We start from the raw sequence: 55,224 nt of genomic DNA on the forward strand, positions 1-55,224 counted from the left end.
GCCGATGGACTGGTTGCGCCACTGCTCCAGCACCCGGAGGCGGTTGAGCAGCGGTCGGCGTCGCCGGGGTCGCCGACCGCCACGAAGAACCCCGCGAGGCCCGCGAGGATCCAGGCGCAGCCACGGTACTGCCGGGCGCTCGGCCGGTGCGCCCCGAGCCGCCAGGCGACCAGGAGGGCGACGGGGAGCGCGAGCACCAGACAGGGCTGCACGAGGATGACCGGCCCGGTGGCGAGCGCGACGACCTGGAGCGCGACGCCGAGCACGTCGAGGGCGGCGCCGGTCAGCCACCGCCGGTCCCGGGCGAGGCGCAGCATGCCGCGCAGGCCGCCACCGTTGCCGGCGCTCACGGTGTGCTCGATGGCCGTCCCCGTGCCGAACGCGCAGGCCGCCCCGACCGCGAAGCACACCGACACCAGCAGCATGCGGCTCAGGGTGTCAGGTCGGGCGGCGTTCCCGCAGGTCGTCGCGTATCTGTTCGGAAACTTTACCAAAGGCATTGACAGTCGTAGCGGTTCCGTCAAGGCTTGATACAAGTCACGAACTTAGTGACCTCCTCCTCCCCGCCAGGAGCACCCCGCATGGTCCGTTCCCGACCCCTGAGCACGCTGCTCGCCGCCGCCTTGGTGATCCCCGCTCTGGTGGCGGCGCAGCCGGCGGCCGCCGCCGCCGCGACGACCGTCCAGGTCTACTGGAGCTCGGAGTCGCGCACCGCCGGCTACGAGCCGAAGAACGCCAACTGGTACAGCAACCCGGCCACCGGCCTGGCCGGCACGCCGTACCAGCTGTCCCGGCAGGCGGACCTGCCGATCGTCGCCGCCACTGGTAGCGCCACCATCACCGCCGACACGAACACGCGGTACCAGACCATCCTCGGCGTCGGCTCCTCCCTGGAGGAGTCCACCGTCTTCAACCTCTCGCGGATGAGCGCCGCGGCGCGCGACCGGGCGCTGCGCGCGCTCGTCGACCCGGTCAACGGCGCGGGCTTCAGCGTCGTGCGGATCACGTTCGGCACCAGCGACTTCACGTCGGGCGCCTTCTACACGTACGACGACGGCGCGGCCGACCCGTCGCTGTCGCGCTTCTCCATCCAGCGCGACATCGACCTCAACATCGTCGCCACCCTGCGCCAGGCCCTGGCCATCAACCCCGACCTGAAGGTCTTCGCCAGCGCGTGGTCGGCGCCGCCCTGGATGAAGACGAGCAACGCCATCATCGGCGGCAGCCTTGTCAGCTCCTCCATCCCGACGCTGGCGACCTACTATCGCCGGGCGATCCAGGCGTACAACGGCCAAGGCATTCCGATCCACGGCCTCACCCTGCAGAATGAGCCGCTGTTCTCGCCGCCCGACTATCCGGGCATGCTGGTGAGCGCCGACCAGGAGCGCCAGCTCGCCAAGGCGCTGCGCACCGAGCTCACGAACAACGGCCTGGGCGCCACGAAGATCTGGGCGTTCGACCACAACTTCAGCGAGGGCGCCAGCTACGCCGCCGGGGTGCTGACCGCCGACGCCCGCGCGTCGGTCGACGGCATCGCCTTCCACGACTACGCCGGCGAACCGACGGCCATGTCCCAGGTGCACGCCTCCTACCCGGACAAGGACGTGCTCATGACGGAGCGCTCCGTGTGGGGTACCGCCGGGGCCGACCGGATCGTGCAGTACTTCCGCAACTGGTCGACTCTCTACGAGGGCTGGGTGAGCATGCTCGACCAGAACCGCTCGCCCGAGCGGTGGACCGGCTCACCCGACCCGACCATGCTCGTGCAGAGCACGTCGAACCGCGACACGTTCTGGGCGCTGCCCGACTACAACATCGTCGCCCAGTTCTCGAAGTTCGTGCGGCCGGGCGCGCAGCGGGTGGCCACCGGCTACGGCTCGACGGGCACCGTCACCAACGTCGCGTTCCGCAACCCCGACGGCACCCTCGTCGCCGTCGTCGTCAACCAGACCGGGTCGAACCAGTCCTTCACCCTGCGGGTCGGTGCGCAGCAGGTGAGCAGCACGCTGCCGGCCCGGACCGTCGGCACGTACCTCTGGGCCGGCGCCGACAGCGGCACCACGACCGGCCGGACGGGCCAGATCACCGGCTACGGCGGCAAGTGCGTCGACGTCGCCGGCGCCTCGCCGGCCAACGGCACGAAGATCCAGCTGTACACCTGCAACGGCACCGACGCGCAGCGCTGGACGGTCTCCGCGGACGGCACGCTGCGGGCGCTGGGCAAGTGCCTCGACGTCGCCGGCGCCTCGTCGGCGAACGGGACGAAGGCCCAGCTCTACGACTGCAACGGCACGACGGCCCAGCAGTGGACCGCCGCCGCGGACGGTTCGCTGCGGGCCCTGGGCAAGTGCCTCGACGCGGCCGGCCCCAGCTCGGCCGACGGGACGCAGCTGCAGATCTGGACCTGCACGGGCGCGGCCAACCAGCGCTGGACGCTGCCGTAACGGCGTGGAGGGGCCCGCGCTCGCGGGCCCCTCGTGCGGTAGCGGGAGTGGACCCATGATCAAGGGAAGTATCTGGTCGTCATGGCAGCCAGATACTTCCCACGATCATGCGCGGGCGGGGGAGGAGGCCCTACTCGAAGCGCCGCGTCGGCGCGAACGCTCCCCGTGGTCAGGTGACTTCATCCCGGACCGCCGCCACCTCACCCCGGGTCACTTTGGCCGTCAGGCCATTCCCGCCCCGCCTTCCACTCAGGCCTCGTCCGCCGTTGCTGCCGGGTGGTCGTCTCCGCGCAGCCGGACCAACGGCGACTTCCCGCGCGTTGCAGGCTTACCCGCCAAGGACACTGACCTAGCTTCCTAGGACGCGGAACAGTGAGCGGCGCACACCACGCGTCACGCGACATGCGGAACGTGCGCAGCGGAGTGTGGAAACGGACAGCCACGTCGTCGACTCGGCAGTTCGTTGCCGCCGGCTCAGCGGCCCTCGCAATGCCGCCGGATCGGCGCAGTGTGAGGGCGCGGCGCGGCGTGCGACCGACCCTTTGCGGAGCGCGCCCGATGAGTCGGTCGACCGACCGAAACCCCGGCTCTGGTCGATAGTCGGTCGGTCGACCGGCCAAAGCTCGGGGGGCAGCGCTGTTCGGTCGGTCGACCGACCAGAAGGTTGCAGAGCCGTGCCCGCGGAGAGCGGCGAGGCGATGTGGGGTCGCGGTGCGGCGTGCGGCCGAGACCTGGGGCCGGCTCCGGTCGGTCGACCGACCGAAACCAACCCCGGTTGGTCGGTCGACTGACCGAAACCCCGGCTCTGGTCGGTAGTCGGTCGGTCGACCGAACCCCGCCGCGGTTGGTTGGTCGACCAACCGACCAACCAACCGAACGGAAGGTTTGCATCCGTGTCCGTTGCGCGCTGTGGGCGGGGTTGCGCTCGGTGGGGTCTCGTGGGCATCATGGACGGCATGATCACCTCTGATCGAAAGGGCGTGTTCGCCCTCGCGCGATGACCGCGCTCCTGCGGCGAAGCGCCGCGCCGGCTGTGCCGGGTTCTCGTTCCACCAATCGGGTTGTTGATCGCTGGCGGCAGGCCGTGCCCATCAGGCAGGGCTGGTTCGATGCCGGGGTCTGCGACCAGCCCGCCGACCGTGATGCCGCCGAGGCCGCCGTTGCGCGGATCTACCTGCGGCTCGGGCGGTCCCGTCCCGACTTCCACTGGGTCGACTCTCCCCGCCAGGCGTTGCCGCTGCTGGCCGGGCGGCCGGGGCACGCCGTGCTGCGGCGGTGGATCTCCCACCGGCCACCCGCGGGGGAGCCGCCGTTCGTCAGCGACGTCGCCGCCGGGCTGTCCCGGTTGCGGGGAGCGCTCGACACCGCGGCCGACCATCCCGACCTCAGCGCGCTGCCGCGCAGCAGCGGCAAGCGGGACAGGGAGAAGCGGCCCGAGCTGGCGACGCTGGAGCCGGAAGCGGCGCTCGACATCGGGTACCCGCTGAGGGAGGTCATCCGCCACGGGGTCCGGGAGGCGCTGACCACCGGCCTCGCGGCCGCGCTGGCCTGGCCGGTCCGCCGGGAGCTGGGCGTGCCGGACCAGGTGCCGGTGGGCTGGTACGGCCAGCAGGACGCCCCCTGGATCGCCTACTACGACACACTGAGAAGGCTGGGCCTGGCCGTGTACCGCCCGTCGGACGAGGCGGTGTTCGACGACTGGGTCCTGCTGGCCCGCTCCACCGGCTGGTGGTGGCCCGACGAGGCGAGATGCGTGCTCTCCGACCGTCCGGCGGAAGTGCAACACCACCAGCGCGAGGTGCGCGCGGTGACCTTCCGCGACGGCTGGTCGCCGCCGCTCAGGTAACCGACGACGGCTGGGCGCCGCGGAGGGCGAACCACGCGGCGCCCAGCGTCGACAACACCAGGGCGGCCGAGCTCAGGCCGAGGGACCAGTGCACGCCGACCGCGGCGCCGAGCAGGCCCACGGTGAAGCCGCTGCCGGCGCGCAGGCCGTTGGCGGAGACGCCGTACACGCCGATGACCCGGCCGCGGTCGGCCGGCGGGGCCAGCAGCTGCACCACGGTCTGGCCGATCGACATCGCGGCCAGGTTGGCCACGCCGCCCAGCAGGAGCAGGGCGACCGCGAACGGGTAGCTGGTGGTGACGGCGAACAGCAGGCTCGTCACGCCGTACACCAGGGTGCTCAGGACCGCCGTGAGCACGGTCGAGGGCAGGCGCGCCGTCGCCTCCAGCAGGATGCCGCCGAGCACGCCGCCCGCGCCGTTGGCGAACAGCAGGATGCCGTAGGCGGTGCCGGCGTCGCCGGCGCCGAGGTCGCCGGCGAAGATCGGCATCGTGGACTGCAGCGACGCGCCGACGAAGAACGCGCCGAGGCCGCCGAGCAGGATCATGCTGACCAGGGCCCGGTTGGCGCCGACCTCGCGCAGCACGCGCACCGAGTCGACGAGGCCGATGCGCGCGCGGGGGACGCCGTGGTCGCGGGTGTGGCCGGTGTACCTGGTGCGGAAGAGGAAGATCGTGAGCGGCAGGTAGAACAGGACGTTGGCGAAGATGCCGGCGGTCGGGCCCAGCCCGAGCAGCAGCGCCGAGCCGACGGCCGGGCCGAAGAGGACGCCGAGGCTGCGGAAGGTCGCGTTGAGGCGGACTGCCGAGGGCAGCTCGGCGTCGCCGACGAAGTCGTGCAGCATGAGCTGCTCGGCCGGGCCCCACAGGGAACCGGCCATGCCGTGGATGACCAGCAGGACACACGCGTGCCACACCTGCAGCGTGCCGGTGGCGAACAGGATGCCCCACCCCAGGGAGGCCGCCATGAACAGGGCCTGGGCGCACTGGATGACCCGGCGGCAGTCGTACCGGTCGGCGAGCGCGCCGAACGAGACGGAGAACAGCAGGAACGGTACCCAGTGGCTGATCACCTGGAATCCGGCGAGCGCGGGGGAGTGGAACCGTTCCCAGAGCACCCAGTACGTGATGACGTGCTCGATGTTGTCGGCCATCATCGCCAGCGCGGCGCCGAAGAGGTACGGCCGGCAGTCCGGGTTGCGCAGCGCGGCGAACCGGCGGGGCACGCTGGGGGCGGTCATGATCGCAGCCTGCTCCCCGTCGATGCGCCCGAAGCGCGCAGGCGGGGGCCGAGTGACCCAAGCCACCCGGGCGGGTGAGGCATGGCGGGGGCGGCGCGGGTAGCGGCCCGGGCGTGACCTCGCTGCGCCACCTGCTGCACGCCCCGGAGATCCTCGTCGCGCCCGGCGTCTACGACGGCACCGGCGCCAGGCTGGCGCAGGCGGCCGGCTTCCGCGCGCTGTACGTGAGCGGGTTCCAGACCGCGGCGAGCGCGCTCGGCCTGCCCGACGTCGGGTACGTCACGATGACCCAGATGCTGCGCCGGGTCGAGGCGATCTGCGACGTCGCCGGGGTGCCGGTGATCGCCGACGCCGACACCGGCTACGGCAACCCGCTGTCGGTGCGGCGCACGGTGCGGGCCTGGGAGCGAGCCGGGGCGGCCGCGCTGCACATCGAGGACCAGACCTCGCCGAAGCGGTGCGGGCACATGCTGGGCCGGGACGTGATCCCGGCCGCCGACATGGTGCAGAAGGTGCGCGCGGCCGTCGACGCCCGCCGGGACGACGATCTCGTGATCATCGCTCGTACCGATGCGCGCACCACCCGCGGCCTGAACGAGGCGATCGACCGGGCTGCGGCGTACCACGAGGCGGGCGCCGACCTGCTGTTCATCGAGTCGCCCGAGTCCCTCGACGAGATGCGCCGGATCGCCGAGGCGTTCCGCGGGGTGGTACCGGTGCTCAGCAACCAGATCGAGGGCGGCCGGACGCCGCTACCCGGCGTGGCGGCGCTGCAGGAGATGGGCTACTCCCTCGCGTTGTTCTCGCTGGGCACAGCCTTTGCGGCGGCGAAGGGCATGGAGGCCTACTTGCGGGCCCTCGCCGCGGGCAGCGCACCGCCCGCGATGACGGGGTTCGACGAGTTCAACGCGCTTGTCGGGCTCGAGGAGCACACGGCCCTCGATGCCCGCTACACCGGCTGAGATCGACGACTGCAACAAACCTGCAAACGCCACGCGTTGACGCGCCCGGTGCGGCGTGCCAACGTACTTCCCAGGAATGCGCTTTCCTCTAAGTTCCCGCTGTCCGTGAACGTCCGGAGGAATGCATGCACGTGCACCTCAAGCTCGGCCTCACCGTGTTGACGGTGGCCGGGCTGACTCTCGCCGCCGCCACGGCGATCGCCCAGGCGGCCGACACCCGCACCACCAGCGTCAGCGTCCCCGCGCAGGCCCGCCAGCCGCTCGCCGCCAACGACGGGTGGGGCGCCGCCGGCGCCGGCACCAGCGGCGGGTCCGCGGCCGACGACGCCCACGTCTTCGTCGTGCGCACCCGCGACGAGCTGGTCGCCGCCGTGGCCGGCAACACGCCGAAGATCGTCCTCATCGCCGGCAAGATCGATGCCAACGCGGGCAGGACCTGCGCCGACTACGCCGACCCGGCGTACAGCCTGGACGCCTACCTCGCCGCCTACGACCCGGCGGTGTGGGGCCGCGTCGCCCCGAGCGGGCCCCTCGAGGAGGCGCGGGTCCGCTCGACCCGCACCCAGGGCGACCAGATCAAGGTCAACGTCGGGTCGAACACGACGATCTACGGCCTCAAGGGCGCGCAGCTGCTCGCTGGCAACCTGCTGCTGACGAACGTCAGCAACGTCATCATCCGTAACGTGACGTTCCTCGATGCCGCCGACTGCTTCCCGGCGTGGACGCCGACCGATGGCGCCGAGGGCAACTGGAACTCGCTGTACGACAACGTGACCCTCAGCGGCGCGACCAACGTGTGGCTCGACCACAACACGTTCACCGACGGCGCCAACCAGGACGTCGACCAGCCGGTGTACTTCGGCCGCCCCTACCAGGTGCACGACGGCCTGGCGGACATCATCCGCGGCTCCGACTACGTCACCGTGTCGTACAACTACCTGTTCGAGCACGACAAGTCGATGCTCATCGGCTCGACGAACACGCCGGGCGTCGACGTCGGCAAGCTGCGGGTGACGATCCACCACAACCGCTTCGCCAACCTCGGCCAGCGGATCCCGCGGGTGCGCTTCGGCCAGGTCGACGTCTACAACAACTACTTCTACCTGACCGACGAGGACACGTTCTCCTACGCGTTCGGCGTCGGCGTGCAGTCGGCGATCTACGCCGAGAACAACTTCGTCCTGCGCAGCGCGGACATCCCGCTCGGCGCCCTGGTGTACAACTGGGGCGGCACGGTGATGACCGAGCGCGGCACGCTCGCCCGGGTCGGCACCGGTCCGGTCGTGGCGGTCAACCTGCTCGACGAGTTCAACGCGGCGAGCGACCCCGACATCGGCACGGACGCCGGCTGGACCCCGGCCCTGCGCACCGGGCTCGACCCGACCGCCGACGTGCCGAAGATCGTGACGGCGAACGCGGGCGCGCGCCTACCCGTCTGACCCTTCGAGGGCCAGGAGGCTCCGCGCGCAGTCCACGACCGTCTCCGCCGCCGGGCGGGGGTGCCAGCCCAGCAGCCGCTCCGCCTTCGCGGTGCTGTGCCGGTGCCGCCGCCCGAGCGAGACGGTGATCGCCCGCAGCTGCGGGTCGAACCGGGCGGCGAGCCGGACCGCGAGGTCCGGCAGCTGCCGCCGCGGCACCCTCGCCCCGGCCGGCCCGAGCCCGGCCCGCAGCGCGGCAGCCATTTCGCGCATCCAGGTGAACTCGCCGGTGCCGAGGAACCGCTCACCGGCCGCGGCCGGGGCGGTCATCGCCCGCACGTGCAGGTCGGCGAGGTCACGAACGTCGACGATCTCCAGCCCGATGCGCGGGGTGCCGGGCATCTTCCCGCCGAGCATCCGGGCGACGATCTGCACCGAGCCGAGGTTGCCGGGCGTCAGGACCGGCCCGAACACCGCCCCCGGCAGGATCGTGGTCAGCGTCGTCGGGCCCGGGTGGGCGGCCATGAAGTCCCACGCGGCCCGCTCGGCTACGGTCTTGGCGCGCCGGTACGGCGTGAGGGCCGGGTCGTCGGGGTCCGTCCACAGTGTCTCGTCGGTGACCCCGTCCTCCCGGTACGACGACGGGCTCGCCGCGTTGGCCGCCGAGGTCAGGACCACCCGGCGCACCCCGGCCGCGGTCGCGGCCCGCAGCACCCGCAGCGTGCCGTCGCGGGCCGGGCGCAGCAGCGCCTCCGCGTCCTCGGTGCCGTCCAGCCCGAGCGGCGAGGCCACGTGCAGGACGTAGTCGCAGCCGGCCACCGCCGCGTCCCAGCCCCCGTCGGCGGTGAGGTCGGCGACGTGGCCGGTCAGCCGCTCGCCCGGGTCCACCTCGGCGGCCACGGCGGCGCGCACCCGGTCGAGCTTCGCCGCGTCGCGGACCGTGGTGCGCACGGTGTACCCCTGGCGCAGCAGCTCGACCACGCACCACCCGGCCACGTAGCCGGTGCCGCCGGTCACCAGGACGGTCTCGCTCATGCGACCTCCGCTTCGCTCCGGCCGCACGAGCTCCGAGCTGAGCCCATGATGATCGGCCTCCTCCGCTTCGCTCCGGAACCGCTCATGCGTCCTCCGCTTCGCTCCGGCCGCACGAGCTCCAAACTGAGCCCATGATGAGCGGCCTCCTCCGCTTCGCTCCGGAACCGCTCATGCCCCCTGCTCCGTTCGCTATGCTGGCGGCTAAGTGGAGGATTCCTCCGCTCCACTCCACGATATGGAGGATTCCTCCAGTTGGCAAGCGAGGGGGCCGGCATGCGGGCTGACGCGCGCCGCAAGCGCGACGCGATCCTGGCCGCCGCGGTCGGGGTGTTCGCCGAGCGCGGCGTCGACATCGCGTTGGACGAGGTCGCACGGCGGGCGAACGTCGGCATCGCCACCCTGTACCGGCACTTCCCGACCCGCGAGGCACTCATCACCGGCGCGTACGTGCGGGAGATCGAGCTGCTCTGCGACGGCGTCGACGAGCTGCTCGCCGAGCTGCCGCCGGACGAGGCCCTGGCCGCCTGGATGCGCCGCTTCATCGGCTACGTCGCCGGCCGGCCGGGCATGGCCCTCGCGCTCAAGTCGATCGTGCTGAGCACCGACGCGGCGGCGATGCAGGCCAGTCACGACCGCATCTACGCCGCGCTCGGGGTGCTGCTCGACGCCGGGCGGCGGGCCGGCGTGCTCCGCGCCGACGCCGCGGCGGAGGACGTCGCCAACGCGCTGAGCGGGATCAGCCTCGCCAACAGTGCGCCCGGCACGCAGGAGCGGGCCGGCCGGGTGATCGGGCTGCTGGTGGACGGGCTGCGGTACCACCCGGAAGCTTGACGGTCCGCACCCGCTCGCCATCAGGGGCGTCGGCGTCGAGGCGCGCGGCCTGTCAACCGTCGCTGATCTGGCGCCGCACGACGTCGTCGAGCCAGCGGGCCAGCTTCGCGGGGCCCCAGCCGCGCTCCTCGACGAGCAGCGCGACCGTGTGCCACGTCACCAGCGACCAGACGGCGTCGGCGGCCCGGCCGAACGGCAGGCCCGGCCGCAGCTGGCCGGCGTCGGCGACCGCGCGCACGATGCGCTTGGCGTCGGCGCGGTGGCGGCGCTGGTGGGCGCGCCAAGCGTCGCGCAGCGCCGGCTCGGCGGCGGCGCCGTGCTCCAGGGTGCGGCACAGCGGGTAGTGCCGCAGCAGTTCGGTGCCGGGGTCGCCGCCCGGCCGCTCCGCCTCGTGCCGGTCCAGCGCCAGCACGAGCAGGCCGGCCTTGTCGGCGACCGCGTACACCGACTTGGCGGTCACGCCGGCCTCGGCCGCGATGGCCGCCATCGTGGTCGGCGCCCACCCGTGGTCGGCGAAGAGCCGCCCGGCAGCGGTGACGATCGCCTCCCGCGTGGCAGTGGCCTGCGCCTCACGACGCGGCGCACGGTATACACGTTCATGGATAGCTACAGTCATACTCACCTCATTTCACTCTGACTGTACCGAACGGGTCCGTGCTGGCCGACACGGGTGCCGTGTCCACAGTGGACGGCGTTGTCGATATTCTGCATTGGTGTACATCGATTGATAGGCCGCATTGAATCTGCCGGAAACCCTTTGTTTACCGGCTGTTTGCCGCTACGGTTGGCGCTGTCAACGTTGAAGGAGGTGATGGACATGGCGAAGAAGAAGAAGAAGGACAAGAAGAAGGGCAAGAAGAAGTAAGCGGCTACGGGTGCCAGACCCGTGTCGTTCCAGTGGTGTCGACGCAGGCCAGCCGCGTGCCATCGGTCACGCAGCGGGCCTGCTCGGCGTCGATCCGGCCGATCGTCCGCACGACGTCGGTCGCGGGGTCGAGGACCCCGATCCGGCCCTTGCGCCAGGCCACCCGCCGGTCGGGCGGCAGCAGCCGCCAGCCGTCGGGGTCGGTGCGGGTCCGCTGGGCCGCCGCCACCGCCTGCGGCGGGTCCAGCCTCCGGGTCCAGACCGGTCGGCCGGTGCCGACGAGGACCGCCTGCAGTGTGGTCACCAGGCGCAATGTGCCGCAGCCGGTGCTCGCGGTGGCCAGCAGTACCGCATCCGCATCCGCCGCACCGACGAGCACGCCCTCCGACGTCCAGGCCGGCTCGCCGGACGCCGGGTCGAGACGGTCCACCCGCGGCGGGTGCTGCGCGTCGCACGGCTGGTGCGTGGCGAACACCGCGTCGGCCGCCACGGACAGGCCCGGGTCGGGCCCGGCGAGCGGGCGCCGCCAGCGCTCGGCGCCCGCCCACGTGTAGGCGGTGACGTTCCAGGCGAGCGTGCCGGTGCCCCGGATCACGAAGAAGCCCTGGGTCGTGCCCACCAGCGCCATGGTGCCGCCGGGCAGCGTGACCACCGGCCGCAGCTGCGGTATCGGCTCGACCTGCTGGGTCGCCACGAGGACGAGGACGGCGGCCAGGGCCAGGCCGGCGCTACGCGTCGGTCGTTGCGGCCTCGCGTTCAGTGGTCCCGTGTTCAGTGGTCCCGTGTCCAGGTCGATGACCACGCGGCCACACTACCGCGCGCAGCGAGACCAGCGCCCAGACGCCTTCCAGCAGCAGGAACCCCCACTGCCGGCCGTGCAGCGCCTCGGCGGCGAGGATGACCGACCCGGCGAGGTTCAGCAGGTTGTACCACTGGCTGCGGGTCTGCAGGCGCCCGAGCTGCACGAGCACGAACGGCAGCAGGATGAGCAGCGACCCGGCGAGCTGTACCACGACGGCCTCCAACACGCCGTCTTTGCTCTGCCGGGTACGGTGCGCCTCGTCCGGGCCGGCAATTGTTGCCGGCTGGTTTCGATCCTCTCACAAGCGCCCTACTCGCTCCCTACTCGCGGATGGTCATCCTGCTCACCCTCCGGCCGTCCGCGGTCAGGCGGAACGTGAAGTGGCTGGGGCCGTTGAAGCCGGCGCCGCTGACGGTCGCCGTCACGACGTGCGCGCCGTCGTGCTCCGTGACGCCGGTCGGCTCGAGGCGGGCGTGCACGCCGATGTTCTCGCCGTCGTTCCAGCGGCCGATCGCCTCGTGGCCGTGGAACTCGCGGCCCCAGTCGTCGATGACGCCGTCGGCGCTGAACGCGGCGACGAATGCCGCGTCGTCCTCGGCGTTGGTGGCGTCGAACACGGCCCGGACGGCCTCGGGCATGGTGGTCATGCGACACCGCCGTTGACGAAGACCGTCTGGCCGTTGATCCAGCGGGCCGGGCCGGCGAGCGCGGACACCACCTCGGCGATGTCCCCGGGCATGCCCAGCCGCTCCATCGGGTTGGCCTTGCGGAACCGCTCGACCGTCTCCTCGTCCTTGCCGTCGAAGAACAGCTCGGTGGCCGTCGGCCCGGGCGCGACCGCGTTCGCGGTGACGTCGCGGCCGCGCAGCTCCTTGGCGAGGACCGCGGCGAGCGTCTCGGTGGCCGCCTTCCCGGCCGCGTACGGCGCGTACCCCGGGTACAGCAGCCGCGTCTGCGTCGTGGAGAAGCCGATGATCGCGCCGCCGGCCCGCACGCGCCGGGCCGCCTCGCGCGCCACGACGAACGCGCCGCGCACGTTCGTGCGGTGGATGCGGTCGAACGTGTCGAGGTCGAGGTCGGCGACGGGTGACAGGGCCATCCGTCCTGCCGCGTTCACGACCACGTCGACCCCGCCGTACAGCCGCTCGGCCTCGTCGAACAGGCCCGCGACGGCCCGCTCGTCGGCGATGTCGGCCTTGACCGCCGTCGCGCGCCTCCCGGTCGCGGTGATGGCCTCGACGGTGGCCTTGGCCTCGGCGTCGTTGCTGGCGTACGCGATGACGACGTCCTGCCCGTCGGCGGCCAGCCGCTCGGCGACGGCCCGCCCGATCCCGCGTGACCCGCCGGTGACGATGGCGACTCGACTCATGGCTCGCTCCCTAGCTATCGGTGCTAACGAGTTCATGTTAGCGCCGATATGTTATCGCCGCTAACGCGATCGTGTTATCGTTGTCACCATGGACGGTGCCCGCGAGCGGATCCTCGCCGCCGCCACGGCGCTACTCACCGAGGGCGGCCGCGAGGCGGTCTCGACGCGCGCCGTGAGCGCCGCCGCGGGCGTGCAGGCCCCGACGATCTACCGCCTGTTCGGTGACAAGCAGGGCCTACTGGACGCGGTGGCCAGCCACGGCTTCGCGACGTACCTGACCGGCAAGGCGGCCCTCAAACCCACCGACGACCCGGTCGCCGACCTGCGTGCGGGCTGGGATCTGCACGTGGGCTTCGGCCTGGCCAACCCGGCCCTCTACGCGCTGGTCTACGGCGAGCCCCGCCCGGGGGAGTCCCCGCCGGCGGCGCTGGCGGCCGCGGAGGTCCTGGCCGCCCAGATCCACCGCATCGCGTCGGCCGGCCGCCTGCGGCTCCCGGAGCCCCGGGCCGCGTTCCTGGTCCACTCGGCGGGCTGCGGCACGACCCTGACGTTGATCGCCGTGCCGGAGCCGGCGCGGGACATGACCGTGTCCCACCTGGCCCGCGAGGCCGTCATCGCCGCGGTCACGACGGACGCTCCGGCGACGCCGAACCCGGGCCCGGCGGGCGCCGCGGTCTCACTGCGGGCGGCACTGCCGCAGACGGCGGCGCTCACCCCGCACGAGCGGGGCCTGCTGGGCGAGTGGCTGGACCGCATCGCGTCGTCTCCGCGATGACGCTCCCGACCGACGTTCAGGCGTACCTGGAAGCGGTCGTGGCCCGCCTGCGCGACCTGCTCGGCCCCGGCCTGGTCGGCGTGTACCCGGCCGGCTCCCTGTCCCTGGACGCCTACCGCCCCGGCCGCAGCGACATCGACCTGGTGGCCGTGGCCGACGACCCGGCCCCGATCGCCGCCGCCCTGCCCTGCTGCCGGCCTGGAGTTCGTCCTCTACGACCGGGCCACCCTGACGACGCAGGCCGGTTTCGCCCTGAACCTCAACACGGGGCCGCGCCCTCCCACCGAAGGTCGAGACCGACCCGGGCGACGCCCCCGCGTTCTGGTACCCGATCGACCGCGACATCGTCCACCAGCAGTCCCGCTCGCTGATCGGCCCGCCGTTCGCAACCCTGGCGGCTCGCGTCCCTTACGACCAGTTCCTCCCCGTCGTGGCCTTCTCCGTCACCACGCTGCTCTCCTGACGGCTATTGGGGCACGCCCCGCGGCGGGAACGTCACGCGGACCTCCAAGCCGCCCTCGGGGAGCGCGCGGGCGACCGGGTCGCAGCTGTGGGCCCAGGCGATGGCCCGCACGATGGCCAGGCCGAGGCCGTGCCCGTCGCCGTGACCGACCCGTTGCGCCTTCATCCGCTGGAACGGCTCGAACAGCCGGTGGAGCTCCTCGTGCGGCACGACCGGGCCCGAGTTGCGCACGATGACCCGCGCAAACCCCGCCTCGGTCTCGGTCACCACCTCCACCCAGCCGTCCGGCACGTTGTGGCGCAGCCCGTTGTCGACGAGGTTGGCCACCAGGCTCTCCACCAGCTCCAGGTCGCCGGCCATCGGCGTCGGCTGCAGCCGGGTCGTGATCCGCACGTCCGTCGCGCGCCGGGTCATCGCCACCCGCCGCGCCACCGCCGCCAGGTCGAACGCCACCGGCCGCTCCACCCCGACCTGCCCGTCGGAGAGCGACAGCAGCGCGCCGATGAGCCGCTCCTGCGCCGCACCCAGTGCCAGCACCTCCTCCGACGCCGAACGCATCGAGTCGACGTTGACGTCCGGGTCGGCCATCGCCACCTGCAGCAGCGTCCGCTGCGCGGTCAACGGTGTGCGCAGCTCGTGCGAGGCGTTGGCGACGAACTGCCGCTGCGCCGCGAACGCCGCCTCCAGCCGCGCGAACAGGTCGTCGAGCGTCTCCGCCAGCTCCGCGAACTCGTCGTTGCGGCCCATCGACCCGAGCCGCCGGTGCAGGTTGTTGGCCGAGATCTCCCGCGCGGTCGAGTTGATCGTGCGTAACGGCGCCACGAACCGCCCGGCCACCACCCAGCCGACCAGCAGGGACAGCACCATCAGCCCGAACAGCGAGAGCGACCACGTCGTCACCGGGAACTCGGCGCTCCGCTCGACCGGGTGCGGCTCGCCGCCCGGCGCGACCGGCGAGGTCTGGCTGGCACCGAGCAGCGGGATCGTGAGCAGCACCGCCGAGATGATGAAGAACGGGCCGGCGTAGATCAGCATCAGCTGCCGGCGCAGCGTCGAGCGGCGCTTCACGGCGCACCGACCCGGTAGCCGCCCTCGCGGACCGTGTGGATCACCGGCGGGTCGCCGAGCTTCGTCCGCAATCGCCGGACCGTGGTCTTCACGGCCGTCGTGAACGGGTCGGCCGCCTCGTCCCACACCCGCTCCAGCAGGTCCTCCGCGGACACCGGCCGGCCCTGCGCCGCCAACAGGCACTCCAGCACACCGAACTCCTTCGGGCTCAGGTCGAGCCGCCGCCCGCCCCGCGACGCCACCCGCCGGGCCGGGTCGAGCGTCAGGTCGTCGCACTCCAGCACGGGCGGCACCAGTGCCGTCGGCCGCCGGCCCAGCGCCCGGACCCGCGCCACCAGCTCGGCGAAGTCGAACGGCTTCGGCAGGTAGTCGTCAGCGCCCAGCCCGAGCCCCTCCACCCGGTCCTTCACCGTGCTCGACGCGGTCAGCATCAGCACCCGGCTGCCCGCGCGGTCGGCGACGATCCGCCGGCACACGTCGTCGCCGTGGGTCCCGGGCACGTCCCGGTCCAGGACGACCACGTCATACCGCGTCACGGCCAGCCGCTCCAGGGCGTCGTCGCCGTCGAGGACGACGTCCACCGCCATGCCCTCCCGGCGCAGGCCGGTGCCGAGGGTCCGGGCCAGGACCTCGAAATCCTCCACGACGAGTACGCGCATGCCACCACCTTGCCAGGCCGCCGGTGTCAATGAGGTGTCAGCCGACGGCACCGTGCTGACACCACCCACACCGTAGAACCGAGACCCATGATTACCGTGAACGGACTCAGGAAACGGTTCGGCGCGACGACCGCGCTCGACGGGATGACCTTCACCGTCGATCCCGGCCGGGTCACCGGCTTCGTCGGCCCCAACGGCGCCGGCAAGTCGACCACGATGCGCGTGATCCTCGGCCTCGACGCCGCCGACGCCGGCACGGCCCTCGTCGAGGGCCGCCCCTACCGCGCGCTGCGCCACCCCCTCCGGCACGTCGGCTCGCTGCTCGACGCGAGCGCGCTGCAACCCGGCCGCACCGCCCGCAACCACCTGCTGTGGCTGGCCCACTCGCAGGGCCTCGGCGCGCGCCGGGTCGACGAGGTGCTCGAGCGCTCCGGCCTGCAGGGCGTCGCCCGGCGCCGGGCCGGCGGCTTCTCCCTCGGCATGCGCCAGCGCCTCGGCATCGCCGCCGCGCTGCTCGGCGACCCGCCCGCCCTGATGCTCGACGAGCCCTTCAACGGCATGGATCCCGAAGGGATCATCTGGATGCGCGGCTTCCTGCGCGGGCTCGCCGCCGAGGGCCGGGCCGTGCTCGTCTCCAGCCACCTGATGGGCGAGCTGGAGGACACCGCCGACCACGTCGTCGTGGCCGGGCGGGGCCGGGTCATCGCCGACGCGAGTGTCGCCCAGCTGCTGGCCGCCGCGTCCGGCGACCGGGTGACGTTACGTTCGCATTCGGCGGAGGCTTCGGCGGTACTGGCTGAGGCCGGCGCCACCGTCACCCGGGCCGGCGACGGCGTGCTCAGCGTCGCCGGGCTCGCCGCCGGCGACGTCGTCGCCGCGCTGCACCGCCGCGGCGTGGCGTTCTCCGAGGTGTCCGCGCACCGCGCGTCGCTCGAGGACGCCTACCTGGAGCTCACCCGCGACGCCGTCGAGTACCGCTGGGAGTCCGCGTCATGACCGCATACCTGCGCGCCCTCGCCGCCGAGTGGACCAAGTTCCGCACCATGCGCGGCTGGGTCGCCGCCGTCATGATCGCCGCGGCCCTGATCGTGGGGCTCGGGCTGCTGCCCGGCCTGCAGGGCTCCTGCGGCAAGCACGGGCCCGGCTCGGAGTGCGTGGCGCCCGTCGGCCCGGGCGGCGAGGAGGTCACCGACAGCCTCACGTTCGTCCACCAGGCGCTGACCGGCGACGGCAGCGTCACCGTCCGGCTCACCGGGCTGACCGGCGAACTCCCGGGCGAGCCGGGCAAGCCCCGGTCCGGCCTGGTGCCGTGGGCGAAGGCCGGCCTGATCGTGCGGGGCGCCACCACGCAGGGCGCCACGTATGCGGCGGTGATGATGACCGGGTCGCACGGCGTGCGGCTGCAGTACGACTTCGTCCACGACGTCGCCGGCAGACCGGGCGGCGTCTCGGCCGACGCGCCACGCTGGCTGCGGCTCACGCGCTCCGGCGACACGCTCACCGCCGCCGAGTCCACCGACGGCACCGCCTGGACCACCGTCGGCTCGGCCCGGCTGAGCGGGCTGCCGGCGACCGTCGAGGCCGGGCTGTTCGTGACCTCGCCGCAGCACACCGAGGAGGTCGACGTCGGGCTGGGCAGCGGCGCGATGGGCGGGCCCAGCCACGCCACCGGCGTCTTCGACCGGCTCGCGCTGGCCGGCGGGTGGCAGGGCGACGCCTGGAAGACCGACGTGATCGGCGCCCAGGTGGAGCACGGCGGCGGGGCCGGTGGGCCCGGCGGCGCGCCCGACGCCCCGGTCGCCGGCGGCTCGGTCGGGCCGGCGGCCGGGCGGGTCTCCGGGGCCGAGCGGGAGGGCGACACGTTCCGGCTCACCGGCTCCGGCGACCTCGCACCCTCCATCCCCGGCGCCGCCGGCGTCGGCGTCACGATCACCTCGACGCTCGTCGGCACGTTCGCCGGCCTGATCGTCGTGGTCGTCCTCGGCGCCGTGTTCGTGACCGCGGAGTACCGGCGCGGGCTCATCCGCACCACGTTCGCCGCCGCCCCGCACCGGGTCCGGCTGCTCGCGGCGAAGGCCACCGTCGTCGGCGGCGTCACGTTCGTCGCCGGCCTGGTCGCCGCGGCCGTCGTCGTCTCGCTCGGCCAGGACGTGCTGCGCGACAACGGCGTCTACCTGCATCCCGCCTCGACCGCGACCGAGGTGCGGGTCGTCGTCGGCACCGCGGCGCTGCTCGCCGTCGCGGCCGTCCTGGCCCTCGCGTTCGGCACCGTGCTGCGCCTCGGCGTCACCGCCATCACCACCGCCGTGGTCGTGATCGTCATGCCGTACGTGCTGGCGATGACGGTCCTGCCGACCGCGGCCGGCCAGTGGCTGCTGCGGGTCAGCCCCGCCGCGGCGTTCGCGCTGCAGCAGGCGTCGCCGGCGTATCCGCAGGTGGCGAACATCTACACCCCGGCCAACGGCTACTTCCCGCTCGCGCCCTGGGCCGGCCTCGCGGTGCTCGCCGCGTGGGCGGCGGTGGCGTTCGCGGCGGCCGCGGTCGTGCTGAGGAAGCGGGACGCATGATCGACATCGTCAGAGCCGAGTGGACCAAGCTGCGCACGTCGCCGGGCACCCTCGCGCTGCTCGTCGGGGTGATCGTCGCGACCGTCGGGGTCAGCGCGGCGGCGAGCGCCTGCTCCGGGACCGGGTGCGACGCTGACCTGCCCAAGCTGGGCCTGACCGGCGTGCAGCTCGGGCAGGCGGTCGTGGCGATCCTGGGCGTGCTGGTGATCGGCCACGAGTACGGCACGGGCATGGTCCGCGTGACCCTCACCGCCATGCCCCGCCGGCTGCACGTCCTGGCCGCGAAGGCCGCCGTGCTGGCCGCCGTGGTCGCGGTCGCCGCGGTCCCGGCGGTGGCGGGCGCGGTGGCGGTGTCGCAGCTGATGCTCCCGGACCACAACGTGGTGCTGCGGCCGGCGGTCGGTTCGGTGCTGTACCTCGTCCTCGTCGCACTGCTGGCCCTGGGCACGGCGACGGCGTTCCGCAGCGCGGCGGCCGCGATCGGCACGATCCTGGCCGTGCTGTACGCGCTGCCGATCGTCCTGGCCGTGGTCACCGACGAGGAGTGGCGCGACCGGTTACGCCGCATGGGCCCGTCGACGGCCGGCCTGGCCGTGCAGGCCACAACCGCGGACGCCGTGACGGGCCCGTGGAAGGGCCTGGGCGTGCTGGCCCTGTGGGCCCTGGGCGCCCTGCTCGTGGGCGCCGTGCTCCTCCACCGAAGAGACGCCTGACGCGCGCCCCGGCCCGCCCCGGCCCGCCACGCCTCGAAAGCTGATGCCTGCCGCAGCACGTACGGTGCGATCCTCGTGCTGCGGCAGGCCGGCTGATGGGTCTCGCGGGCCATCACGACGTCGTGGGCCGCCTGACGCGAAATGCGGTGCGTGCATTCCGAGAAGCCTTGCGCTGCCGTGCCGACGAGGTTGCAGGAAACGATTCGCCCGGCGCCGGTGCGGGCAGTTGCGTAACCGCGAAACGCCCTGAGTACGAATGCGCGGCGGTTATCGTACATCTGATCGAAAATGTAGTATCGTGCCGCTATGGAAGCGGTCGGTGAGATCAGCGAGCGCCAGCGCGACATCCTTGCGGTGATTCAGGCGTGGGTCGAAGAGCACGGCTACCCGCCGACCGTGCGGGAGATCGGGGCGGCCGTCGGACTCGGCTCGCCGTCGTCGGTGGCCCACCACCTCCGCGCCCTCGAGCAGCGGGGCCTGCTGCGCCGCGCCGCCCGTGGCCCGCGCGCCGTCGACGCCCGCCCGGCCGGCATCCACACCTTCCGCCCCGGCGACCCACGCCGGACCGGCCTTCGCATCGCGGACACCCGCCCGACCGCCGCCGAAGGCCCGCAGCCCGTCGCCGGCACGCCCGCGGCGGGTGCCGGCAGCGGTGCCGCAGCGGGTGTCGGCACGCACGCGGCGGCCGGCGGCGATGGCGCTGCGGCGCGCGTCGGCACGAACCCGGCCGGCCTCGGCACGCACGCGGCAGGCGGCGGTATGAACCCGGCCGGCCTTGGCACGGACGCGGCGCTCGGCGGAAACGGCGCGGCGGGCGGCGGTAGCGGTGCGGTGGCTGGCGGGCCGGGTGCGCGGCTGCGTGCGGTCGGCGGACGGGGCGCGGGGCGCGTTGTCGGCGGCGGGGCGGCGTTGGGCGCGGACGAGTCCGCGTCGTCGGCGGATGAGGTGGAGCGCGCGGAGCCGTACAACGTCGATCCGGGGGTGCGGGTGCCGTTGGTCGGTACGATCGCCGCCGGTGGACCGATTCTCGCCGTCGAGCACCGTGACGACGATCTGACGCTGCCGTCCACCCTGGTCGGGCACGGCAACCTGTTCGCCCTCAACGTCAAGGGCGACTCGATGATCGACGCCGCCATCTGCGACGGCGACATCGTCGTGGTCCGGCAGCAGTCGGTCGCCGAGCAGGGCGACATCGTCGCTGCCATGCTCGACAACGAGGCGACGGTGAAGGTGTACCGCACCCGCGACGGGCACACCGAACTCGTCCCCCGCAACCCGGCGTACGACGTCATTCCCGCCGACGACGCCGTCATCCTCGGCAAGGTCGTCTGCGTCCTGCGCCGCATGTGACACGGCACGCACCGCCGCGAGACTGTCCGGGCTGGACGGTTCGCGGCGGCGCGTGGGGTGTTGTCGGGTCAGGCGCGGCTGGCGTAGGCCAGCCGGAGCGCGCCGTCCGCGCCGTCCAGGTGCCCCGTCAGCACCGCGTCGGCGTCCGGGCCGGGCGTTGCGCCGACGACGTGGACGACGGCAAGGCTTCCGAGGTCGGTCTCGATGACCGTCGGGTCACCGCTGACGACGGTGCCGACCGCGGTGGTTGGGCTGCCGGTGGCGTCGGGCTGGTCGCCGGTGCGGGTGGTCGTCACCGTCATGAGGGGCTTGCGGAGCACGGGGCGGCCGTCGACTTCGAGGAACTCCTCGGCCTGCCGCGTCATGCCGAACAGCGCGCCGGCGAGGACGGCGGCGTAGACGGGGTCGCCGCACGCGGCGTACACCCAGCGCTTGCCCAGCACGGAGTGCTCCGTCGTGCCGACGAGCCACGCCTCGGCGCCGTCGAGGGGAGTGCCCCGGTAGGTGAGCGGGACCTGGTACACCGGCCCGTCGCCGATCCGGACCAGCAGTGCCTCGATCCCGACCTCGCCGTCGGGGTCGTCGAACCGGTACGCGGCGACGCGCGCCAGCCCCTCGGCGCTCGGCTCCTGGAACCAGCTCTGGCCCGGCAGCCACGCCGCGATGAGCTCCAGCTTCGACGGACTGATCTCCGCCTGGTGCAGCAATGCCATGCGCAGATCCTAGCCAGCCAGCCAGATGCCGCGGCGGCCCTTGATCGTGGGAAACATCTGGTCGCCATGACAGCCAGAATTTTCCCACGATCATGGGCCGTGGCGGCGTTCCTCGCGGGAACCGCCAATCGGATGGCCTCGGGAATCGGCGTCAGGCGGCCCGGGGATGTCAGACCGCACGGCGTCCGGCGGCGCATCGCGGATCCTCCTCGGGCGGTGGATACGCGGACCATGGGCGGGGGGTCCGACGAAAACCGCCGGACCCGTACCGCGGCCGGGTATGCCCAGGTCAGGCCGGCGCGGGAGGTGAAAGGTTCACGGCCCAGGCGCAGATCGCGGCGAGCGGCGCCTCGAGGGTGCGGCCGAGCTCGGTGAGCGCGTACTCGACGTGCTGCGGCGCGGCCGAGCGCAGCACCCGGCGCTCGACCAGGCCGTCGGCGGCCATGCCCCGCAGCGTCTCGGTGAGCACCTTCTGCGTGATGCCCGGCAGCCGCCGGCGCAGGTCGGCGTGCCGCTGCGGCCCCGCGAACAGCGCGTAGACCACCAGGATCCGCCATTTGGCGGCGAGCCGCTCCAGGGCCTGCCGCGTCGCGCAGGACTCCTCGAGCACGTCCGGAACGACCAGCGTCATGAGGCCCTCCTCCGCAATGGGCACCGCGAAGTGCCTTCTGTCGCGATCGTGAACCCGCGCCTACTGTCGGGCACGTGCAGGTACGACATGATCCCATGACCATCGAATCCGACGGAATCGCGCTGGCCGGAGTGCTGCGGCGGCCCGTGGCCGGCGAGCCGTTGCCGGCCGTGGTGCTGACCGGGCCGTTCACCGGAGTGAAGGAGCAGGTCGCCGGGCTGTACGCGGAGCGGCTGGCGCGGGAGGGGTTCGCCACCCTCGCGATCGACCACCGTGGCTTCGGCGAGAGCGGCGGGCGTCGATCGCACGAGGACAGCCAGGGCAAGCTGGCCGACCTGCGGGCCGCCGTCGGCGCGCTCGCGGCGCTGCCCGGCATCGACGCCGATCGCATCGGCGTGGTCGGGGTGTGCCTCGGGGGCGGCTACGCGGTGCGGGCGGCGGCCGCCGACCCGCGGGTCCGGGCCGTGGCCGGGATCGCCGGCGGCTACAACAGCCCCGCCTGGTTCGCCGAGCGGATGGACTACCGCGCCGCCTTGCGCGCCCAGCTCGACCGCTACGACGAGTTCCTGCCGGCCGTCGCGCCGGACGGCGGGGAGGCGGCGATGGGCGGCGCGGAGCCGTACGAGTACTACGGGACCGAACGATCGGCGGCGCCGCACTGGGAGAACCGGGTGACCCGCGGGTCGCTGCACGCGCTGCTCACGTTCGACGCGCTGGGGGCGGCGCCGCTGCTGGCCGGCGTCCCGCTGCTCGTCGTGCACGGCCGGCGCGACGCCTACTGCGCGCCGGAGCTCGCGCAGGCGCTGCACGACGCGGCGGCCGGGCCGAAGGAACTGCTGTGGATCGACTGCGAGCGGCACATCGACCTGTACGACCAGGAGCCGTTCGTCACGCAGGCGGTCGGCGCCACCGCGGAGTTCCTCGCGAAGGCGCTGTGATCAGGCGGAGCCCGCTGCCTGGTTGTCCCACGTCGTGACGATCACACCGAGGGCGAAGACCTGCACGGGTAACGGTAGCCCGGGCAGGTCGGCCACGGTGTCGCTGCGCCAGACGCTCAGGCGGCGGACCGACCCGATCCGCCCGTCGCCCGACAGCAGCTCCTCCTCGTGCCTCCAGATCGAGACGCGGCGGAAGCGGTACACCTGACCGTCCGAGCTGATCGTCCACTCCTTGCGGCCGACGCGCTCCGCCGACGCGACGGTCATGCCGGACCCGTCCTCCATCGAGTACCTGCTGCCCCAGCCGTTGGAGCGCACCTGGTACTGCCGGCCGCCGAGAACGAAGTCGCCGCCGGTGCGCCACAGCTTCGGGTTCCAGGTCGTGATCGGGCGCCCGTCCGCGACGATCTCGTAGCCGCCCCGCCAGATGCTGGTCCGTGTGGCCTGCAACATGCCGTCAGGGTAGGTCCTTCAGACAACGCAGAACTCATTGCCCTCCGGATCCTGCAGTACCACATGATCCGGAAGACCGTCGAGGGAGTGCTCGGCGACGACGGTCGCGCCGGCGGCGACGAGCGCGTCGGCCTTGGCCCGCACGCGGGCCCACCGCTCCGCCGGCGGCTGGTCGCGGCCGCCGCCGGCCTGCACGTCGATGTGCACCCGGTTCTTGACGGTCTTGGGCTCGGGCACCTTGAGGAACGAGATCCGCGGCCTCGTGCCCGACGGGTCCTCGATGGTGGCGCCGTCGTCCCACTCGTCCTCCGGCACGTCGAAGTGCCGCAGCCAGGCCTCCCAGGTGTCCCATCCGCGGGGCGGGGCGGCGGGCACGTAGTCGAGCGCGAGGCACCAGAACGCGGCCTGCCTGCCGGCGTCGGTGCAGTCGATCGTCAGGGTCCAGGTCATGCCGCGAGTCTACTTGATATGCAAGTGGTGACTTGCATATGCTGGCGGCGTGGACGACGGTGACGTGCTGTTCAAGGCGCTCGCCGACCCGACCCGCCGCCGCATCCTCGACGAGCTGAGCGACCGCGGCGACCAGACGCTGTTCGAGATCTGCAACCGCCTGATCGCCCGGCACGGCATCGCGTCGTCGCGGCAGGCGATCTCGCAGCACCTGGAGCTGCTGGAGGCCGCCGGGCTGGTGGTGTCGCGGCGGGAGGGGCGGTACAAGTTCCACTCCGTCGACCCGACGCCGCTCGACACGATCGTCGAACGGTGGCTGACCCGCCGACCGAAGGAGTCCCCATGAAGGTCACCGTCATGTCCGTGTTCGTCAACGACCAGGCCTCCGCGCTGCGCTTCTACACGGAGGTGCTGGGCTTCGAGAAGCGGACCGAGATCCCGATGGGCCCGGTCAGCTGGCTGACCGTCGGGTCGCCCGACCAGCCCGGCGGCCCCGAGATCTCGCTCGAGCCCAGCGACCATCCGGCGGTGAAGCCGTTCCGGGACGCGCTCATCGCCGACGGCATCCCGTGGACCTCGTTCGGCGTCGAGGACGTGCAGCGGGAGTACGAGCGGCTGCGGGCGCTCGGCGTCGTGTTCACCCAGGAGCCGACCGCGATGGGGCCGGTCACCACCGCGATCTTCGACGACACCTGCGGCAACCTCATCCAGATCGCCGCACAGTGACTTCCGGCTGACGGGGTTTGGCCGGTCGGCACTGCCCGGTTGGCCGGGCGCCGCAATAGTTTCTCCGGCATGTGGTTGCAACGGTTCGGCGCCGCCAGCGGCGTCATTCTCGGACTGTCCATCGGCGTCCCCGGCGCCGTCGAGGCGTTCACCGGCGAGACCGCCGCCACCGGCGCGGTCCTCGGCCTGGGCGTGGCGTTCGCCGCGCCGACCGTCACCGCCCTCTACCTGCACCAGCGGGAGCGGGCCGGGCGGTTCGGCGCGGTGGCCTACGCGGTCAACCTGCTCGGCCTCGGCCTGTTCACCGGGGTCGCGTTCGCCCTCAACCTCGTCGTGTTCTATCTCGACGACCCCGTCGCGAAGGACCTGCGCGCCGGTCCCACGGGCGTCGCCCTGCTCGGCTGCGCGTTGGTCTTCGTCGCCGGCACCGTCCTGTTCAGCATCTCGATGCTGCGGGCCGGCGTCTTCCCGCGGCTGCCCGCCGCCGTCTACGGCGTCGCGCTGACGCTGCTGGCGGTCCTCGCCCCGCTCGACGACACCCCGCTGACGAGTGCCGTCCACGTGCTTGCCGCGGGAGCGATCATCTGGTTGTCGTTGTCCACAAGCGGGGCTTATCCACAGGCGGAGAACCCGGTCCGGCCGGCCCGCGCAGTAGCCTGACTGCCATGCGATCCACGCCCGCGCGGCCCGTGCTGTGGGTGCCGTTCGTCCTCTACGGCGCGGTGCTCGTGGCGGGTCTCGTCAGCCGGCCGGGCGCCGCCGGATGGCCCGGCACGGCCGGCTTCGTCGCCGGCATCGCGGCCCTCGTGGTGCTGGAGATCCTCGAGCGGCGGCGGCATCCGGTGCGGACGCCGCCGCGCGTCGCCGCCGTGCTGCTCGTCGTGCGGGTCGCGTTGTTCACCGTGGTGGCCGCGCTGGACCAGGCGGGGCTCGCCACCGCGCTGTTCGTGCTCGTCCCGTTCACCGCCTACTTCGCATTCGGCGGGCGGGTCGCGGCGGGGCTCGGGCTCACGGGGTTGCTGGCGATGCTGGTGTACTACTGGACAAGCGTCCCCGGGTGGTACACGGACGAGGAACGGGTCACCGACCTGCTCATGTACGGTGTGGGGCTCACCCTCGCCCTGGCCATGGCGGCCGTCGCCGTCACCGAGCTCGACACCCGCACGCGGCTGGAGCGGGCGCTGCAGGACGTGGCGGAGCTGTCCGCGGCCGAGGAGCGCAACCGGGTCGCCCGCGACATCCACGACAGCCTCGGGCACCACCTCACCGCGATCGCCGTCCAGCTGGAGAAGGCGTCGGCGTTCCGCGAGCGCGAGCCGGACGTGTCGGCGCGGGCCGTCGCCGACGCGCGCTGGTCGGCGAAGCAGGCCCTCGACGAGGTCCGGCAGTCGGTGCGGGCGCTGCGGGAGGCGCCGTTCTCGCTCTCGTCGGCGCTGCGGGACCTGGCCTGGCACGCCGAGGACGACCGGATGCGGGTGACCGTGGAGATCTCCGGGCACGAGCAGGAGCACGCGGTGGCGGCCCGCATGGCGCTGTACCGGGCGGCGCAGGAGGCGATCACCAACGCGCGCCGGCACGGGCGGGCGGGGTCGGTGGCGATCGCGGCGACGTTCGGGGAGCGCGACGCGCGGCTCGTCGTCGCCGACGACGGGGTGGGCCTGCCATCCGCCGCGGCTCCGCGGGGCGGGGACACGGCGGCCGGGAACGCGGAGGTGGCCAGCGGCGCGGCGGCGGTGGCCGGCGGTGCGGGGGCGGCGGCTGGGGACGCGGTGGCCGGGGACGCGGCGGTGGTCGGGGGCGGCGGTGGGGGGTTCGGGTTGGCGGGGATGCGGGAGCGGGTGCGGTTGCTCAGCGGGAGCGTCGACGTGCGGCCCGGAGCGCCCGGCGTGACGGTGACGGTGACGATCCCGCGGGAGGGCGCGTGAGCGAGACCCGGGTGCTCGTCGTCGACGACCAGCAGCTGGTGCGTGACGGGATCGCGTCCCTGCTCGGCATCCAGCCGGGGATCGTCGTGGCCGGGGTGGCGGGCGACGGGGAGGACGCGGTCGCGAAGGCCGTCGAGCTGCAGCCCGACGTGGTGCTCATGGACGTGCGGATGCCGGGCGTCGACGGGGTGGAGGCGACGCGGGAGCTGGTGCGGCGGCTGCCGGGCTGCCGGGTGGTGATGCTGACGACGTTCGACGATGACGACTACGTGGCGGAGGCGCTGCGGGCGGGTGCCACCGGCTACCTGCTGAAGGACCTGGCGGCGGAGGAGTTGGCCCACGCGGTCCGGCTCGCGCACCGGGGCGTGGCCCAGTTCGACGCCTCGGTGGCGCGGCGGCTGGCGGCCGGCCTGCCCGAGCCTGCGCCGTCGGCAGGCGGGCTGTCGGGGCGGGAGCTGGAGATTCTGCGGCTGGTGTCCCAGGGGCGGACGAATCGGGAGATCGGCTCGCGGATGCACCTGAGCGAGGGGACGGTGAAGAACCACATCTCGCGGATCCTGGGCCGGCTCCACCTGCGTGACCGTACGCAGGCCGCGCTGTACGCGCGCGACCGCGGCCTCCTCTGACCGCCACCGCGGGGTGCCGTCTGCCTCGGCGCGACTGCTGCGGGCCGGGAGCGTCGCGCAGACCGGCCCGGATCTCCTCGATCCCGGTCTGCCGTGCCATCCCCAGGCCAGGCGCTTGGGTGCCGTCAGCCCTTGTTGCCCCGAGCGGGTGCTTCATCGCGGTGTGGGTTGGCGGCTGCCGGGCGTGCGGGCCTTGATCGTGGGAAGCAGCTGGTTGTCGGGCAGCCGGCATCTTCCCACGATCATGGGGGCGGGGTTACTTGTAGTACATCTCGTCGGCCTCGTCCACCAGGGAACTCTTCGGGGGCTTCGTGGTCGACGGCTTGCCGTGGTCGGTGAGCGTTGTGGTCATCGAGAGCTTCGGCTTGCCCGTGGGGGACAGTTCGATCGTGATCGTCAGGACGTTGCCCTGGGTGTCCGTCGTGGCCTTGAAGGGGGCCTTGCCCATGCCCAGCGTGACGATGCTCGGGGCGCCGATCGGCAGGAAGCCCGGGCCCTTCACGTACGGGTCCACCGTGCCCGAGTACGTTCCGTCGGTGGCGCGCTGCACCGACGTGACGTTGGCCGCGAACTTGGCCAGGCCCGTCGGGTCCGCCGTGTCGAAGTACAGCAGCGGATTGTCCTCGGCGATCCTGGACAGGTCCAGGTGGATCCAGCGCTTGTCGGGCTCCTCGCGCTGGTAGCTGTCCTTGGCGATCACGATGCGGTGGCGGGTGCCGTCCTGGGCGTTGCCCGTGCCGGTGATCGTGGTCGTCGCCTCGAACAGCTTGGCCACCGGGTCGAAGGCGCCGGCGGCCTTCACCGTGCCGCCCTCCGGGAGGGGGCTCTCGACCGTGAAACGGTACGGCGCGGCGTGGGTGCGCCGCAACGCTGCCACGAACTCGTCCTTCGCGGGAGTGCCCGTCGGGGACGGGGGTGCCTGGCTCGCGGCGAACGGTGTGCTCTCCTCGCCGCCCGCGTCGAAGCCCAGGCAGGCCGAGGTGCCCGCCAGCACGGTCGCCGCCAGCGCGAGCATGGCGGCAGCACGAAACGTCACGATGATCCCCCCGTCGGATCGAACCGGCGCGCCAGCGTATCGAAGGCGTACAGGTATCCGCACGCCGTTTGCTCGCGGCGCGGTGGACCGTGCCGGCCGTCGATCGCAGGCGTGGAGATTGACCGGATACAGGCGTATCCGCCGGGCGGAGGATGGGTGTTCTTGCCGGCGGGTACTAGCGTCCAAAGTCATGAGCACCGTTGCGCTGGCCGAAGAGCTGTTGCTGCTCGCCTACGACGACGAGTCGGGGAAGGCGACCGGGTCGACCATCGGGCTCGACCTGGCCATGGCGGCGGCGGTGCTCGTGGAGCTCGCGCTGGCGGCGCGGGTCGTGTACGCGGACGGGATGATCATCGTCCGGGACCAGCGGCCGACCGGGCAGGCCATCGCCGACGAGGTGCTCGGGCGGCTGGCCGCCGACACGCCCCACACGCCCGCGTCGTGGGTGCAGCGGCTGCGGCACGGGCTGCGCGAGCGCCTGCTCGCCGACCTCTGCGCGCGCGGCGTGATCTGCGACGTCGACGAGACCGCGCTCGGGTTCATCCACCTGCACCGGTACCCCACCGTGGACCCGTCGGTCGAGGCGGAGGTCCGCGAGCGGCTCAGCCGGGCGCTCACCGTCGACGAGGTGCCCGACGAGCGGACGGCGGCCCTCGCGGCGCTGGTCGCGGCGGCCCGCATGGAGCCGACGCTGGGCCTGCCCGAGGGCGACCTGGAGGCGGCGCACCAGCGGCTGGAGCAGATCGGCGACGGCGCCGGGTTCGCCGGCGGGGTCAGCCTCGAGGTGTCGACCGTCCGGCCGTCCGTCGCGCTGGTCGTGGGGACGCTGGTGCGCGCCATCCGGACGGCGATGGGCGCCTCGGGCAGATGATCAGGCAGCGGCTGATCAGGCAGCGGCCGGGAGCCAGCCCCGCGTGACCAGGAACTCGCGCAGGGTCTGCTCGTCCGGCGGCGCCATGAGCCGGCGCGGGATGATCGTCGCGGCGATGCGGCCCACGTAGACCACCCAGAACTCGTCGGACTCGACGATCCTGGTCACGCCCTCCCAGGCGATGCCGTGGCTGTCCGTGCCGCTGCGCATCATGATGTTCTCGGCGTCGATCTCGTAGCTGCCGTCGACCGCCATCCCGCCGGCGCGCCGCTTCGCCGCGGCGCGCATCCAGAGCGGGAACAGCATCGACAGCACGCCCACGGCGATGATCGTGGCGAAGACCGGCGACGGGTCGTAGTCGGCGCGCCCGGGCAGCGGCAGGAACAGGCCCAGCAGGCCGAACGCGATCAGCACCAGGCCGATCGTGCGGTATTTTCGCAGGTAGAGGCCGCTCATCAGGGCCGCGACCCGCCCGGCGTAGGCGGGATCGGCGGGGACGTCGAACCGGATGTGCACACACGACCGTACCAGGCCGGGCCGCCTGACATTTCGCGCGGCTCCGTCGTCGGACCCCCGGAACGACACGATCTGGAGGTACGACATGAGCTTCTTTGCACCGGCGACCGCGACCCGGCTGGAGCGCGCGGCGGCCGCCCTGACGGCGAACGGGTTCGGCGCCGAGCTGCTCGACGACGCCGCGGCCGCGCGGCACCGGGTGGGCGAGCTCATCCCGGCGGGCGCCACGGTGTTCACCTCGGCGAGCGAGACGCTGCGGCTGTCGGGCATCGACGAGGACATCAACGCCAGCGGGCGGTACGACGCCGTCCGGCCGCGCGTGCTCGCCATGGACCGGGCCACCGAGGCCGCCGAGATCCGGCGCCTGTCCTGCGGGCCGGACGTCGTGGTCGGCAGCGTCGCCGCGGTCACCGAGACCGGCTCGCTGGTGGTCGCCTCGGCCAGCGGCAGCCAGCTGCCCGCCTACGCCGGCGGGGCCGGGCGGGCGATCTGGATCGTCGGCGCGCAGAAGCTGGTGCCCGACCTGGGCACCGCGCTGCGGCGGGTCGAGGAGCACTCGCTGCCCCTGGAGAGCGCCCGCGCCCAGGCGGTGTACGGGCAGCCGAGCGCCGTCAACCGGCTGCTCGTCCTCAACGCCGAGCTGCACCCGGGCCGCGTGACCGTGCTGCTGCTGCGGGAGGCCATCGGGTTCTGACGGGTCGTGCCGGCCCCCACCCGCACGCCGGCCTCGGCCGGCGCACCCGACGGCCAGCCGGGGGACGCGGCAGCCGGTAGGGTCGGAGGCTGGCAACCGACTGGATGGGATCACCGCGATGGCAAAGATCATCTCCACGCTGTTCATCTCGGCCGACGGTGTGGCCGAGATCGACCCCGACTGGCACTTCCCCTACTTCGACGAGAACATGGGGCGGGCCGTCACCGAGGACTACGACACCGCCGACACGCTGCTCATCGGGCGCGAGACCTACGACAGCTTCGCCGGGGCGTGGCCCGAGCGCGAAGCCGCCGGCGAGGACGACGCCGCGATGGCCAAGCACCTCGGCGACCTGCGCAAGGTGGTCGTATCGCGGCAGCCGCTCGAGTTCACCTGGCGCAACTCCGAGCTGCTCCAGGGCGACCTGCTCGACGGCGCCGCCACGCTCAAGCGCGACGCCGACGTGCGGGGCATCCTGATCCCGGGGTCGCTGTCGGTCGTGCAGCAGCTGCTCGCCGCCGGGCTGGTCGACGAGCTCCGGCTGCTGGTGCACCCGGTCGCCGCCCGCAAGGGGCGCCGGCTGTTCGACGACGGGGACAGCCCGTACCACCTGAAGGTGGCGCTCACCGAGGTGTACCCGACGGGCGTGATCCGGGTGATCTACACCCCGGCCCCGCCGCCCGCCAAGGTCACCTACGACGACGTGAAGGACCAGATCTAGCGGACGCGGCGCGCGGGCGCGGGCCGGGGCCGTTAGGGTGGCGAATCATGGTCCAGGCACCGCCCGTACGGCACATCGGCGTCACGTTGCTTCCACTGGGGCTGGTGTTCCTGGTCGTCGGGGTGTCGACCGCGCTCGCGTACCCGTTCCTGGCGCTGTTCCTCAGCACCGAGGTCCGGGCCAACCCGGTGCAGGTGACCGCGTTCCTCGTCGTCGCGCCGCTGGCCGGGGTGCTGGTCTCCTCCGCGGTCGCGCGGCTGTCGGACCGGCGGGCGGTGCGCCGCGGCCTGCTCGTCACGGCCGCCGCCGCCGGGGCCGCGGGCTCGATCGCGACCGCGTTCGTGCGGGACTACTGGGTCCTGCTCGGGCTCGCCGTGACCGCCACGGCGGTGGCCGGGACGCTGTTCCCGCAGACGTTCGCCTACGCCCGCGAGATCCTGCTGCGTGACGCCCCGACCCGGGCCGCGATGGGGATCAGCACGCTGCGGACGGTGTTCTCGGTCGCCTGGGTCGGCGGGCCGCCGCTCGGCGCGGCGCTGCTGCAGGCCGGCGGATTCGAGCTGGTGTACGGCATCGCCGCGGCCGCCTACCTGGTCGCGGTCGCCGTGGCGGCCCTGTGGCTGAAGCCCTCCGTCCCGATCGCCGAGGGTGCCCCCGAGCCGGCCCACGCGGAGGCCGGTACGCAGGCCGCGCCGCGGTGGAAGCTGTTCGCGCTCGCCGCCGCGTTCACGCTGCTGCAGTGCCCGCTCACCCTGGGCGCCCAGGCGCTGCCGCTGTTCACCAGCCGCGACCTCGGTGGTGAGGTCAGCGACGCCGGGCTGCTGCTCGGCCTGTGCGCGGCCCTGGAGATCCCGTTCATGCTGCTGTTCGGCTGGCTGTCGACCCGGGTGCCGCTGCGGTCGCTGATCCTGGCCGGCGCGGCGTTCGGCGTGACGTACTACGGCATCGCCACCGCCGCCGGCGCGGTCTGGGTGATGCTGGTCGCGCAGCTCGTCAACGCCCTGTTCATCGCCGCGGTGACCGGCCTCGGGATCAGTTTCATGCAGGACCTGCTGCCGACCGAGCCGGGGCGGGCGACGACGCTGTTCACCAACACCTTCCCGATCGGGGCGATGCTGGCCGGGCCGCTGTTCGGGGTGGCACAGCAGTTCGGGTTCCGGCTCGCGTTCGGCATGAGCACCGCCCTGTGCGCGTGCGGCCTACTCGTGCTCCTCGCCGTCCGCCACCGTCGCGCCCCGGAGCCGGCCGAGGCCGTCGCCGCCACCGCTCGCGCCTGACCCCGCCCGCGCCGGGTCGTGGCCCGGGCTGGCCCGAGTTGACGCGGGTGGACGTGGGCGGAGACGTGCAGGTCTTTCGAATTTTTCAGCAGAAGTTGTCGACTTTGCTGCGGAAGTCCCTTAGCGTGACGTAGCACATCGAGGATCGTCGGTCCGCCATATCGACGGTCCTGGTTGCCCGTGCCCGTCTTCGGCGAGCGCGCACGGAGTCCCGGCACTCCGACCCTCTGGAGCGTTCGATGAAACGCTGGACGACCCTCTGTGCCGCCCTGCTCGCGACCGTCGGCCTGGTCCCTGCGAGTCCCGCTCGCGCCGCGGTACCGCCGCAGACGCCCGGTGTCACGCTGCGGGTGTTCGATCTTCAGGTACCCCAGAGCTCGATCTGCACCCTGAAGACCGGCCAGACCCCCAACGTCGACAAGCTCATGCCCACCGTCAACTGGACCACCGCCACCGACTTCGGGCTGGAGGACTACTTCCAGGCCCAGGTCATCGGCAACCTCAACATCACCGCCGCCGGGTCCTACACGTTCCGGCTCACCAGCGACGACGGCTCGCGGCTCGCCGTCGACGGCGCCACCGTCATCAACCACGACGGCCTGCACGGCGCGACCGCCGCCGAGGGCAGCGTCAGCCTCACCACCGGGTACCACGCCCTGCGCATCGACTACTTCGAGCGCACCGGCGGGCAGCAGCTGACCCTGGAGTGGCGCCCGCCGGGCGCGAGCGCCTTCAGCGTGGTCCCGAACGCCAACCTGAGCACCGACGCCGACGTCGTCCGGGTGACCGCGCCCGGCCGCAAGGAGTGCGAGGGCTCGGCCGACAGCCCCGGCGACGGGCTGCCGCTCACGTCGGTGCACCCGGGGTACACCCTGACCAATCTCCGGCCGAACGGCTTCAACCCGCAGGTGAGCGCCATGGACTGGTTCCCCGACGGGCGCCTGGCCATCGCCACCTGGGGCGGCAGCACGATGACCGCCGGGGAGGTGTACATCCTCAGCGGCGTCACCGGTGCCACCTCGCCGGCGCAGGTCACCTACACACGCATCGCGACCGGCCTGCGCGAGCCGATGGGCCTCAAGATCGTCGACGGGATCATCTACGTCTCGCAGAAGCACGAGCTGACCGAGCTGACCGACACCAACGGCGACGGGCAGATCGACCGGTACCGTACCGTCGCCACCTGGCCCTTCGACGGCAACTTCCACGAGTTCGGGTTCGGGCTGCTCTACCAGGACGGGTACTTCTACCTGAACCTGTCCGTGTCGATCAACCAGGGCGGCGCGACGACCGAGCCGCAGGGCTCGCCGAACCGCGGCACCAGCCTGAAGGTCAACCGGTCGACGGGCGCGGTGCAGTACGTGGCCGGCGGCCTGCGCACCCCCGACGGCATCGGCTGGGGCCCGCAGGGCGAGGTGTTCGTCACCGACAACCAGGGTGGCTGGCTGCCCGCCTCGAAGCTGGTGCAGATCAAGCAGGACCGCTTCTTCGGCCACTACACCAACCCCGACGGGCCGTTCGACGGCCAGCCGGTCACCGCGCCGGTCCTCTGGCTGCCGCAGAACGAGATCGCCAACTCGCCGAGCACCCCGCTCGTGCTGCACAGCGGGCCGTTCGCCGGGCAGCTCGCGTTCGGCGACGTGACCTACGGCGGCATCCAGCGCGCTTATCTGGAGAAGATCGGCGGCGAGTACCAGGGCGCCGTGTTCCGGATGACCCAGGGCCTGGAGATGGGCGTCCTGCGCATCAGCGAGGGCCCCGACGGCGCGCTCTACGCGGGCGGGCTCGGCGCCGGCGGCAACTGGGGCCAGGAGGGCAAGCTCACCTACGGCCTGCAGAAGCTGACGCCGAACGGCACCAGCACGTTCGACATCAAGGCGATGCGGGCGGTCCCCGGCGGGTTCGAGCTCGAGTACACCCAGCCCGTCTCGACCACCACCGCCGCCCAGCTGGCGGCGCACTACACGGCCAAACAGTGGCGGTACGTGTCGACGCCGGCCTACGGCGGGCCGAAGGTCGACGAGGAGACGCTGGCCGTCACCTCGGCGACGCTGTCGGCCGACCGGCTGAAGGTGACGATCGGCCTGTCCGGTCTCAAGCCCGGCCGGGTGGTGTACGTGCGCTCGCCCCGGCCGTTCACCTCGACGTCCGGCGCCTCGCTGTGGAGCACCGAGGCGTGGTACACCCTGAACGCCCTCGTCGACGGCACCCTGCCGGCGACCGGCCGGGTCGAGGCCGAGCACGCCGGGCTGAGCGGCAGCGCGTCGGTGGCCACCGACCACGGCGGCTACACGGGCACCGGCTTCGTGGCCGGGTTCGGCAACGCGGGCGCCGCGGCCACGTTCAGCGTCACCGCGCCGGTCGCCGGCGCCTACAGCGTGGCACTGCGCTACAGCAACGGGCCGAACCCGTCGCCCGGGACCAAGACCGTCAGCCTGTACCTCAACGGCGCCAAGGTGAAGCAGGTGCCCCTCGCCAGCACCGGCGACTGGGAGACGTGGTCCACCCAGACCGAGACGCTCACCCTGCGGGCCGGCGGCAACGCCATCGCCTGGAAGGTCGACCCGGGCGACGTCGGGCACGTCAACCTCGACCGCATCGACGTCGGCCCGCCGCCGACCGACCGCACCGGCACGATCACCGGCATCGCCGGCAAGTGCGTCGACGTCAGCAACGCCGGCACCGCCGACGGCACCAAGATCCAGCTGTGGACCTGCAACGGGACGACCGCCCAGAGCTGGACCCGCAGCGGCGACACGCTGCGGGCCGTGGGCAAGTGCCTCGACGTCGACAACGGCGGCACCGCCAACGGCACCAAGGTGCAGCTGTGGACCTGCAACGGCTCCGGCGCCCAGGTCTGGCTGGCCCAGCCCGACGGCACGCTGCGCAACCCGCAGTCCGGCAGGGTGCTCGACGCGGCCGGCGGCGCCTCGGCCGACGGCACGCAGCTGCAGCTGTGGGACGCGGCCGGGGTACCGCAGCAGGTCTGGACGCACAACGGCACGAGCCGGGTCACGCTGTTCAACGGCGGCAACCTCAACGCGTTCGCGAACGCCGACGGGTCCGCGCCGACCTGGCCGGTGTCCGGCGGCTCGGCCGAGGTGCTCGGCGGCGACCTGCGCACCAAGCAGGCCTACGGCGACTTCAAGCTGCACGTCGAGTTCTGGCTGCCGAACCTGCCCGCCGACGTCACCGGCCAGGCCCGGGCCAACAGCGGCATCTACCTCCAGGACCGCTACGAGCTGCAGGTGCTCGACACCTACGGCAAGGCGACCCTGGCGAACAACGACTGCGGCGCGATCTACCTGAAGCGGGCGCCCGACAGCAACCCGGCGACGGCGCCGGAGACCTGGCAGACGTACGACATCACGTTCCGCGCCGCCCGCTGGAGCGGCACCACGAAGACCGAGAACGCCCGGGTCACCGTGGTCTGGAACGGTGTGACCGTCCACAACGACGTGGCGATCGACGGCCCGACCGGCGCCGGCGCCGCGGAGAGTGCCGCGCCGCTGCCGATCCGGCTGCAGGACCACGGCGACCCGGGCGCCAACGTCCGGTACCGCAACATCTGGATCGAACCCGTGTAGGTCCCCGGGTAGTTACCAGCGGAACCAGCCGGCGGCCGCGTACCAGTGGCCGCCGGCGTCCAGGTGGTCCAGCAGCGCACGCCGCAGGGCGGTGTCCCGGGGCAGCCGTGCCCGGGGCACCGCCGGGTCGTCGAAGACGAACGCCAGCGGCAGGTCGTCCTCCGGCGCCGGGCCGCGGTACGCGGGCGTGAACCGGCGCTGGAAGGCGACGATGTTCGAGGACTCCGGCAGTACCCCGGGCAGCTGCGGGTCGAGCAGCCAGGAGTGGCACGCCGCCACCGTGAACGGGGTGTCGTCGAAGAAGGCGTGCGCCTTCTCGAGGGAGTCGTCGACCGCCGCCGGGGTGAGCGGGCCGCGGAAGTCCGGGATGTGCAGCTCCAGCGACGGCGTGCCCGGACCGCCCGGCCCGCCCGCCGCGGCGACCGCGGTGCCGGTGCGGTTGCCGAGGCGGGCCGGCTCGAACTGGAGGCGGCCCAGCTCGACCAGCTCGCCGCGCAGGTGCTTGGCCAGCCACTGCGGGTTGGCGATGCCCGGCACGCCGTGGCGGCGCCGGTGCCGGGTCACCTGCCGCCCCACGTCCCGCAGGGTCGCGGCGGCGACCTCGGGCGGCACGCCGCGCCCGGCGTGGCGGGCCCGGGCGTGCGGGACGGCGGCCACGGCCACGCCGACGTAGAACACCGCCAGGTGCTCCGGCAGCGGCGGCAGGGCGACGCCGGCCAGGGCCGCCCAGACGCAGCGGTCGCGCAGCGCCGCCAGGTCCGGCGGCAGCCGCCGCAGGAGGCGCAGGACGGCGTTGACGTCCTCGTGGGGTACCGCCAGATCCAGCAGCGCGTCGGGCAACGCGGCGTCGCCCGGGAAGACGACGTCGGGGCCTTCCCGGGGCAGGTCGGTCTCGTCGATGTGGGCCATGCTTTCCATTCTGGGCGTTTACCAGCGGATTGTCCGGTGCGGCGTTCGCCGGTCGCAGTGGCAACGGTGGTGGCGGGTACGTAGGGTGTGCCGGTGGACGACGGGCGGATCGACGCGTACCTCGCGCGGATCGGGGCCGGGCGGCCCGCGCGGGCCGACCTCGACGCGCTGCGCGAGCTGCAGCGGGCGCACCTGCTCACGGTGCCGTTCGAGAACCTCAGCATCCACCTCGGCGAACCCATCGTGCTCACCGAGGAGGCGCTCGTCGCGAAGGTCGTCGACCGGCGGCGGGGCGGGTTCTGCTACGAGCTCAACGGGGCGTTCGCGGCGCTGCTCGGCGGGCTCGGGTTCGCCGTCACGCTGCACTCGGCGCGGGTGTGGATCGGCGGGGAGCGGTTCTCGGTGCCGTTCGACCACCTGGCCCTGCTCGTCGACCTCGGCGAGCCGTACCTCGTCGACGTCGGCTTCGGCCGCTTCTCCCAGCAGCCGCTGCGCATCGACGCGCGCGGGCCGCAGCTGTTCCCCGACGGCGAGTACGAGGTCGTCGAGCGGGCGCTGCCCGATCTCGACGTGCGCGGCCCGGCCGGCTGGGAGTACCGCCTCGACCGCCGCCCCTACGACCTCGCCGACTTCACCATGGGCGCCTGGTGGCACCAGAGCTCGCCCGACTCCCACTTCACGCGCTCCCTGACCTGCTCGCTGGTCACCCCGGACGGCCGCGTGACGCTCAGCGGCACGAAGCTGGTGACGACCCGGGCCGGCGAGCGGACGGAGGAGGAGCTCAGCGATTCGCAGACGCTCCAGGTGTACCGCGAACGCTTCGGCATCTCCATGGACCGTGTCCCGCGGGTCCGGGCGCGATGACCCTGTCCCTGCACCGCAGCCGCCGCTCGCTGGTGCTCGGCGTGCTCGTGGTGGTGGGCGGCCTGGCCGCCGCCGTGTGCGCGGCCGGCGCGGTGAACACGCTCACCACCGTCTTCTACGGCGTCTTCGCCGGGGTCGCCCTGCTCCTCGGCGCCGTGCTGGTCCGCGACGAGCTGCGCCCGTTCCGGTTCGAGATCGGCCCCGACGGCCTCACGCTGCCCGACGGGCTCGTGCCGTGGGCCGGGATCGAGGCGGTCGAGCTGGACGAGCCGGTGTCCGGGCCCGGCGGCCCCTACCTGCGGCTGGTGCCGCCCGACCGGGTCGTGCTCAGGCTCGACGACGTCCGCGAGCGCACGGCCGACGTCGTGGCCGCGCTGACCGCGCACGCCGGGGACCGCTTCACCGACGCGCCCGCCGAGCGCCGCGCGATCCTCGGCGCGACCGACTTCCCGGTGGTGCTGCGCGGATACGACCAGGCCCACGTGAACGCGCTGCTGCGCCTGGCCGCCGACGCGCTGCGCCCGGGCGGCGAGGCCGACCGCCGCGCCGCGAAGGACGCGGTGGACGCGACCGACATCCCGCGCGCCGGCCGCGGCTACGCCCCGGACGCCGTCGACCGTGCCCTGCGCGCCCTGTCGGTGCGCCTCAGGTGAGGCGGCGCAGCGTCTCGGCGTCCTCGGTGCCCTCGTAGAAGCGGTCCAGCACCCGCTGGAACAGCGGCTGGCCCGGCTGCGCCCGGTGGAACAGCGTCATCGACGAGCGCAGCTTCAGCGCGTCGACGTCGCCGAGGATCCGGGCCGCCGTGTGCCCGGTGTCGGCCAGCAGGAGCCCGGCGCACTCCAGCAGTCGCGGGCCGAGCACCGGGTGCTCCAGGTAGGCGCGGGCCTCCTCGAGCGAGCCGATCGCGTAGCGCTGCGACATCTCGCTGAAGCCCAGCCCGGCCACCTGCGGGAAGATGTACCACATCCAGTGCCCGGTCTTGCGGGCCCGGCCCAGCTCGGCGACGACCTGGTCGTAGACGCCGGACTGGGCATGGGCGAACCGGGACAGGTCGTACGGGTCCTCCACGTCGCCCACCTTAGCCGCCGAGGATGGCGGCGAACCGCTCCTCGGCCAGGTCGAGCTGGCGGTAGATGTGCTGCTTCACCAGCCGGGACAGCGGGGTGTCCGGGCGGGCGACCAGCTCGCGGAAGACCGGGACCAGCGGGCGGTACTTCGCCGCCGACCGCGCCACCTTCGGGCCCGTGGTGTGGATGACGCCGACGCCGTTGTCGGTGAAGTCGGAGACCTTGATGACCCGGGCCCAGGGCTCGCGGTCGAGGCTCTCCTGGACGTGCTCGCGGTACTGCTCGTGCTTGTCCCGGTCCGGGTCGTACTCCGGGTTCGTCACCGCCGCCACCAGCTGCGCGGTGCGGGCGCCGAACCGCTCGCCCAGCACGGCCAGGGCCTCCTGCGCCGTCGCGCCCGCGCGGCCGGCCAGCTCGTCGGGGTGGTCCTCGACGGAGTCGTGCAGCAGGCCGGCGACGATGACGTCGACGTCGTCGACCTCGTAGTGGTGGGCGATGCGGATCGCCACCCGCAGCAGGTGGTTCAGGTACGGCTCGCGGACCCGCCGGTCGTCGCGGTGCAGGTCGGCGGCGAGCGCCAGGGCGGCGTCCAGCCGCGCCCGGGCGGCCTCGTCGAAGCGCTGGGTCTCCAGCCGGAACCGCTCGCGCAGCCCGGCCTCCCCGTAGATCTCCGTGATCGCATGCATCGGCATCGTCGCGAGGTACGCCGGAACATCCATGCGCCCACTTATAGCTGATCTATGCCCGCTCGGATCCCCGCGCCACGCTGGTGGGAGCGCGCTCGGCAGCACGGGCCGGCTCCGCGCACCGTGCGGCCTCCGTCAGGATGGGGACCATGACCACCGACGCCGTGCGGATCCGCCCCATGACCACCGAGGACCGGCCCGGGATGCGCCTGTCGACGCAGGCCGCGTTCGACGACCTTCAGGTCCGGCTCGGGGCGCGGGACACGGGCGGGCCCAGCGCGTCCGGCGCCGCCATCATCGGCGGCCTCCTCGACCACGACGCCGGCGGCGCCTGGGTCGCCGAGGCGGACGGGCGCATCTGCGGCGCCGCGCTGGCCGGGGTGCGGGAGGGACTCTGGTACCTCGCGCATCTGCACGTCGCCCCCGGCCACCAGGGGCAGGGCGTCGGGCGGCGGCTGCTCGCGGCCGCCCTCGGCCACGGCCCTGCCCCGCGCGGCCGGCTGCTGCACTCGTCGCTCGACCCCCAGGCGATGTACCGCTACCAGCGCTCCGGCTTCGCGCTCGAGCCCGCCGTCGAGGCGTTCGGCACGGTCCGCCGGTCGGCGCTGCCGGCCGCGACCGGCGTGCGGGCCGGCGACGCCGCCGACCTCGGGTTCGCCGCGGACGTCGACCGGGCGCAGCGCGGCGCCGCGCACGGCACCGACCTGGAGGCGATCCTCGGCGCGGGCGCGCGGCTGCTCGTGCACGACGGCGGGTACGCGCTGCTGGACCCCGGCCCGGTCCTGCTCGCCGCGACGAGCGTGGAGGCGGCCGCCGCGCTGCTGTGGGCCGCGCTCGCCGAGACGGACGGCCCCACCACCGTCCCCGTCCTGCGGGCCGGGCAGGACTGGGCGGTCGACGTCGTACACCGCGCGGGGCTGCGGCTGCGCCCGACCGGCCCGCTCGCCCGGGCCGGGACGCCGGCACCGATGACGACGTACCTGCCGCACCCGGGAGTGCTCTAGCGCGGCGTCCACCAACGTCCGCCGCGCCCCCGCGCCGCGCCCCCGCGCCCGGCCCCCGTGCGCGCCATCCCGGCGACCCGGGGCAACGCCGGCCGGCGGTCGGGGACGCCGCGACTAGCCCCAATGCCGGGTAGTTAAGGTGCCGGGTCGGTTGTCAAGGCTGGCCCGGCGAGGATGTTGATGTTGATGGTGGTTTGGTAGGTGCGGCGGTCGATGTTGGGTCCGCGGGCGTTGTATTTGGAGATGGCGCGTTTGACGGTGCGGGTGTTGAGGCGTAGTCGCCGGTCGGGGAGCAGGTTGTTGAGGATGTGGCGGCCGATGGTGCCGGCGAGGTCGATGGTGGTGTCGGCGATGACGCCGGCGGCTTGGATGAGCTGGTCGCGGGCGGTGTGCAGGGCGGTGGTGAAGCTGGCTCGGTCGGGGTCGAGGCCGGGGATGGTGTTGGTGGCGTCGGTCATGGCGGTGCGCAGGGCCTGGTAGGTGATGAGCAGGGCGTAAATTTCCTGGTCGACACCGGTTGGGGTGCGGGCGCGCAGGACGCGGCCGCCGAGGATGCTGGATTTCATTTCCAGGTAGGCGGTTTCGATCTCCCAGCGTTCGTGGTAGAGGCGGATGAGCGCGGCGGCGGGGTGGCGGTGTTCGTCGAGCAGGCTGGTGACGAGGCGGTAGGTGCCGGTGTGTGTTCCGCCGCTGGTGGTGATGGTGATTTCGGCGTCGACGACCCGCACGAGGCGGCCGCCGAAGGTGGAGCGGTAGGAGCCGTCGCGGTGGCGGCGGAGGACGGGCAGTTTCGGCCCTTTGGCGGAGTGCTTGACCCGGACGAGCAGGTGGGCGCCGGTGTCGGTGATCTTGGTGATCAGCTTGCCGGCGGCGAAGTTGCGGTCAGCGAGCAGCAGCATGCCAGGGGTGAACGCTCGCAGCAGATGTTGCGCGTAGGTGGTTTCACCGTGAGTGGCCGGGCCGTGCACGGCGTCGATGATGCTGCGGGTGCCGCAGGCCACCACGGCGAGCAGCCGCAGCGTCGGGTAGCTGCCGCCGCCGCAGCGGCCGCCGCGCTGTTTGACGAACCTGGTCAGGTTCGCCGGGCTGTCCGGCACGGCCATGATCGTGCCGTCGATCGCGCAGACCAGCAGCCCCCGCCAGCGTGCTTGCCCCGCGGTCGTGGCGGCCGGGCCGCGCAGCAGCTCGAACAGCGCCCGCAGCGGTGCGGGACCCAGCCGGCGGCGGGCCTGACGCAACGCGGCCTCGGTGACCGTGGGCAGGTCCAAGCCGCCCAACCCGACGAGCCCGCCGACGAGGCGCTGCCAGACCTGCCGATAGCCCTGACCGGCGAACAGGCACCCGGCCAGCAGCAGGTACACCACCACCCGGGCGGGCAGATCACGAACCCGCCGCTGCACAGTCCGGGTCTCGGCCAGGACCGCATCGACCATCTCGAACGGCACCTGCTGCGTCAGCTCGCCCAAATGACCCGGCGCAAACCGACCCGCAGCAACCCGCACCGGGCGGGTCATGGCACACTCATCCAACGGCGGGGCTCCCGGTTCAAGGCTGTCTTGGAGTGACAAACCTTGATACCCGGAACCCCGCCACCCGTGTCTCAAGACACGCTTGACACCCGCCACCAACCCTTAACTACCCGGCATTGCGACTAGCCCTTGGTCGGGTCCACGCCGTCGAGGAACGCCCGCGCCATGGCCTCGGTGCGGACCGCGCCGATCGCGGCCGACCAGCGCTCCACCTCGGCGGCCAGGGCGACCGCGCCGGCCTCGTCGCCGGTGTCGCGGGCCAGCACCGCCAGGAGCAGTTGCTGGGACAGCGTCCCGGGCACGTTGCCGGCGGCCGCGCCGGCCGCAGTCGCGTCCCGCCAGCGCTCCAGGGCCAGCGCGTGGTCGCCGGCGTCGTGGTCGTGGTCGCCGAGGTGCCGCAGGGCCTCGCGGCGCAGCAGCGGGTCGGCGCCGGACGCGGCGAGCGCGGCCGTGTAGTGCGCCGGCGCGGCGTCGCGGTCGCCGAGGACGTTGTCGGCGATCAGGCCGAGGTACATGCTGGCCCACCCGCGGCGCGTCTCGTCGGGCGCCGCCTCCAGCAGCGCCAGCGCCCGCTGTCGCAGCACTTCGGATGCATCATCCTTGATGCATCCGTCCTGATGCATCAAAACGGATGCATCAGTGGGCGTACCGGGGTGGCGCAGCTGCCGGGCGTAGGTGTCACGCAGGCGGAGGAAGCCGACGTCCCATCCGTCGCCGTCGACCTTCGCGAGGGCGTCGGGCGCACAGGAGGTACCGGTGAACCAGTCACGCTCGACGGAAACCCCCGCGGCGGCGAGGAGCAGGCGCGGATCGTCGCTGCCCGAGGCGTGCAGCAGGTCGAGCGCGAGCGGCCAGCGGCCGGCCAGGGACAGGGCGTGGGCCGCGGCGACGACGGATGCGACGGGGATGTTGACGGTGTCGGTCATGTCCCGGCACGGTAGTAATCGCAAAAACTATCCACAAGAAAACTATCTCCGGGAGGGTGCCGTGCGGGACGAGGCGGACCGGCTGGTCGAGGTGTGGGAGCGCGAGCTCGACTGGCTCGACCCCGTCGCCGAGGCCATCTTCGTGCGGCTCGCGGTGCTGGCCCGGCACATGACCCAGGCCCGGCGCGACGGGCTGGTGCGCGGCGGGCTCGACCACGGCCAGTTCAAGGTGCTGCTGGTGCTGCGCCGGCTGGGCCCGCCGTACACCACCAGCCCCTCGCACCTGGCGGATCTCCTCGGCCTCACGCGCGGGGCACTCTCGGCGCGGCTCGGGCCGATCGAGGAGGCCGGATGGATCACCCGCGGGCCGGCCGGGCCCGACCGGCGGCGGGTCGCGGTGCGGCTGACCGAGGCGGGCAGCGCCGTGTTCGAGCGGCACGCGGCGGCCGAGGGGCAGGCCGAGGCGGCGCTGCTCGCCGGGCTGACCCCGGCCGAGCGGCAGACCCTGGCCGACCTGCTGCGGAAGGTCGTGACGGGTACGGGCGTCGAGGCCGTCGACGGGGCATCAGCCGCAACGGGTGGGGTACCCGGACCGCACGCACGGTGAGCATGGGTGGCATGACGAACGGAACGGTGCTGGTGACCGGGGGAAGCCGGGGGATCGGGGCGGCCATCGCGACCCGGCTGGCGAAGGACGGGTACGGGGTGGTGGTCAACTACGCGACCGACGCGGAGGGCGCCACCACCGTGGTCCGGGAGATCTCGCAGGCCGGTGGGCGGGCCGCCGCCGTGCAGGCCGACGTCGCCGACGCCGGACAGGTGGCGGCGATGTTCGAGAAGGCCGGCGCCTTCGGCGAGCCGTTGGTGGCGCTCGTCAACAACGCCGCCTCCATGGGGCAGGAGGCGCCCATGGAGAACCAGCAGGCCGAGGCCCTGGCCCGGGTGGTCCAGACGAACGTGGTCGGGCCGGCACTGTGCGCCAAGCACGCGATCCGGACCATGTCGAAGAAGCACGGCGGGACGGGCGGCAGCATCGTCAACGTGGCCTCGATGGCCGGGCACACGGGCGGCCTGCCCAACCTGGTGCCGTACTCGGCGACGAAGGGCGCCGTCATCGCCATGACCAAGGGCCTGGCCGGCGAGGTGGCCGCGGACGGCATCCGGGTCAACAGCGTCTCGCCGGGCGTCATCGACACCGAGATGTCCGACCGCCCGGCCGCCCGGCAGCTCGCCGAGTCCTCCCCGATGGGCCGGATGGGCCACCCGGCCGAGGTGGCGGCGGCCGTGTCGTTCCTGGTCTCCGACGCCGCCTCGTTCGTGACGGGCACCGACCTCACGGTCTCCGGCGGCCGCTGACCGGGCCCCGCCCGCATGCGCTACCGTCCATCGACGGCGGCGCGTGCGAAGGGGGCGGGGATGGCGGATCCGGAGTGGGTCCGGCTCGACCCCGGTGCGGACGTCCGCCGCCAGCTGACCGAGGCCTGCCGGGACCGGCGGGTCGTCGTCTGCGCGGACGGCGCGGGCCGGCTGCGCGTCGAGGCCGGCGACATCCGCGCGGTCGCGCTGTCGCTGGCGTCGGCCGGCGAGCCGTTCGGGCTGCGCCTGGCCGGCGCCGCGGTCGCCGGGCGCCTCGACCTGAGCGCCGCCGACGTCCCGGCGCCGCTGCACCTGCTGAGCTGTGCCTTCGCCGAGGCGCCGGTGTTCGAGGGCGCGCGGCTGCACGAGCTGACGATCGCGACCGCCGTGCCGGGGGCCGCGATGCCCCGGCCGCGGCCGTCGGAGCTGCCGGGGCTGCTCGCCAACGGCCTGTCCACCCGCCGGGACGTGGTCCTGTCCGGCAGTACCGTCCGCGGCGCCCACCGGACGCCGTCGTCGCTGACCAGGTCGTCGGCCGTCTGGCTCACCGAGGCCCGGATCGGCGGGCGGCTGCTCGCCGTCGGCACCGTCATCGAGGCCACCGGCGACCGCGCGATGCAGTGCGACCGCACCAGCGTGGCCGGCGACGTCCGGCTCGTGCAGGGCTTCCGGGCCACCGGCGAGGTCCGGCTCCTTGCCATGCGCCTCGGCGGCTCCCTCGACCTCACCGCCGCGTCCCTGCTGCCGGGCAACTTCCGGGCGCTGGACCTCGCCGAGGCCACCGTCGGCGGCAGCGTCTTCATCCTCGACGACCCGGACCTCCGGCTGCGCCCGCGCATCCACGGCCGGGTCGAGCTGGGCCGCACCGTCGTCAACGGCCGGATCCTGATCCGCAACGCCGACCTGCGCTCGCCACCGCCCGGCTCGGGTCTGCACGACTACAACCCGGCCGAGGCCGACGAGCGCACCGTCCTGCTCGCGCCCCGGCTCACCGTCCACGGCGACGTCACGGTCGAGCCGGACACCGCGATCCACGGCGCGCTGACGCTCGCCGGCGCGGACCTCGCCGGCGGGCTCCAGCTGAGCGGTGTCCAGCTGTGGAACCCCGGCGGCCGGGCGCTGGACCTGTCCCGCGCGACGCTCGGCGCCGGGCTGCGCCTCACCGACGCGCTCGTCGAGGGCACGGTGTCGGTGGCCAACGCCCGGATCGGCGGGCCGGTCGAGCTCACCGGCGCCCGGCTGCGCGAGCCGGCCGGCCACCGCTGCGTCGACGGCGTCGGGGTGACCGTGGACGGCGACCTGCAGATGGCGGGGGTCGCCACGCGCGGCGGTTCGGTCCGGCTGCGTGGCGCGCGGATCGGCGGCGTCGTCGCGGCCGAGGGCGCCGACCTGCGGCATTCCGGCGGCAAGACGCTCGACCTCGACCAGGCGATCGTCGCGGGCAACGTCCGCCTGTGCCAGGGTTTCGCGTCGGAGGGCGTCGTGGTGCTGAACCGCGCGGTGGTCGAGGGCCGCCTGCGGTGCGACGACGCCACGCTGTCCTGGACCGGCCCGCCCGCCCCGGACAACCCGCGCGGTGCCGCCTTCGAGGCGATCTCCGCCACCTTCCGGGGCGGCCTCGGGCTGGGCTGGCGGATCGGCGCCGGCGGCGTGGACCTGTCCGGCGTGCAGGCCGCCTTCCTGGCCGACCGGCCGGGGGACTGGCCGCGCGACACCTACCTGGACGGCTTCACCTACCAGCGCTTCGCGGCACCCGACAACGGCACCGGCGCCGGCACGTGGGACGCCGAGGCCCGGATCGGCTGGCTGGCCGGGCTGACGCCGTTCGACCCGGGCAGCTGGGAGCAGGCGGCCCGGGTCGTGCGGGCCAACGGGGACCAGCGCGGCGCCGACCGGATCGTCATCGCCCGCGACCGGCACGCGCGCCGCCGCGGGCCGCGGTTCTCCCGGCGGCCCCTCGCGTACGTCGTCGACGTGCTCAAGGAGTGGCTCGTCGGCTACGGGCACCGCCCGTCGCGTGCCCTCGTCGCCCTGATCGCGCTGGTCGCCGTCATCGGCGGGGCGCTGAGCCTGCCCGCGGTCAGCGAGCAGATGCGAACCGGTGCCGGCGGTGTGGTCTACTCACCGACCCGTGCGGTGTCGGGTCCGGCGCCCCTCGCGGGGCCGTGCGGCGGGGGCTCGGTGCGCTGCTTCGAGGCCTGGTCCTACGCCGTCGACACCGTGGTGCCGGTCATCGATCTGAAGCAGCGGTCCACCTGGCACCCGGGCGGGCAATGGCTCGCACGAATGCTGAACCTGTGCACGATCCTGGGATGGATCGCCTCGACGTTCTTCGTGCTGAGCTTCGCGCGGCTGGGCCGGTCGGCGGCCGGGTGACCCGACCACCGACCGGCCCGCCGGGCTACTTCCAGGTGGCGTTGACCGTCTGGTTGCCCGTGCCCGTCGCCAGGGTGCGGTTGGCGCCGCTCTCCCAGGTCACCGAGCCGTCCGGGTTCTTCTTGATGAACTTGTACTCCACCGTCGTGTTCGCCGGCAGGGTCACCGTCGCGGACCAGACCGGGTAGTTCGCCGAGGACAGCGCGACCGCGTTCGCCGTGTTCCACGAGCCCAGGGCCGGCACCGAGCCGACCACGAAGACGTTCTGGCCCCACGTCGTGGTCACCGTCGCGTTGAACGTCACCGCCGGGTTGGTCGTCGCCGAGCCGTTCCAGGTGGTGTTGATCGTCCCGGTGCCCGACGCCGGCACCGTGTAGGTGTGGTTCGAGCCCGGCTCCCAGGTGACCGTTCCGGACGCCGACCGCTGGATGAACTTGTACTCCAGGGCGCCCGCCGGCAGGCTCACCGTCGCCGTCCACCCGGAGCCGCTCGCCGTCATCGGGATCGCGTTCGCGGTGTTCCACGAGCCCAGCGCCGCCACCGAGCCGACCAGGTAGATCGGGTCGCCGGTCGGGGCGCCGGTGACCGTGAAGCTCACGCCCTGGCCGGTGGACTGCGACGGCGACGGGGACGTGGTGGGGTTGCCGGTCACGCGGGCGTCGGCGTGGATGGCGACGGCGTCCTTCGCGGCGACGCCGACGGTGGCCTGGCCGCTGCCGTTCACGGTCACCGTCGGGCCGGAGCACGTCTGCGCGCTCGCGTTGTAGTCGCCGTGGATGACGTCGCAGTACACGCCGGCCGGCAGGCCCGTGGTGAAGGTGCGGGCGGCCACGGTACCGCTGCCGTTGTTGATGGCCACCCAGCCCGTCGAGCCGCGGGAGAACGCGATCGCGTTGCTGCCGTCCGACCACCAGTTGCCGACCGTGGTGTTCGCGCGGGTCGCGTTGTGGAAGCCGACCATGTTCTTCACCGCGCGCTGCCGGTGCTGGCACTCCCAGCCGCTGCCGCAGCTCACCGCGGTCACGTAGCCGTTGCCGTCGGCCGGCGGCGACGCGTCGTTGTTGGAGAACGTGAACGAGCTCATGACGTTCGGCGTGCCGTGGTTCCAGGCCAGCATGAACACCGTCGCGAGCGTGTCGGTGCTGCCGTTCTTGTACGACAGGGTCTGCCCGTTGCGCTCGGTGTCGTGGTTGGAGACGAACACCGTCGACTTGTCGCTGGGCCGCAGGCCCCAGCTCGGCCCGAAGGTCTGCAGGTTGGCGATGCTGCCCTGGAACTGGCTCTTCAGGCTGTACGCGTAGGTGAACTCCAGCACGCCGCCGACGCTCTCGTAGGCGGCCGGGGTCAGGTTGCCGGGGCTGCCCGGGATGACCTCCTGGGACCAGTACACGCTCTGGTTGCTGAGCTTGCCCTTGATGGCCGCGAGGTCGGCCTGGCTCATGTGCTTGGCCGCGTCGACCCGGAACCCGTCGACCCCGATGCCGATGAGATCGTTGAGGTAGCCGGCGATCTTCGTGCGGACGTAGTCGGTCTCGGTCTTCAGGTCCGACAGGCCGACGAGCTGGCAGTTCCACACCTCGGTCTGGTTGTTCCAGTCGTGGATCTGGTTGTCCGACTGCGGGCAGTTGGCCGGGTAGAAGTGGAAGTCCGACGAGCTGTAGCCGGCGGTCGGGTAGCTGTAGCTGTTCGTGAAGCTCGACCCGCCGTAGGCGGTGGTGCTGCTCTGGTTCGCGCCCGTCATGTGGTTGATGACCGCGTCGACGTAGACCTTGACGCCGGCCGCGTGGCACGCGTTGACCATGCTCTGGAACTGCGCCCGGGTGCCCATCCGGCCGTTGATCTGGTACGACGCGGGCTGGTAGATGTCCCACCACGGGTGCCCGGCGACGCTGATCGAGTCCTCCGGCGGCGCGACCTGGACGGCGCCGTAGCCGGCCGGGCCGAGGACGTTGGTGCACTCGCTCGCGATCGAGTTCCAGGGCCACAGCCACAGGTTGGCGATGACGTCGTTGTCGCCGACGGCGGCCTCGGCCTTGCGGCCGGAACTGAGCAGCGGTACGGCGAGCGCCGCGGTCAGCACCAGGCCGCCGACGATCGCGAGTGTTCTGAGCAGGCGGGGTCTACGCACGAGGTCCTCCGGAATGGCGGTGGCGGAGTGTGCACGACGACCCGGTGGCGGCCGGATCGATGACGACGAGCCTCGATGCTCCTGAAAGCGGTGTCAAGAACCTTGCAAGAATTTCCAGCCGCCAGTTCTTGCAAGGCGTCCTCACCTGCGGAAACCGTCAGGAAAGTTCGTTACCTCTTGCAAAGATCCACTGCGGCCCGCGGGACGGGCCGGCGGCGGGCGTGGGAGTGCTGTGCGTGGGCATGATCAAGGGAAACTTCTGGTTGTCAGGGCGACCAGAAGTTTCCCTTGATCTTGGGGTTACGTCAGGGCGGGGTCAGCGGAGCCACACGGCCGTCGCGGGCGGTAGCGTGTCGCCGTCGACCGGGGCGTTGGCCAGCGCGATCTCGCCGGGCGGCAGTGGGACCGCGGCGCCGGAGAGGTTCACCACGCAGCGGACGCCGTCGCGGGTGAGGTCCAGGACGCCGGGCGGCGAGTCGTTCCAGCGTAGCGGGCCGGTGAAGGTGCGGCGCAGGTGCAGCGCCTCCCGGTACAGCTCCAGGGTCGACGCCGGGTCGCCGGCCTGCGTGTCCGCGGCGAGCGCGCCCCACGAAGGCTGCGGCAGCCAGGACGCGCCGGTCGGCGAGAAGCCGTACGCCGGCGCCGCCGCCTCCCACGGCAGCGGTACCCGGCAGCCGTCGCGGCCCGGATCCGTGCCGCCCGAGCGGAACCACACCGGGTCCTGCCGCGCCGAGGCGGGCAGGTCGAGCACCTCCGGCAGGCCGAGCTCCTCGCCCTGGTACAGGTAGGCCGAGCCGGGCAGCGCCAGCATGAGCAGCGCCGCCGCGGACGCCCGCTGCGGCGAGCCGAGCCGGGTCACGTGCCGCTGCACGTCGTGGTTGGCCAGGACCCACGTGGTCGGCGCGCCGACCGAGTCGGCCGCGTGGACGCAGGCGTCGATGATGCGCCTGACCTCGGCCGGGTCGTCCCACGGGGCCGACAGGAAGTCGAAGTTGAACGCCTGGTGCAGCTCGTCGGGGGCGACATAGCGGGCCAGCCGCTGCGGGGTCGACGCCCACGCCTCGGCGACCGCCATCCGCTGCCCGGGGTACGAGTCGAGGATCTTGCGCCAGGCGCGGTGGATCTCGTGGACGCCGTCCTGGTCGAAGTACGGCAGCTCGGCCTTGCCGAGCAGGCCGATCTGGCCCGCGTAGCCGACCGGGGGGTAGCCGGCGCGCTTGGCCATGCCGTGCGCGACGTCGATGCGGAAGCCGTCGACGCCCCGGTCGAGCCAGAACCGCAGCACGCCCTCGAACTCGCTGCGCACGTCGGCGTTGTCCCAGTTGAGGTCGGGCTGGGCCGGGTCGAACAGGTGCAGGTACCACTCGCCGCCGGGCACCTGCGTCCAGGCCGGGCCGCCGAACACCGACTCCCAGTCGTTCGGTGGGTTACCGTCCGTGGTCGGCAGGTGGAAGTGGTACCGCGCCCGCGCGGGCGATCCTGGAACGGCTTGCAACGCTTCCACAAACCACGGGTGCTGTGACGACGTGTGGTTGGGCACCACGTCGATGATCACCCGGAGGCCGAACTCGTGCGCCCGGGCCAGCATGGCGTCGAAGTCGGCGAGCGTGCCCAGGGTCGGGTCGACGTCGCGGTAGTCGGCCACGTCGTAGCCGCCGTCGACCATGGGGGAGCGGAAGAACGGCGTCAGCCAGATCGCGTCGACGCCGAGGTCGCGCAGGTACGGCAGGCGTTCGCGCAGGCCGGCCAGGTCGCCGATCCCGTCGCCGTTGCCGTCGGCGAAGCTGCGGACGTAGATCTCGTAGATGGCGGCGGTCCGCCACCAGGGGGTTTCGGGCACAGCGGAACCTTCCACTATGGGGGATATTTCCGATTCAGCGCAGGCGGGTGGCCCGGCCGCGAGCGACGGCAGGCCGGACCACCCGGTCCCCGGCAGCGCGAAACCCTGCCCCTGCGTCAGGGCCGCGGCGCCGGGGGAGTCAGCGGCGGGCGATGCCCGTCGAGCCGCGCACCACCAGCTCGGGGGCGAACAGGTACTCCGAGTGCGGACTGGGCTGGCCATGGATGGCGTCGACCAGGTTCTGCGCCGCCGCGTTGGACATCGCCCGCACCGGCTGGCGCAGCGTGGTCAGCGGCGGGTCGGTGAACGCGATGAGTGGCGAGTCGTCGTAGCCGACCACCGACACGTCGCCCGGCACCGACAGGCCCCGCGAGCGGGCCGCCCGCACGGCGCCGAGGGCCATCAGGTCGGAGCCGCAGACCAGGCCGGTGATCCCGCGGTCGAGCAGCCGCGCGGCCGCGGCCGCGCCGCCCTCCACGCCGAACAGCGACAGCTCGATCTCCTCGGCCAGGCCGTGGCGGGCCATCGCCGCGCGGTAGCCGGCCAGCTTGCGCTGGACCGGGAGGTACCGCTCGGGACCGCTGATCAGCCCGATGCGCGTGTGGCCCAGCGAGGCGAGGTGGTCGACCGCCAGCTCGCTGGCGCGGGCGTCGTCGCAGGAGACGCACGGCGCCTCGAGGCCCTCGACGTAGCCGGTGACCAGCACGATCGGCAGCGGCCGGTCGATGAGCTTGCGGTAGCGGTCGTGATCGGCGCTGGTGTCGGCGTGCAGGCCGGAGACGAAGATGATGCCGGCGACCGAGCGGTCGAGCAGCATCTCCACGTATTCGTCCTCGGTCACGCCGCCCGGGGTCTGCGTGCACAGCACCGGCGTGTAGCCGTGCCGGGACAGCGCCGACTCGATGACCTGGGCGAACAAGGGGAAGATCGGGTTCTCCAGCTCCGGCGTCACCAGGCCGACGAGGCCTGCGCTGCGCTTGCGGAGCCGTTCGGGTCGCTCGTAACCGAGCACGTCGAGCGCGGTGAGCACGGCGTGTCGGGTGTCGGCGCTGACCCCGGGCCGGTCGTTGAGCACCCGCGAGACGGTCGCTTCGCTGACGTCCGCCTGCCGGGCGATGTCAGCGAGCCGAGCTCGTGGAGCGTCCATGGCCATGCGACGACTGTAAGCGGCCGGACGGTCAAATTGAAAGTCGGCTGGAAGCTCTTTCATTCTCTGCAAGTTGTTGCTACGGTCCCTGCCACCGGCAATCGATCGACACCCCTGCACCGACGGCCGGGCACCCTTCATCGACGCAGCCGCGACCGTGGAAACGGCCGCGCGCTGCCTGCTGAACAGGAGTCCTTCGATGCGCATCCGTATCGCGGGTGTGTTCACCCTCGCCGCTTTGACCCTTGCCACTGCCGCCTGCGGCAGCGGCGACGACACCCCTGCCACCGGCGAGTCGGCCAAGCCGGCCGGCGGCACCCTCACCATCTGGGCCGACGACCAGCGCGCGGCCGCCCTCAAGCCGTTCGCCGAGGCGTTCGGCAAGACCAACGGCGTCACCGTCGAGGTCCAGGCGGTCTCCAAGGACCTGCAGACCAACTACGTCACCGCCGCCCAGTCCGGCAAGGGCCCGGACATCGTGGTCGGCGCCCACGACTGGATCGGCAACCTGGTCCAGAACGGCACCATCGACCCGGTCCAGCTGACCGACCAGCAGAAGGGCGGCTTCGCCGACGTCGCGCTCAAGGCGGTCACCTTCAACGGCCAGGTCTACGGCGTGCCCTACGCCATCGAGAACCTCGCGCTGATCCGCAACACGGCGCTCGCCCCGACCGCGCCGGCCAGCATCGAGGAACTCGTCGCCACCGGCAAGTCGCTCAAGGACGCCGGCAAGGTCACCAACATCATGTCGCTGCAGGTCGGCAACACCGGCGACGCGTACCACGTCTACCCGCTGTTCAGCAGTGCCGGCGGGTACCTCTTCGGCGCCAAGGCCAACGGCGACTACGACCCGGCCGACCTCGGCGTCGGCAAGCCGCAGTCGGTCGAGGCGTTCAAGAAGATCGCCGCGCTCGGCGAGAAGGGCTCCGGCGCGCTGACCCGCTCGGTCAACGGCGACAACGCCATCCCGACGTTCACCGGCGGGAAGACGGCGTTCCTGATCTCCGGCCCGTGGGCCGTCGCCGACATCAAGAAGGCCGGCGTGCAGTACGACATCACCCCCATCCCGGCGTTCAGCGGCGGCAAGCCGGCCCAGCCGTTCGTCGGCGTGCAGGCGTTCTACGTGGCCAGCAAGGGCAAGAGCAAGGCCCTGGCCAACGAGTTCATCACCAACTACCTGACCAAGCCGGACCTGCAGGTCGCCCTCTACAAGGCCAACCCGCGCCCGCCGGCCCTCACCGCCGCGCTCGACCAGGTCAAGAGCGGCGACGCCGACATCGAGAAGTGGCTCAACGCGGGCAAGGGCGGCGCCGTGCTGCCGGCCATCCCGGCCATGGCCGCGGTCTGGGACCCGTTCGGCAAGGCCGAGGCGGCGATCGTCGGCGGCGCCGACGTGCAGACGACGCTCGACGCGGCGTCGAAGTCCATCACCGACGCGATCAACAAGTAGTTCGATGACGAACATGCACCCCCGGGGCACCCTGGTGAAGATCGTGGTGCTCGGGCTCGCCCTCGCATTGGCCGTGTACGCGGCCTTCCCCCTCGTCGACCAGCACGCCTGGGGATGGCTCACCGTCCTGGTCGTCGTCACGGGGCTGATCTTCGCCGTGTACCTGTCGCCGCGGCTCATCCCGGCGAAGTACCTCGTCCCGGGGGTGCTGTTCCTCCTGGCCTTCCAGATCGTGCCCGTCCTGTACACCGCGAGCACCGCGTTCTCCAACTTCGGCGACGGGCACCGCGGCAGCAAGCAGGACGCGGTCGTCGCCGTGCAGAGCGCCTCCGTGCAGCAGGTGCCGGGCTCGGCGTCCTACGAGCTGTCGGTGGCCCTTGACGAGGGCGCTGACGAGGGCGGGATGGTCTTCCTCCTCGTCGACAGCGAAGCCGACAGCGAAGCCGACAGCGAAGCCGGCGGCGACGGCAAGGCCTACGTCGGCACCCGCGACGGCCTGCGCCAACTGGACGCGGACAAGGTCACCGTGACCGGCGGGCGGATCACCGCCGCCGCCGGGTACACGCTGCTCAACCTGGCCGAGGCCAGCCTGCGCAACGACGAGATCCTCGCCTTCACCGTGCCCACCGCCGACGGCGCCGTGCGCGCCTCCGGCCTGTCCAAGGCGTACAACGGGCAGGCCACCCGCTTCTACGACCAGTCCTGCGACTGCATCACCGACCGGGTCAGCGGCAAGCAGTGGACGGCCGACGAGGAGGTCGGCAGCTTCGTCGCCGCCGACGGCGAGCGGCTCGCCCAGGGCTGGAAGGTCAGCGTCGGGCTGACCAACTTCACCCGGGTGCTCACCGACCCGCGCATCTCCGGGCCGTTCCTGAAGACCCTCGCCTGGAACCTCGGCTTCGCCGTCGCCTCCGTGCTGGCCACCTTCGCGCTCGGCCTGGCCTGCGCCCTCGCCCTGCACGCCGACCGGCTGCGCGGCCGCACCCTCTACCGGGTGCTGCTGGTGCTGCCCTACGCGATGCCGTCCTTCGCCATGCTGCTCGTCTGGCGCGACCTGTTCAACCAGGAGTTCGGCCTCATCAACCGGTTCTTCGGCATGCACGTCGACTGGTTCGGCGCGCCGTGGACGGCCCGGGCCGCGGTCATCCTGGTGCAGCTGTGGATGGGCTACCCGTACATGTTCCTCGTCGCGACCGGCGCGCTGCAGGCCATCCCGAAGGAGATGGGCGAGGCCGCCTCCGTCGACGGCGCCACCCCCGTCCAGCGGTTCCGGCGGATCACCCTGCCGCTGCTGCTCGTCGCCCTGTCGCCGCTGCTCATCTCGTCGTTCGCGTTCAACTTCAACAACTTCAACGCGATCTACCTGACCACCGAGGGCGCGCCGTTCCCGGCCGACAACTCCAGCGTCGGCGCCACCGACCTGCTCATCACCTACACCTACCGGCTCGCGTTCGGCGGCTCCGGCGCCCAGTTCGGCTTCGCCGCGGCGATCTCCTGCTACATCTTCGCGATCGTCGCCGTCATCTCGGTCATCGGCTTCCGGCGCAGCCGCCGCCAGGAGGAGGTCTACGCATGACGTCCGTGACATCCTGGATCCGCCGGCAGGGCTGGCGGCACCTCGCCGGCCTGCTCGCCGTCGCGTTCTCGCTCTTCCCGATCGTCTTCGTGCTCTCCGCCGCGCTCAACCCGGTCGGCTCGCTGAGCTCCACGTCGCTGCTGCCGTCGGAGGCGAGCCTGGGCAACTTCGGCGACCTCTTCACGACGACGCATTTCGGCTCGTGGTACCTCAACTCGATCCTCGTCGCGGGAACCTCCGCGTTCGCCGGGATCTTCCTGTCCGTCCTGGCCGCCTACGCGTTCTCCCGCATGCGGTTCGCCGGGCGGCGGGTCGGGCTCATGGCGCTGCTGCTCATCCAGATGTTCCCGCAGTTCCTCGCGGTCGTGACGATCTACCTCATCTTCACGGAGGTCGGCGACTTCTACCCCGCCTTCGGGCTCGACAGTCAGTGGGGGTTGCTCCTGCTGTACCTCGGGGGAGCGCTCGGCGTGAACACCTGGCTCATGAAGGGCTTCCTCGACACCGTGCCGAAGGAGCTCGACGAGTCCGCGCTGATGGACGGCGCCACCCACGCCCAGACGTTCTTCCGGGTCATGCTGCCGCTCATCGCGCCGATCCTCGCCGTCACCGGGCTGCTCGGCTTCATCGGCACCATCAACGAGGTACTGCTGGCGAACGTCTTCCTGCGCAGCGACGGCACGAAGACCCTGGCCGTCGGCCTCTACGGACTCGTCGCCGAGAAGCGCAACGCGAACTTCGGCATGTTCTGCGCGGGGTCGCTGCTCACCGCGATCCCGACGGTCGTGGTGTTCC

The 55,224-nt window shown here is 72.8% G+C and carries 53 protein-coding genes, 2 pseudogenes and 1 riboswitch (1 of these 56 only partly in view); of the genes and pseudogenes, 31 read left to right on the forward strand and 24 right to left on the reverse strand.

What is annotated here, in order from left to right; translation table 11 throughout:
* A partial coding sequence (locus tag ABZS66_RS24490; RefSeq protein ID WP_354761339.1) for a DMT family transporter occupies positions 1 to 425 on the reverse strand: 425 nt, incomplete at its 3' end.
* 156 nt (positions 426 to 581) lie between these two features.
* Here ABZS66_RS24490 and ABZS66_RS24495 point away from each other — a divergent pair.
* Together ABZS66_RS24495 and ABZS66_RS24500 are read left to right on the forward strand one after the other, a co-directional pair.
* Entirely contained in the window at positions 582 to 2,444 is a 1,863-nt protein-coding gene (locus tag ABZS66_RS24495; protein WP_354761341.1) for a ricin-type beta-trefoil lectin domain protein, read from the forward strand.
* 1,084 nt (positions 2,445 to 3,528) lie between these two features.
* Positions 3,529 to 4,290: a DUF6745 domain-containing protein gene (locus tag ABZS66_RS24500; protein ID WP_354761343.1), complete on the forward strand. Its 762-nt coding sequence runs from the start codon at positions 3,529 to 3,531 to the stop codon at positions 4,288 to 4,290.
* Here ABZS66_RS24500 and ABZS66_RS24505 read toward each other — a convergent pair.
* On the reverse strand, positions 4,283 to 5,530 hold the full coding sequence (locus ABZS66_RS24505; protein ID WP_354761345.1) for an MFS transporter: 1,248 nt from the start codon (positions 5,528 to 5,530) through the stop codon (positions 4,283 to 4,285). The two genes, ABZS66_RS24500 and ABZS66_RS24505, sit on opposite strands and share 8 nt — an antisense overlap.
* Before the next feature lie 113 nt (positions 5,531 to 5,643).
* On the opposite strand from ABZS66_RS24505, the gene ABZS66_RS24510 reads away from it, so the two are divergent.
* Positions 5,644 to 6,492 (forward strand): isocitrate lyase/PEP mutase family protein, encoded by an 849-nt coding sequence (locus ABZS66_RS24510; RefSeq protein ID WP_354761347.1) that lies wholly within the window; start codon positions 5,644 to 5,646, stop codon positions 6,490 to 6,492.
* A gap of 125 nt (positions 6,493 to 6,617) precedes the next feature.
* On the forward strand, positions 6,618 to 7,931 hold the full coding sequence (locus tag ABZS66_RS24515) for a pectate lyase (protein ID WP_354761349.1): 1,314 nt from the start codon (positions 6,618 to 6,620) through the stop codon (positions 7,929 to 7,931).
* On the opposite strand, the gene ABZS66_RS24520 is transcribed toward ABZS66_RS24515, so the two are convergent.
* Entirely contained in the window at positions 7,920 to 8,945 is a 1,026-nt protein-coding gene (locus tag ABZS66_RS24520; RefSeq protein WP_354761351.1) for an NAD-dependent epimerase/dehydratase family protein, read from the reverse strand. The two genes, ABZS66_RS24515 and ABZS66_RS24520, sit on opposite strands and share 12 nt — an antisense overlap.
* Positions 8,946 to 9,218: 273 nt before the next feature.
* Here ABZS66_RS24520 and ABZS66_RS24525 point away from each other — a divergent pair, with 273 nt between their 5' ends.
* Positions 9,219 to 9,776 (forward strand): TetR/AcrR family transcriptional regulator, encoded by a 558-nt coding sequence (locus ABZS66_RS24525; RefSeq protein WP_354761353.1) that lies wholly within the window; start codon positions 9,219 to 9,221, stop codon positions 9,774 to 9,776.
* Positions 9,777 to 9,828: 52 nt separating this feature from the next.
* Here the strand turns inward: ABZS66_RS24525 and ABZS66_RS24530 are convergent, their stop codons facing one another.
* The 5 genes from ABZS66_RS24530 to ABZS66_RS24550 all read right to left on the reverse strand — a co-directional run bounded on the left by ABZS66_RS24530 (position 9,829) and on the right by ABZS66_RS24550 (position 12,812).
* Positions 9,829 to 10,392 carry a TetR family transcriptional regulator gene (locus ABZS66_RS24530; protein ID WP_354761355.1) on the reverse strand — a complete coding sequence of 188 codons (564 nt, stop codon included), beginning with the start codon at positions 10,390 to 10,392 and terminating at the stop codon, positions 9,829 to 9,831.
* A 253-nt stretch (positions 10,393 to 10,645) separates the two neighbouring features.
* A complete protein-coding gene (locus ABZS66_RS24535; protein WP_354761357.1) occupies positions 10,646 to 11,443 on the reverse strand; it encodes a hypothetical protein in 798 nt (265 codons plus the stop codon).
* On the reverse strand, positions 11,370 to 11,669 hold the full coding sequence (locus ABZS66_RS24540; RefSeq protein WP_354761359.1) for a hypothetical protein: 300 nt from the start codon (positions 11,667 to 11,669) through the stop codon (positions 11,370 to 11,372). Before ABZS66_RS24540 ends, ABZS66_RS24535 begins: the two co-directional genes overlap by 74 nt.
* A riboswitch (guanidine-III (ykkC-III) riboswitch) is annotated at positions 11,665 to 11,730 on the reverse strand. Its footprint overlaps the gene before it by 5 nt.
* Positions 11,731 to 11,763: 33 nt before the next feature.
* The gene (locus ABZS66_RS24545; RefSeq protein ID WP_354761361.1) at positions 11,764 to 12,090 is read right to left on the reverse strand and encodes a nuclear transport factor 2 family protein; all 327 of its coding nucleotides are present in this window, start codon (positions 12,088 to 12,090) and stop codon (positions 11,764 to 11,766) included.
* Positions 12,087 to 12,812, reverse strand: coding sequence for an SDR family oxidoreductase (locus ABZS66_RS24550; RefSeq protein WP_354761363.1), 726 nt, complete (start codon positions 12,810 to 12,812; stop codon positions 12,087 to 12,089). Before ABZS66_RS24550 ends, ABZS66_RS24545 begins: the two co-directional genes overlap by 4 nt.
* 88 nt (positions 12,813 to 12,900) lie before the next feature.
* Between ABZS66_RS24550 and ABZS66_RS24555 the strand changes: the two genes are divergently transcribed.
* Positions 12,901 to 13,587, forward strand: coding sequence for a TetR/AcrR family transcriptional regulator (locus ABZS66_RS24555; RefSeq protein ID WP_354761365.1), 687 nt, complete (start codon positions 12,901 to 12,903; stop codon positions 13,585 to 13,587).
* A 466-nt stretch (positions 13,588 to 14,053) separates the two neighbouring features.
* Here ABZS66_RS24555 and ABZS66_RS24560 read toward each other — a convergent pair whose 3' ends face one another.
* Complete coding sequence (locus ABZS66_RS24560) at positions 14,054 to 15,118, reverse strand: ATP-binding protein (RefSeq protein WP_354761367.1); 1,065 nt, start codon at positions 15,116 to 15,118, stop codon at positions 14,054 to 14,056.
* On the reverse strand, positions 15,115 to 15,777 hold the full coding sequence (locus ABZS66_RS24565; protein WP_354761369.1) for a response regulator transcription factor: 663 nt from the start codon (positions 15,775 to 15,777) through the stop codon (positions 15,115 to 15,117). Before ABZS66_RS24565 ends, ABZS66_RS24560 begins: the two co-directional genes overlap by 4 nt.
* Positions 15,778 to 15,864: 87 nt before the next feature.
* Here ABZS66_RS24565 and ABZS66_RS24570 point away from each other — a divergent pair, with 87 nt between their 5' ends.
* The 5 genes and pseudogenes from ABZS66_RS24570 to lexA all read left to right on the forward strand — a co-directional run.
* The gene (locus tag ABZS66_RS24570) at positions 15,865 to 16,773 is read left to right on the forward strand and encodes an ATP-binding cassette domain-containing protein (protein ID WP_354761371.1); all 909 of its coding nucleotides are present in this window, start codon (positions 15,865 to 15,867) and stop codon (positions 16,771 to 16,773) included.
* Complete coding sequence (locus ABZS66_RS24575; protein ID WP_354761373.1) at positions 16,770 to 18,344, forward strand: ABC transporter permease subunit; 1,575 nt, start codon at positions 16,770 to 16,772, stop codon at positions 18,342 to 18,344. Before ABZS66_RS24570 ends, ABZS66_RS24575 begins: the two co-directional genes overlap by 4 nt.
* Positions 18,341 to 19,057, forward strand: coding sequence for an ABC transporter permease (locus ABZS66_RS24580; protein ID WP_354761375.1), 717 nt, complete (start codon positions 18,341 to 18,343; stop codon positions 19,055 to 19,057). The genes ABZS66_RS24575 and ABZS66_RS24580 overlap by 4 nt, the downstream gene beginning before the upstream one ends.
* A 306-nt stretch (positions 19,058 to 19,363) precedes the next feature.
* Positions 19,364 to 19,582: pseudogene (locus tag ABZS66_RS24585) on the forward strand (repressor LexA); the annotation flags it as partial.
* 453 nt (positions 19,583 to 20,035) lie between these two features.
* A pseudogene (gene lexA / locus ABZS66_RS24590) lies at positions 20,036 to 20,407 on the forward strand (transcriptional repressor LexA); the annotation flags it as partial.
* A gap of 68 nt (positions 20,408 to 20,475) precedes the next feature.
* On the opposite strand, the gene ABZS66_RS24595 reads toward lexA, so the two are convergent.
* Together ABZS66_RS24595 and ABZS66_RS24600 are read right to left on the reverse strand one after the other, a co-directional pair.
* A complete protein-coding gene (locus ABZS66_RS24595) occupies positions 20,476 to 21,120 on the reverse strand; it encodes a hypothetical protein (RefSeq protein WP_354761377.1) in 645 nt (214 codons plus the stop codon).
* A 289-nt stretch (positions 21,121 to 21,409) separates the two neighbouring features.
* On the reverse strand, positions 21,410 to 21,751 hold the full coding sequence (locus ABZS66_RS24600) for a helix-turn-helix domain-containing protein (protein WP_238016236.1): 342 nt from the start codon (positions 21,749 to 21,751) through the stop codon (positions 21,410 to 21,412).
* Positions 21,752 to 21,846: 95 nt separating this feature from the next.
* On the opposite strand from ABZS66_RS24600, the gene ABZS66_RS24605 reads away from it, so the two are divergent.
* Positions 21,847 to 22,689 carry an alpha/beta hydrolase gene (locus ABZS66_RS24605; RefSeq protein WP_354761380.1) on the forward strand — a complete coding sequence of 281 codons (843 nt, stop codon included), beginning with the start codon at positions 21,847 to 21,849 and terminating at the stop codon, positions 22,687 to 22,689.
* On the opposite strand, the gene ABZS66_RS24610 is transcribed toward ABZS66_RS24605, so the two are convergent.
* Both ABZS66_RS24610 and ABZS66_RS24615 read right to left on the reverse strand, forming a co-directional pair.
* Positions 22,690 to 23,142: a hypothetical protein gene (locus ABZS66_RS24610; protein WP_354761382.1), complete on the reverse strand. Its 453-nt coding sequence runs from the start codon at positions 23,140 to 23,142 to the stop codon at positions 22,690 to 22,692.
* A gap of 18 nt (positions 23,143 to 23,160) precedes the next feature.
* On the reverse strand, positions 23,161 to 23,592 hold the full coding sequence (locus ABZS66_RS24615) for a VOC family protein (RefSeq protein WP_354761384.1): 432 nt from the start codon (positions 23,590 to 23,592) through the stop codon (positions 23,161 to 23,163).
* Between the two features lie 49 nt (positions 23,593 to 23,641).
* Between ABZS66_RS24615 and ABZS66_RS24620 the strand changes: the two genes are divergently transcribed.
* The 5 genes from ABZS66_RS24620 (at position 23,642) to ABZS66_RS24640 (ending at position 26,869) form a co-directional block, all read left to right on the forward strand.
* Entirely contained in the window at positions 23,642 to 23,938 is a 297-nt protein-coding gene (locus tag ABZS66_RS24620) for a metalloregulator ArsR/SmtB family transcription factor (RefSeq protein ID WP_354761386.1), read from the forward strand.
* A complete protein-coding gene (locus tag ABZS66_RS24625) occupies positions 23,935 to 24,318 on the forward strand; it encodes a VOC family protein (RefSeq protein ID WP_354761388.1) in 384 nt (127 codons plus the stop codon). The genes ABZS66_RS24620 and ABZS66_RS24625 overlap by 4 nt, the downstream gene beginning before the upstream one ends.
* 69 nt (positions 24,319 to 24,387) lie before the next feature.
* Complete coding sequence (locus tag ABZS66_RS24630) at positions 24,388 to 24,978, forward strand: hypothetical protein (protein ID WP_354761390.1); 591 nt, start codon at positions 24,388 to 24,390, stop codon at positions 24,976 to 24,978.
* Positions 24,979 to 24,983: 5 nt separating this feature from the next.
* Positions 24,984 to 26,243, forward strand: a complete 1,260-nt coding sequence (locus ABZS66_RS24635; RefSeq protein ID WP_354761392.1) for a histidine kinase — start codon at positions 24,984 to 24,986, stop codon at positions 26,241 to 26,243.
* Entirely contained in the window at positions 26,240 to 26,869 is a 630-nt protein-coding gene (locus ABZS66_RS24640; RefSeq protein WP_354761394.1) for a response regulator transcription factor, read from the forward strand. The genes ABZS66_RS24635 and ABZS66_RS24640 overlap by 4 nt, the downstream gene beginning before the upstream one ends.
* 256 nt (positions 26,870 to 27,125) lie before the next feature.
* Here ABZS66_RS24640 and ABZS66_RS24645 read toward each other — a convergent pair whose 3' ends face one another.
* A complete protein-coding gene (locus ABZS66_RS24645; RefSeq protein WP_354761396.1) occupies positions 27,126 to 27,905 on the reverse strand; it encodes a hypothetical protein in 780 nt (259 codons plus the stop codon).
* 190 nt (positions 27,906 to 28,095) lie between these two features.
* On the opposite strand from ABZS66_RS24645, the gene ABZS66_RS24650 reads away from it, so the two are divergent.
* A complete protein-coding gene (locus ABZS66_RS24650) occupies positions 28,096 to 28,776 on the forward strand; it encodes a GPP34 family phosphoprotein (protein ID WP_354761398.1) in 681 nt (226 codons plus the stop codon).
* 15 nt (positions 28,777 to 28,791) lie between these two features.
* Here the strand turns inward: ABZS66_RS24650 and ABZS66_RS24655 are convergent, their stop codons facing one another.
* Positions 28,792 to 29,292 carry a YcxB family protein gene (locus ABZS66_RS24655; protein ID WP_354761400.1) on the reverse strand — a complete coding sequence of 167 codons (501 nt, stop codon included), beginning with the start codon at positions 29,290 to 29,292 and terminating at the stop codon, positions 28,792 to 28,794.
* 85 nt (positions 29,293 to 29,377) lie between these two features.
* Here ABZS66_RS24655 and ABZS66_RS24660 point away from each other — a divergent pair, with 85 nt between their 5' ends.
* The 4 genes from ABZS66_RS24660 to ABZS66_RS24675 all read left to right on the forward strand — a co-directional run bounded on the left by ABZS66_RS24660 (position 29,378) and on the right by ABZS66_RS24675 (position 35,571).
* Positions 29,378 to 29,986, forward strand: a complete 609-nt coding sequence (locus ABZS66_RS24660) for an LUD domain-containing protein (protein ID WP_354761402.1) — start codon at positions 29,378 to 29,380, stop codon at positions 29,984 to 29,986.
* 118 nt (positions 29,987 to 30,104) lie between these two features.
* Positions 30,105 to 30,707, forward strand: coding sequence for a dihydrofolate reductase family protein (locus tag ABZS66_RS24665; RefSeq protein WP_354761404.1), 603 nt, complete (start codon positions 30,105 to 30,107; stop codon positions 30,705 to 30,707).
* A gap of 47 nt (positions 30,708 to 30,754) precedes the next feature.
* The gene (locus ABZS66_RS24670) at positions 30,755 to 31,984 is read left to right on the forward strand and encodes a sugar efflux transporter (protein WP_354761406.1); all 1,230 of its coding nucleotides are present in this window, start codon (positions 30,755 to 30,757) and stop codon (positions 31,982 to 31,984) included.
* Positions 31,985 to 32,223: 239 nt separating this feature from the next.
* Positions 32,224 to 35,571, forward strand: coding sequence for a family 16 glycoside hydrolase (locus ABZS66_RS24675; RefSeq protein ID WP_354761408.1), 3,348 nt, complete (start codon positions 32,224 to 32,226; stop codon positions 35,569 to 35,571).
* 12 nt (positions 35,572 to 35,583) lie between these two features.
* Here ABZS66_RS24675 and ABZS66_RS24680 read toward each other — a convergent pair whose 3' ends face one another.
* Positions 35,584 to 36,480 carry an acyltransferase domain-containing protein gene (locus tag ABZS66_RS24680; protein WP_354761410.1) on the reverse strand — a complete coding sequence of 299 codons (897 nt, stop codon included), beginning with the start codon at positions 36,478 to 36,480 and terminating at the stop codon, positions 35,584 to 35,586.
* 93 nt (positions 36,481 to 36,573) lie between these two features.
* Between ABZS66_RS24680 and ABZS66_RS24685 the strand changes: the two genes are divergently transcribed.
* Positions 36,574 to 37,344, forward strand: coding sequence for an arylamine N-acetyltransferase (locus ABZS66_RS24685; RefSeq protein WP_354761412.1), 771 nt, complete (start codon positions 36,574 to 36,576; stop codon positions 37,342 to 37,344).
* Complete coding sequence (locus ABZS66_RS24690) at positions 37,341 to 37,997, forward strand: hypothetical protein (protein WP_354761414.1); 657 nt, start codon at positions 37,341 to 37,343, stop codon at positions 37,995 to 37,997. The genes ABZS66_RS24685 and ABZS66_RS24690 overlap by 4 nt, the downstream gene beginning before the upstream one ends.
* On the opposite strand, the gene ABZS66_RS24695 is transcribed toward ABZS66_RS24690, so the two are convergent.
* Both ABZS66_RS24695 and ABZS66_RS24700 read right to left on the reverse strand, forming a co-directional pair.
* Positions 37,990 to 38,412, reverse strand: a complete 423-nt coding sequence (locus ABZS66_RS24695; protein ID WP_354761416.1) for a DUF1810 domain-containing protein — start codon at positions 38,410 to 38,412, stop codon at positions 37,990 to 37,992. The genes ABZS66_RS24690 and ABZS66_RS24695 overlap by 8 nt on opposite strands.
* A 10-nt stretch (positions 38,413 to 38,422) precedes the next feature.
* Positions 38,423 to 39,130, reverse strand: coding sequence for an HD domain-containing protein (locus ABZS66_RS24700; protein ID WP_354761418.1), 708 nt, complete (start codon positions 39,128 to 39,130; stop codon positions 38,423 to 38,425).
* A gap of 116 nt (positions 39,131 to 39,246) precedes the next feature.
* Between ABZS66_RS24700 and ABZS66_RS24705 the strand changes: the two genes are divergently transcribed.
* Positions 39,247 to 40,101, forward strand: a complete 855-nt coding sequence (locus ABZS66_RS24705) for a GNAT family N-acetyltransferase (protein WP_354761420.1) — start codon at positions 39,247 to 39,249, stop codon at positions 40,099 to 40,101.
* 134 nt (positions 40,102 to 40,235) lie between these two features.
* Here the strand turns inward: ABZS66_RS24705 and ABZS66_RS24710 are convergent, their stop codons facing one another.
* Together ABZS66_RS24710 and ABZS66_RS24715 are read right to left on the reverse strand one after the other, a co-directional pair.
* A complete protein-coding gene (locus ABZS66_RS24710; protein WP_354761422.1) occupies positions 40,236 to 41,567 on the reverse strand; it encodes an IS4 family transposase in 1,332 nt (443 codons plus the stop codon).
* A gap of 185 nt (positions 41,568 to 41,752) precedes the next feature.
* Positions 41,753 to 42,556: a hypothetical protein gene (locus ABZS66_RS24715; RefSeq protein WP_354761424.1), complete on the reverse strand. Its 804-nt coding sequence runs from the start codon at positions 42,554 to 42,556 to the stop codon at positions 41,753 to 41,755.
* A 61-nt stretch (positions 42,557 to 42,617) separates the two neighbouring features.
* On the opposite strand from ABZS66_RS24715, the gene ABZS66_RS24720 reads away from it, so the two are divergent.
* From ABZS66_RS24720 to ABZS66_RS24730, 3 genes are read left to right on the forward strand one after another with little or no spacing between them, the layout of a single operon-like run.
* The gene (locus ABZS66_RS24720; protein WP_354761425.1) at positions 42,618 to 43,163 is read left to right on the forward strand and encodes a MarR family transcriptional regulator; all 546 of its coding nucleotides are present in this window, start codon (positions 42,618 to 42,620) and stop codon (positions 43,161 to 43,163) included.
* Between the two features lie 11 nt (positions 43,164 to 43,174).
* Complete coding sequence (locus tag ABZS66_RS24725; protein ID WP_354761427.1) at positions 43,175 to 43,912, forward strand: SDR family oxidoreductase; 738 nt, start codon at positions 43,175 to 43,177, stop codon at positions 43,910 to 43,912.
* Positions 43,913 to 43,972: 60 nt separating this feature from the next.
* Positions 43,973 to 46,288, forward strand: a complete 2,316-nt coding sequence (locus tag ABZS66_RS24730; protein ID WP_354761429.1) for a hypothetical protein — start codon at positions 43,973 to 43,975, stop codon at positions 46,286 to 46,288.
* A 25-nt stretch (positions 46,289 to 46,313) separates the two neighbouring features.
* On the opposite strand, the gene ABZS66_RS24735 is transcribed toward ABZS66_RS24730, so the two are convergent.
* From ABZS66_RS24735 to ABZS66_RS24745, 3 genes are all read right to left on the reverse strand, one after another.
* Positions 46,314 to 48,416: a carbohydrate-binding module family 20 domain-containing protein gene (locus ABZS66_RS24735; protein ID WP_354761431.1), complete on the reverse strand. Its 2,103-nt coding sequence runs from the start codon at positions 48,414 to 48,416 to the stop codon at positions 46,314 to 46,316.
* Positions 48,417 to 48,732: 316 nt separating this feature from the next.
* Complete coding sequence (locus ABZS66_RS24740) at positions 48,733 to 50,256, reverse strand: glycoside hydrolase family 13 protein (protein WP_354761433.1); 1,524 nt, start codon at positions 50,254 to 50,256, stop codon at positions 48,733 to 48,735.
* 139 nt (positions 50,257 to 50,395) lie between these two features.
* A complete protein-coding gene (locus tag ABZS66_RS24745) occupies positions 50,396 to 51,403 on the reverse strand; it encodes a LacI family DNA-binding transcriptional regulator (RefSeq protein ID WP_354761445.1) in 1,008 nt (335 codons plus the stop codon).
* Positions 51,404 to 51,602: 199 nt separating this feature from the next.
* On the opposite strand from ABZS66_RS24745, the gene ABZS66_RS24750 reads away from it, so the two are divergent.
* The 3 genes in view from ABZS66_RS24750 to ABZS66_RS24760 are tightly spaced (at most 4 nt apart) and all read left to right on the forward strand, a layout consistent with a single transcriptional unit that may run on beyond the window.
* Positions 51,603 to 52,853: a maltose ABC transporter substrate-binding protein gene (locus ABZS66_RS24750; protein ID WP_354761435.1), complete on the forward strand. Its 1,251-nt coding sequence runs from the start codon at positions 51,603 to 51,605 to the stop codon at positions 52,851 to 52,853.
* Positions 52,854 to 52,857: 4 nt separating this feature from the next.
* Complete coding sequence (locus ABZS66_RS24755; RefSeq protein WP_354761437.1) at positions 52,858 to 54,429, forward strand: ABC transporter permease subunit; 1,572 nt, start codon at positions 52,858 to 52,860, stop codon at positions 54,427 to 54,429.
* Positions 54,426 to 55,224 carry the 5' portion of an ABC transporter permease subunit gene (locus tag ABZS66_RS24760; protein WP_354761439.1) on the forward strand. The gene runs 56 nt beyond the window's last position, so the window shows 799 of its 855 coding nt (coding positions 1-799); the start codon lies at positions 54,426 to 54,428; the stop codon falls past the right edge of the window. Before ABZS66_RS24755 ends, ABZS66_RS24760 begins: the two co-directional genes overlap by 4 nt.

This window comes from Dactylosporangium sp. NPDC005572 (assembly GCF_040605515.1).
Classification (GTDB): Bacteria; Actinomycetota; Actinomycetes; order Mycobacteriales; family Micromonosporaceae; genus Dactylosporangium.

What these genes read in the sequence shown, in the direction of transcription:
- ABZS66_RS24660 (WP_354761402.1), top strand. Translation starts at nt 29,378, where the DNA reads ATGAGCTTCTTTGCACCGGCGACCGCGACCCGGCTGGAGCGCGCGGCG.
- ABZS66_RS24495 (WP_354761341.1), top strand. Translation starts at nt 582, where the DNA reads ATGGTCCGTTCCCGACCCCTGAGCACGCTGCTCGCCGCCGCCTTGGTG.
- ABZS66_RS24665 (WP_354761404.1), top strand. Translation starts at nt 30,105, where the DNA reads ATGGCAAAGATCATCTCCACGCTGTTCATCTCGGCCGACGGTGTGGCC.
- ABZS66_RS24745 (WP_354761445.1), bottom strand. Translation starts at nt 51,403, where the DNA reads ATGGACGCTCCACGAGCTCGGCTCGCTGACATCGCCCGGCAGGCGGAC.
- ABZS66_RS24605 (WP_354761380.1), top strand. Translation starts at nt 21,847, where the DNA reads ATGACCATCGAATCCGACGGAATCGCGCTGGCCGGAGTGCTGCGGCGG.
- ABZS66_RS24625 (WP_354761388.1), top strand. Translation starts at nt 23,935, where the DNA reads ATGAAGGTCACCGTCATGTCCGTGTTCGTCAACGACCAGGCCTCCGCG.
- ABZS66_RS24525 (WP_354761353.1), top strand. Translation starts at nt 9,219, where the DNA reads ATGCGGGCTGACGCGCGCCGCAAGCGCGACGCGATCCTGGCCGCCGCG.
- ABZS66_RS24700 (WP_354761418.1), bottom strand. Translation starts at nt 39,130, where the DNA reads ATGGATGTTCCGGCGTACCTCGCGACGATGCCGATGCATGCGATCACG.
- ABZS66_RS24610 (WP_354761382.1), bottom strand. Translation starts at nt 23,142, where the DNA reads ATGTTGCAGGCCACACGGACCAGCATCTGGCGGGGCGGCTACGAGATC.
- ABZS66_RS24580 (WP_354761375.1), top strand. Translation starts at nt 18,341, where the DNA reads ATGATCGACATCGTCAGAGCCGAGTGGACCAAGCTGCGCACGTCGCCG.
- ABZS66_RS24755 (WP_354761437.1), top strand. Translation starts at nt 52,858, where the DNA reads ATGACGAACATGCACCCCCGGGGCACCCTGGTGAAGATCGTGGTGCTC.
- ABZS66_RS24750 (WP_354761435.1), top strand. Translation starts at nt 51,603, where the DNA reads ATGCGCATCCGTATCGCGGGTGTGTTCACCCTCGCCGCTTTGACCCTT.
- ABZS66_RS24575 (WP_354761373.1), top strand. Translation starts at nt 16,770, where the DNA reads ATGACCGCATACCTGCGCGCCCTCGCCGCCGAGTGGACCAAGTTCCGC.
- ABZS66_RS24705 (WP_354761420.1), top strand. Translation starts at nt 39,247, where the DNA reads ATGACCACCGACGCCGTGCGGATCCGCCCCATGACCACCGAGGACCGG.
- ABZS66_RS24680 (WP_354761410.1), bottom strand. Translation starts at nt 36,480, where the DNA reads ATGGCCCACATCGACGAGACCGACCTGCCCCGGGAAGGCCCCGACGTC.
- ABZS66_RS24675 (WP_354761408.1), top strand. Translation starts at nt 32,224, where the DNA reads ATGAAACGCTGGACGACCCTCTGTGCCGCCCTGCTCGCGACCGTCGGC.
- ABZS66_RS24690 (WP_354761414.1), top strand. Translation starts at nt 37,341, where the DNA reads ATGACCCTGTCCCTGCACCGCAGCCGCCGCTCGCTGGTGCTCGGCGTG.
- ABZS66_RS24650 (WP_354761398.1), top strand. Translation starts at nt 28,096, where the DNA reads ATGAGCACCGTTGCGCTGGCCGAAGAGCTGTTGCTGCTCGCCTACGAC.
- ABZS66_RS24550 (WP_354761363.1), bottom strand. Translation starts at nt 12,812, where the DNA reads ATGAGTCGAGTCGCCATCGTCACCGGCGGGTCACGCGGGATCGGGCGG.
- ABZS66_RS24555 (WP_354761365.1), top strand. Translation starts at nt 12,901, where the DNA reads ATGGACGGTGCCCGCGAGCGGATCCTCGCCGCCGCCACGGCGCTACTC.
- ABZS66_RS24670 (WP_354761406.1), top strand. Translation starts at nt 30,755, where the DNA reads ATGGTCCAGGCACCGCCCGTACGGCACATCGGCGTCACGTTGCTTCCA.
- ABZS66_RS24505 (WP_354761345.1), bottom strand. Translation starts at nt 5,530, where the DNA reads ATGACCGCCCCCAGCGTGCCCCGCCGGTTCGCCGCGCTGCGCAACCCG.
- ABZS66_RS24530 (WP_354761355.1), bottom strand. Translation starts at nt 10,392, where the DNA reads ATGACTGTAGCTATCCATGAACGTGTATACCGTGCGCCGCGTCGTGAG.
- ABZS66_RS24515 (WP_354761349.1), top strand. Translation starts at nt 6,618, where the DNA reads ATGCACGTGCACCTCAAGCTCGGCCTCACCGTGTTGACGGTGGCCGGG.
- ABZS66_RS24715 (WP_354761424.1), bottom strand. Translation starts at nt 42,556, where the DNA reads ATGACCGACACCGTCAACATCCCCGTCGCATCCGTCGTCGCCGCGGCC.
- ABZS66_RS24545 (WP_354761361.1), bottom strand. Translation starts at nt 12,090, where the DNA reads ATGACCACCATGCCCGAGGCCGTCCGGGCCGTGTTCGACGCCACCAAC.
- ABZS66_RS24595 (WP_354761377.1), bottom strand. Translation starts at nt 21,120, where the DNA reads ATGGCATTGCTGCACCAGGCGGAGATCAGTCCGTCGAAGCTGGAGCTC.
- ABZS66_RS24565 (WP_354761369.1), bottom strand. Translation starts at nt 15,777, where the DNA reads ATGCGCGTACTCGTCGTGGAGGATTTCGAGGTCCTGGCCCGGACCCTC.
- ABZS66_RS24520 (WP_354761351.1), bottom strand. Translation starts at nt 8,945, where the DNA reads ATGAGCGAGACCGTCCTGGTGACCGGCGGCACCGGCTACGTGGCCGGG.
- ABZS66_RS24600 (WP_238016236.1), bottom strand. Translation starts at nt 21,751, where the DNA reads ATGACGCTGGTCGTTCCGGACGTGCTCGAGGAGTCCTGCGCGACGCGG.
- ABZS66_RS24630 (WP_354761390.1), top strand. Translation starts at nt 24,388, where the DNA reads ATGTGGTTGCAACGGTTCGGCGCCGCCAGCGGCGTCATTCTCGGACTG.
- ABZS66_RS24730 (WP_354761429.1), top strand. Translation starts at nt 43,973, where the DNA reads ATGGCGGATCCGGAGTGGGTCCGGCTCGACCCCGGTGCGGACGTCCGC.
- ABZS66_RS24615 (WP_354761384.1), bottom strand. Translation starts at nt 23,592, where the DNA reads ATGACCTGGACCCTGACGATCGACTGCACCGACGCCGGCAGGCAGGCC.
- ABZS66_RS24570 (WP_354761371.1), top strand. Translation starts at nt 15,865, where the DNA reads ATGATTACCGTGAACGGACTCAGGAAACGGTTCGGCGCGACGACCGCG.
- ABZS66_RS24725 (WP_354761427.1), top strand. Translation starts at nt 43,175, where the DNA reads ATGACGAACGGAACGGTGCTGGTGACCGGGGGAAGCCGGGGGATCGGG.
- ABZS66_RS24635 (WP_354761392.1), top strand. Translation starts at nt 24,984, where the DNA reads ATGCGATCCACGCCCGCGCGGCCCGTGCTGTGGGTGCCGTTCGTCCTC.